Raw genomic sequence first — 56,959 nt, 5'->3', positions numbered from 1 at the left:
GTCCCGCCACAACCGATTCGAGGCCCGCTTTTTTCGCCAGAATTTTCTGGCTCATGGTCATTCCCATTTTTCTCGCTCCTTTTGCGCTTATTTCCCGGAAAGATCGGCCTTCACGTTGCCGGAAAGCGCGATCGCTTTATTGATTGCGTTGATATAGCTGCGGATACTTGCCTCCAGGATATCTGGGGAAAGCCCGCGCCCAGTGACAAGGTTGCCTTCACAGGTGATCTTGCTGATCGCCTCTCCCAGCGCGTCTTCGCCCTCGGTAACCGCCTGAATGGTCCAGTTTTCGAGTTTGGTCTGGCGCTTTACAATCCGGTCGATCGCCTTGAACGCCGCGTCAATCGGGCCTTCTCCGCGCGCCACATGTTCAAATTCCTCCCCGTCCTTGACAAGCCGCACCACAGCAGTCGCCGAGATGACCGTACCGGAATTGATGACAAAACTCTTAAGCGAATAGGTTTGTTTGACGTCGTTGACGGCGGTCGCGCTGATAAGCGCCTCGATGTCGCGGTCAGTGATGTCCTTTTTGCGGTCGGCCAGCACCTTGAAGCGCTCGAACGCCGCCGCGATGTCCTCTTCGCTCATCCTGTAACCCAGCTCGGAGATGCGGTCGGCAAAAGCATGTTTGCCCGAATGCTTGCCCAAAACCATCGTGTTCTTGTTGACGCCAACGTCCTCCGGCTGCATGATCTCGTAGGTTTCGCGGTTGGCCAGCACGCCGTGCTGATGGATACCGCTTTCATGTGCGAAAGCGTTCGCGCCGACAATCGATTTATTGGGCGCGATCGGCACGCCGGTGATGGTGGAAAGCAGCTTGCTGGTGCGGTAAATCTGCTTGGTGTCGATTCCTGTTTCGGCATCGTAATAGTCGCGGCGGGTCTTAATGCCCATGACAATCTCTTCGAGCGCCGCGTTACCGGCACGTTCACCAATTCCGTTGATGGTACATTCGAGCTGGGTGGCCCCCGCCTTGACACAGGCGAGCGATGTGGCCACCGCGAGCCCCAGATCGTCGTGGTTATGCACTGAAATGTCCACATGCGGGTTCTGCAGATGGGATTTGATGTAAAAGACCAGGTCGTACATCTCGGTTGGCGTCGCATAGCCGGTGGTGTCTGGGATATTGATGGTGGTTGCACCGGCCGCAATCGCCGTGTCGAACACCCGCACCAGGAAATCTCGATCACTGCGGGAAGCGTCCTCGGCGGAAAACTCAATGTCGCTGCAGAGACTTCGGGCAAATCGGACCATGTACGCCACCCGTTCAACCACCTGCTCCCGGGTCATCTTGAGCTTATACTGCATGTGGATGTCGCTGGTCGCGATAAAAACATGGACCCGCGGGGATTCGGAGAATTTCACCGCGTCGTAGGCGCGCTGGATATCCCCTTCAACGCTGCGTGCGAGTCCGGCTACCGTGCAGTTCTTCACGGTCTGGGAAATCTGTTTGACCGATTCAAAATCATCCGGCGAAGATACCGGGAACCCCGCTTCAATGATATCCACGCCCAGCCGTTCAAGCTGGCGCGCCATCTCGAGCTTCTCCTTCAGATTCATGCTGCAGCCGGGCGATTGCTCGCCGTCGCGCAGGGTCGTGTCAAAGATTTTAATTTTCTGGCTCATGTCGTTCACCTTTCTTCTTTTCGTTCGTTCTTTGTTTCGCAGCCGAAAAAAGGTTTTCACCCAAAGCGTGGCGGTAAACAAAAAAACCTTCGTCTCTTTAGAAGAGACGAAGGTTTTAAAAACTTCCGTGGTACCACTCTTGTTGACCGGAAAACCGGCCCGCTCGGCCGCATCTAACAATGCGCTCTCAAGATAACGGTGAGATACCGTCCACACCTACTTGCCGCACGGCTTTTGGCTGGAAGCTCAGGGGCGAGTTATACGCACATCCGCGGTACTGCCTTGCACCATCCGGCAGCTCTCTGCGACACGCTGGGTGTGTTTTGTTCCCCGTCATAGCCTTTGGGATATTGATCTTGGTTGCTATCATAACGCTGGAAAAAGAATTTGTCAAGCGTTATTTTTAAAAATTCTGTCAGGAGCGTTTCAGGATTTTGGCCAGCGGCTTTCCGACGGTCAGTGTCAGAAAGGTTGCAATCGCAGCCTCGATCGTACCGGAAACCGCGATCACACCGATGATCATCTTGAAAAGCGCGGAAAAATCGATCCCCTTGGCGGCAGCATACCGCTTGCCAAAAAAGATATAGATTCCCGCCATAACCAGCACCGTATTGGTAAGCGACCCCAAAAGCCCCGCGCCGATAAACGCCGGAAGGTCGCTTTTGGGCCAGAGCTTTACAAGCCCCCGAAAAACATATGCCGCAACAATCCCAATGCAGATCCGCGGAACCATCGCCACCACAATACTCCAGAAATTCCCCAGCATTGGCGTAAAGACAAACGAAGTGAGAGTTGGCGCGGTAGTGTTTGACAAAATACTCATAAGGCCCATCAGTCCGCCGAGAACCCCGCCCGCCATCGGGCCGAGCAGCACGCCGCCCAAAATGACAGGTACATGCATGATCGTCGCCTTGATAACCGGGGTCTGGACAAATCCGAGCGGCGTGATGCCGAGAAGGATGGTCAGCGCGGCAAGCAGGCCAAGCATCGTCAGATATTTCGTGGATGAAAACTTACCCGCCATAACCGCGCCTCCCGCATCTTTATCGCTATCGCTGTTTCCCGTCAGCCCAACAGGACCTTATGGTAAACCTTCTTCCCCTTTTTGAGAATCACATGACCTTTTCCGAACGCGTCGGCAGCTACAGCTTCCGCAAAGTCAGAAACCTTTACATCATCGACAGAGATACCGCCCTGCTGGATCAGGCGCTTGGCTTCGCCCTTTGACGGCGCCAGACCGGACTTTACAAGCAGGTCGACCACACTGATCTTCCCATCCGAAAAATCGGAAGCGGAGATTGTGGTGGACGGCATGTCATCGCTTGAGGTTCCCGCGCCGAACAGCGCGCGCGCGGCGTCGAGCGCCTTCTGGGCCTCGGTTTCGCCGTGGACCATCTTACAGAGTTCAAAGGCAAGGATCTCCTTCGCCTTGTTGAGCTCGCTGCCTTCCCACTTTTCCATCGCTTCGATCTCTTCGACCGGCAGGAAAGTGAGCAGCTTGAGGCAGTTCACAACATCGTCGTCCCCGACGTTTCTCCAGTACTGGAAAAACTCGTAAGGGGAGGTCTTATTGGGATCGAGCCAGACGGCGCCGTTTTCGGTCTTGCCCATCTTCTTGCCCTCTTTGGTGGTGAGCAGCGTGAAGGTCATCCCATAGACCTCGTCGCCGGTCACGCGTCGGGTCAGATCGATCCCGCCCAGGATATTGGCCCACTGGTCGTTGCCGCCGACCTCCAACATGCAGCCGTAATCACGGTGCAGCTTTAAGAAGTCGTAGCTCTGCATGATCATATAGTTAAATTCCAGGAAGGAGAGCCCGCGTTCGAGGCGTGTCTTGACGCTGTCCATCGTGAGCATCTGGTTGACCGAGAAATAGACGCCGACATCGCGCAAAAGCTCGATATAGTTCAGTTTGAGGAGCCAGTCGCCGTTTCTGAGCATCAGCGCCTTGCCGTCCGAGAAGTCGATAAATTTCTCCATCTGGCGCTTGAAACATTCAGCGTTATAATTGATCTCCTCAGGGGTGAGCATCTTGCGCATATCGGTGCGGCCGGTCGGGTCGCCGACCATGGTCGTGCCGGTGCCCAGCAGGGCGATCGGACGGTGTCCCGCAAGCTGCAGGCGGCGCATCACGACCAGCTGAAGAAAATGGCCGACATGCAGGCTGTCCGCAGTTGCGTCGAACCCGATATAGAAGGTCACCTTCTCCTTATTGAGAAGTTCCTCAATCTTTTCCGGGTGCGTCATCTGCGCGATCAGGCCGCGTCGGGTTAATTCTTCGAAAACTGTCATCGATCTTTCTCCTTGTAATTTCAATTTCATTGGCACACTGTTTCACGTTAATGTGCGAAACGGCACCCATAGTATAACATGTGATTTTTCAAATAACAAGCCTTCACGCGGCTTTTTATGCGGATTTTCTTAGTTTCGGGCATCCGAAAGCATTTCCCGCGCATGCGAAAGCGCGATCTCACTCACCTTTTCCCCGCCCACGATTCGCGCGAGCTCCCGCACGCGCGCCTCGCGGTCAAGCGGCTGGATCGTGGTGAAGGTTCGATTGTCATGGGTCTGTTTGGAGATGTATAGATGCTGTTTTGCGAACGACGCGACCTGTGCGAGGTGGGTCACAACGATGACCTGCCGGTTCTGGGCAACCTGAGCGAGCTTCTGCCCGATTTTCTGCGCCGCGCGTCCGGAAACGCCTGTATCGACCTCGTCAAAGATCAGCGTACCGATGCCGTCCCGGTCGGCAAGCACATTTTTGATCGAAAGCATGATGCGGGAAAGTTCACCGCCCGAAGCGATCTTTGCGAGTGACTTCGCCTCCTCACCCAAGTTGGTCGCGATAAACAGCTCCATATCATCGATTCCATCCGGCGAAAGCGGCTTTTCCCGCCGGATGACCGAGAGCCGCACCGACGGCATATCGAGAAATGCAAGCTCATCCATCACTGCTTTCGTGAAACGTGCGGCCGCCTGGATCCGCTTTTCGGAAAGTTCCTTCGCCAGCTTTTCGGCCTGCGCAAGCAGTGCGCCAAGCTGGCCGCGCAGCTTCTCTGCGCGCACATCGGACGACTCGATCTGGGACAGCTCCTCCTCTGCCGCGTCGCGAAAGGCGAGCACCGCCGGGATATCCGCGCCGTATTTCTTTTTGAGGGTGTAGATTGCGTCAAGCCGCCGTTCCACCTCATCAAGCCGTCCCGGATCGCAGTCGAAATTCTCCAGAAGGTCATGGATATCCGCGCCCATCCCCTCCACCTCGTAAAAGATGTCGGTAAGCCGCTCGGAAAGCGGCTGCGCCTCCTCCATGTATTTTGCGGCCTGTTGCATATTTTCCATCAATGCGCCTAGCAGGCCGGTAAGTCCGCGTGTCTGCTCGTCCCCATCAAGAATCGCGATGCTGCCGCCAAGCGCTTCGGTGACGCTGAGCGCGTTCTTCATCAGCTTGCGTTGGGAACGCAGATCCTCTTCCTCGTCCGGCTGCAGGTTCGCCGCGTCGATTTCATTGATCTGATAGCTGAGCAAATCGATCCTGCGGGCCTTTTCCGCCTCGTCAGTGTCGACGCTTTCAAGCTCCCGGCGCACCTCCATATAGGCGTGATACGCCTGCCGGTATTTTGCCGACAGCGGCGCAAGCTCCCCGTAGCTGTCGATGAAGCCAAGGTGTTTTCCCGGTGAGAGGAGCTGTTGATTGTCGTGCTGTCCATGCACATTGATGAGCAGGCTGGAAACAGTCTTCAGAATCGATGCAGTCGCTGGGCGGCCGTTCAACCGGCAACTCGACTTGCCATCGGCGGAAATCTCCCGCGCAATCAGCACCGAGCCGTCATCGTCCGAATAACCCGCTTCTCCAAGCGCCTTGCAGGCCTCGTCAGAAATCCCGGTGAACAGCGCCGAAATTGCGGCTTTCTGTTCGCCGGTGCGGATCATTTCCTTTGAAGCGCGCTCCCCCAGCACCGCGTTAATTGCGCTGATGAGGATCGTTTTTCCCGCACCGGTTTCGCCGGTAAAGACATTGAGCCCCTCAGCAAAATCGATCGTCGCCTCACTGATGACTGCGACGTTGTTTATGTAAAGCTGTGAAAGCATCTGCTCACCCCTTACTTGCCAATTTTCCGCGCCGTCAGTTTGACGCGGACATCATCTTCCGCAGCTGCATGACCAGTTCGCGGGCATTATGGTCGTCCCGCATGATCGCCAGCATGGTGTCATCCCCCGCGATGGTTCCAACCACCCCGTTCCAATGCAGCGTATCGAGCGCCGCGCAGACCGCGTTCGCCATGCCGGTGTAGCATTTAATCACCAGGATATTTCCCGCTGAATCGACCTCCTTGACCGATTCGGAGAAAATCACCAGGAATTTATTGCTCATCTCGCTTTTTGGCGCTTCCCCATGCGCTGTGTAGTGATATTTTCCATCCGGTGTCAGGGTTTTTATCAGCCGCAGCTCTTTGATGTCGCGGGAGATAGTCGCCTGGGTCACCGGAAACCCATTGTCCGCCAGAAGGCCCAGCAGTTCGTCCTGCGTTTCAATCGGCCGTGAATTGATCAGCTCCAAAATTTTGGCATGTCGCTTTGCTTTCATACGCCTTCCCCCCTGGATTTGAGTTTCTTACTGAGAATACCGGTAAAGGTCTTTTCGGCAAAATTGATAAACGGGACGGTTCTTTCTGATTTTTGAATCCGCACCTGCCGGTCCGCGTCCAGCCCGGCAATCCGTTCGCCGTCCACACTGACCACGATATTATCCGAATTATTGACAAATTTACTGCGTACATTCAGCTGCATCCGCGGCGAAAGCAAAATCGAACGGTCATACAGCGAATGCGGGCAGATCGGCGTGAGAACGATCGTGTCGATCACCGGATCTACGATCGGGCCGCCCGCCGAGAGCGAATAGGCAGTTGAACCGGTCGGCGTTGCAAAAATGAGCCCATCCGCCCGGTAGCTGCCCACCGGCTGCCCATTTCCGTCAAGGATTTCCAGATCAACCAACCGGGCGTGTCCACCCTTTGCGATCACCACGTCGTTGAGCGCGTAATACAGCTGTGGATCGCCGCCGACGCGCATCTCGAGCATCATCCGGTTTTCGATGGTATAATCCCCGTCCGCAAGCCGGTCAAGGTATTCCATCTCGTTCGGTTCCAGCTGCGCCAGGTAGCCGAGCCGTCCGGAGTTGATCCCCAAAAGCGGCTTTTGATGTTGCATTGCATGCTTTGCACTGTGCAGAATCGTACCGTCGCCACCGACCGTGATGATCACGTCGCAGCCGGTGATCTGCTCGTCAAACGGGGCAAAATGCACGCCTGCAAAACGGCCCGCGTACTTCTCATCCATCAGGATGGCACAGGCGCAGGAATGCAGCCGCCGGATGAGCGGCTCCATCAGACAAAGAGTGTTGTCCCTTGTGAGGTTCGGCATAATCAGCACTTTTTTTCCCATCATAGCGGTATTCTCCTAATCCAGATCTGTGTGGGACTGTTCAACAAGCGACTTTACCATCTCATCATTAACCGAGTCGCCGCCCGCGGCTTTTTGCAGGTACATCAGGTATTCGATGTTGCCTTCCGGCCCCTTGACCGGAGAAAAATCGATTCCACAGACCGCAAATCCGTTCTCCCGGGCATACTGGCAGGCGTTCCGCAAAACTTCGATATGGGTGGCCCGCTCGCGTACCACGCCCTTCTTCCCGACCTTCTCGCGGCCGGCCTCAAACTGCGGTTTGACCAGGCAGACCGCCTCGCCGTCCGGTTCGAGCAGGTCGGCCGCCACCGGAAGCACCAATTTGAGCGAGATAAACGACACGTCAACACTCACGAAAGAAACCGGGTCCGGGATCTGCTGCTTTGTCACACCCCGGATGTTGGTGCGTTCCAGGTTCACAACCCGTTCGTCGCTACGCAGGCTCCATGCAAGCTGTCCATACCCCACATCCACCGCGTAGACCTTCGCTGCGCCGTTTTGCAGCATACAGTCGGTGAAACCGCCGGTTGACGCGCCGATGTCCATACAGGTCTTTCCCGCCAGCGTGATCGGAAAAACGGCCATTGCCTTTTCCAGTTTCAGCCCGCCCCGGCTGACATATCTGAGCGTTTCCCCGCGCACTTCAATCTTTGCGCCGGGCTTTATCTCCATGCCCGGCTTATCGGCCTTCTGGTTGTCCACATAGACCTGTCCGGCCATAATCACGGCTTTCGCCTTTTCCCTGCTTGGAAAAGAACCGTTCTCCACCAGCAGGATATCCAGTCTTGTCTTCACGCCGCCCTCCCGGTTCATCAGAAATCAAAAGTAAAGCTCTGCAACTGTTTGCGCAATCGACTGTGCGTCCAATCCGCAGGATTTGAGTGCTGCAGGGACCGCCATCTGGCGGATGCATGGGTTTTCAATGGCGCGGATGCTCATCCGGCCGCGGTAACGCGCGGCCGAAAGCGCCGCGAGGAAATGCTCCCCGATCCCGCCGCTGCGCACGCCTTCCTCCACAAAAAGGATGGTGCGGTACTTTCGTGCGATCTGCACGCATTCCTCCGGGAGCGGATGGATTTTGCACAGTTTGAGCAGGTCGGCTTTTTTATGCTGCGCCTCCAGAAGTTTCACCGCTTTATAAACCTCCGAAGTCTCCCGGCCATAGGTGATGAGCAGCGTGTCGCCGCCGCTCGAGATATGGGTATAATCCTCCGCCGCGGAAAAAGCCGGATCTGAAAGCTCCGGTTCACCGCCGCGCGGGTAGCGTACCGCGGCGATCCCATCGGTATGATAAAGCGCCCGTTCCAGCGCATATTGAAGATCCCGGAAGGTTGCGGGAGAATAGACCACACAGTTTGCAATTTCACTCAGGAACGCCGCGTCATAAAGCCCCTGATGCGTCTCGCCGTCATCCCCGACGATCCCGGCACGGTCCACAGCCAGGACAATATGCTGTTTTTCGATCGCGGCATCATGGATCAACTGATCAAATCCGCGCTGCAAAAAAGTGGAATAGACCGCAAAAACCGGCCGCAGCCCGCCCGCGGCAAGCCCACAGGAAAAAGTCACGGCGTGTTCCTCCGCGATTCCCACATCGAAGAAACGATTTTTGTCCCCAAATTTCTGTGCGAACGGCGTAAGCCCCGTCCCGTCCTGCATGGCGGCTGTAATGGCAACGATCTTATCATCTTTTTCAGCAAGGCCCGTCAGCATCCTGCCAAATTCCGAAGAAAAGGACGCGCCCGGCGTTTTGGTATGGCCGTTCGAGCGGTTGAACTGTCCCACGCCATGGAATTTGGAAGGGTCCTGCTCCGCAAACGGGTAACCTTTGCCCTTCACGGTGTTCACATGGACCAAGACCGGCCGATCGACCTCTTTGGCGCGTTCCAGCATCTTAATGAGCACCGGCAGGTCATGTCCGTCAACCGGTCCGAGATAATAAAAACCGAGATCCTCAAAGAGGTTGCTGTGATAGATCGCCTGGCGGAACATATCCTTCGACTGCTTGACCACGTCGCGCACGCTTTCGCCCACGACCGGAATTTTGACAAGCGCTCCCTCCACTTTATCCTTGAGGTTCAGATAACCGTCCGAAGCGCGTTTTGCCGCGAGATAGCGGGCAAAAGAGCCGACACTTTTTGAGATCGACATCTCATTGTCATTGAGCACAACAATCAGCCTGTCGCTGCTGCGTCCGGCATTGTTGAGCCCTTCATATACCATTCCGCCGGTGAATGCGCCGTCACCCACGACCGCGATCACATGGTGCGGATCTCCTGACAAGGTTTTCGCCTTTGCAAGCCCGCATGCGGCGGAAATCGAGGTGCTCGCATGCCCCGCAATGAAGCAGTCGTATTTGCTCTCACTCGGGCGCGGAAATCCGGAAAGGCCGTCCTCCTGCCGGATGGTCGAAAACCGGTCAGCACGTCCGGTGAGCAGTTTATGGGTGTAACATTGGTGCCCCACATCCCAGACAATCGAATCGTCCGGCAGGTCGAACACCGTATGTAGTGCGACCGTCAGCTCAACCGTCCCCAAGTTGGAAGCCAAATGCCCGCCGTTTTCCGACACCGTGCGGATCAGCTTCTGCCGGATCTCCCAGCAAAGCAGCTTTTGCTGTTCTTCGCCAAGTTTTTTCAGGTCGCCGGGCAGGGTCAATGTATTGAGAAGGTTATATTTTGCCAAGATTTCACCCCATGTCTCTATTAAAATGCCGGGACGAGCACCGCAATCAGAATTCCGAGGATTGCGCCGCACAAAACCTCCAGCGGCGTATGGCCAAGGAACTCCTTGAGCGCCTTGCGTTTTTTGCCGTCCGGACCCGTTTCCTCTTCCAGGAATTCTTCTCCGCGCGCGAGCGCGTCGAACTCCTCCTTGAGCGCCTGAAACAGCTCTTTAAAATCGATCACCATCTTATTGAGCACCTTCGCCTGTTCGCCGGCCGCGCGGCGCACACCCATCGCATCGTACATGACGATGCCCGCGAGCGCCACCGAAAGAGCAAATTCCGGCGCCGCGTATCCCACCTTTTTTGCCATCCCGACCGCAATCGCACAGACCAGCGAGGAATGCGAGCTCGGCATGCCGCCCGAACCGACCATCCGCTCCCAGTTGATCTTTTTCGTGCTGATATAGCAGAGAAACGTCTTGATGAACTGCGCGGCAAACCATGCAAGAAAACCCACATTCAGGACATAGTTGCTGGTGATCACTTCCAATGGATTCATACAAACCTCCTATAACATACCGCTGGCCTTTGCGGTCAGTGGTCGCGCGTCAGGATCATGTCCGCAGCCCAACAGAGAAAACCGTTGTCCGCAACCGCCGAAATATACGCCTTCGCTTCATCCACAAGCCGGGCCGCCTGTTCCCGTGCGCCGGAAAGCCCATACAATGTAACATAGGTGGTCTTTTCATTCTCCGCGTCGCTGCCGATCGGTTTTCCAAGCGTTTCTAGGCTGCTGGTCACATCAAGGATGTCATCGGTGATCTGGAAGGCCAGCCCATAACAGCGCGCATACGAATCGGCCGCCGAACGCATTGCATCGTCAGCGTTCCCGGCGATACAGCCGAGCCGTGCGCTTGCTCGCAGCAGAGCGCCGGTTTTGAGCGCGCAGAGGGTGCCGAGCGTGTTGCCGTCAATCCGTCTGCCTTCGCTGCCGAGGTCAATCACCTGTCCCCCGATCATTCCGAACACGCCGGACGCTTTCGCAAGCGTGCCCGCCGCTTCAACTTTCTGCGCATCGGAAAGCGGCGAGGCCATCACTGTTTCAAAGGCATGCGTCAAAAGCGCGTCACCCGCAAGCAGCGCGTTCGCCTCTCCGAATTCCCTGTGACAGGAGGGTTTGCCGCGCCGGAAATCGTCGTTGTCCATGCAGGGCAGGTCGTCGTGGATGAGGGAATAGGCATGCACCATCTCCACAGCGCAAGCAAGCGCCATCGCCCCGTCCCGGGTCGCGCCCGCGAGCCGGCCGAATTCGAGCGCCAGTGCCGCGCGCAGGCGCTTGCCCGCGTCGAGCAGGCTGTAGCGCATCGCGTCGATCACCGCCACCTGCAGGCAGTCGTTTTTGTAGGCGAGCCGCTCGCGCAGCGCGTCATTCGTCTGTTTTGCGTAAGCTGCCAGCTGTTCTTCAAACCGATTCATCCTGCGCCTCCATCGTCGTCTTTGCGGCGGAGAGCTTCTCCACCTTGAGCTTTGCGGCTTCCAGCTTCGCGCCCGCCAGATCGATCAGCTTGACCGCCTCGGCGTAAAGCTTGATCGCCTCATCTATCGAAATATCCCCTTCGAGCGCCGCGACGATCTCTTCGAGCCGTGCGATCGAGGATTCCAATGTCACCGTCTTGCTCATTTTATTTTCTCCTTTGCTTTCTCCACGCCGTTCACCGTGGAGCGGATCGTTCCGTCCGCGACCCGGATTTCCAGCCGGTCGCCCGTTTTTACCTGCGCGACTGACAGAACGGCTTTCCCATCCGGCCCGGTCGTCAGGCTGTAGCCGCGTGCCAGGATCTTCACCGGGCTTCTGCCCTCCACCAGCGCCGCCAGATATCCCAGCCGGTTTTCCCGCTCCGCAATCCGCTGTTCCATCGCGCTGAAGGCGAGTTTTTTAAGCATAGCGAGCCGCTCCCCACAGTGTTCAAGCACTCTTTCAGGGGGCGCCAAACGGGCCTTTGCGTTTTTAACACGGGTTTCGTATCCGTCAAGCCTGCGTGTGACCACCGCATGGCAGCGTTCCTGCATGTCCGCGAGATAATACCGCAAATCGGAAAGGTCAGGCGAAACGAGTTCCGCCGCCGCCGATGGAGTCGGTGCGCGCAGATCCGCCGCGAAATCCGCGATCGTAAAGTCGGTCTCATGCCCAACAGCCGAAACCACCGGGATCTCGCTCGCGGCAATGGCGCGCGCGAGCCGCTCGTCGTTAAACGCCCAGAGATCCTCGATTGAACCGCCGCCGCGCCCCACGATGATCACATCACAGAGCCGCCCGGCGCAGAGCGTCCGGAGGCCGTCAATCACCGTCTGTGCGGCGCCCTTCCCCTGCACTTGAGCTGGGTAAAGCACAACTTTGGCAACCGGGTAGCGCCGGGAAAGGATGTTGAGCATGTCCTGCAGCGCGGCGGCGCCTTCGCTCGTCACAATGCCGATACGTTCGGGATAGACCGGGAGCGGACGCTTACGGGCCTCATCGAAGAGTCCTTCCCGGGAGAGCTTCTCTTTGAGCTGCTCATAAGCCAAATGCAGTGCGCCAATCCCATCCGGCTGCATATCGGTCACATAGAACTGGTAGCTGCCGTCCCGCTCATAGAGCGAAACCGAACCCGACACAATCACCGACATGCCGTTTTCCGGAAAAAATGGTACGCCTGCCGCATAGCTGCGGAACATCACCGCTTTGATGGATGCGGCATCGTCCTTAAGGGTAAAATAAAGGTGGCCAGATTTGTAATGCCGGGTGAAATTTGAAATCTCTCCGCGCACCATCAGGCCACCCAGGACCTTGTCGGACTCCAGAACCGATTTGACATAACGGTTCAGCTGGGAAACCGATACCACCGTCGGCGCTGTCATGAATCGATCCCTCCCGTCTGCGCGATGCACGCGAGAATCGCCGCGCCCGCGGCATTGTCGGAAGAAAACTGCGGATCGGCAAAATATCCGCCGTAATGGCGGGTGATCTGTTCCCGGATGATTCGGTTGGACATCACGCCTCCCGAATAGACGACCGGCAGTTCCCCATAAATTTTTTTCACCCATTCGGTCATCCCCGCCAACGCCGCATAGATGGAATCGAGACAGAAGCGCGCGATATCGCAGGGCGCTTCACCATCAGAAAGCATTTTCCGGCAGCGGTTCTCAATCCCGGAAAGCGAGCAGTCCGCGCCCTTGAAGGTAGGTTTCACCTTATATTGCCGCTGTGATGCAAGCGCAAGCGCCTCAAGCGCGCGACCTGCCGGAAAAGAAAACCCCAGCATCCCGCCTACCCGGTCTACCGCCTGTCCTGCCTTGAGGTCGAGCGACTGCGCGACCAGTTCCACGGAAAAAATCAGCTCCTTGTCCGGTTTCACAAACAGGCATTCGGTTGTCCCGCCCGACAGGTGGAACGCCACGAACGGTTTTCCCACAAGCGGAAGCTGTCCGGCGGAGTAGAGCGCCGCCGCAATATGGCCGCGCTGATGCGAAACCGCGGTCACCGTAAGCCGGTTTACCGCGGCAATTGACCGCGCAACCGTTTCACCTACGAGAAAACAAGGCATGTAAGAACCCGCTGCATCGCGCGGGCGCACCGAGACGCCAACTCCGGAAACCGGCCCAGGGGCTTGCTGCATCAGCCCTTCAAGCAGTTCCGAAAGCTGCTTGACATGCGAAAAAACGGCCTCGCTTTGCCTAAGGCCCAGCGAGCCGTCTTTTACCGCAAGCAGCCTTTTATTCTGCAAAACAATATTGTCGCCGCTTTGATAAAGCGCCGTGGAAGTCGTATAATTGCTGGTGTCCAGCCCAAGGAACAGCATCTTACTGCGCCGCCCGGGCTGCGGCGGCAGCCGCATCGAACTCCTCGACCGCCTGTGCTTCCTCCGCGGCCTGTTCGGCGGAGTCATCCGCCGCCTTTTCCGCAGCGAGCGCCTCCGGCACCTCCTGCCCTTTTGCGCGCACATATGCACCGAGCACCCCGTTTACAAACGAAAAGTCGTCGGTGTTGCCGTATTTCTTTGCCAGTTCGACAGCTTCGTTGATCGAAGCGCCGACTGGGACCGTATCGATGTGGTCAATCTCCCACAGGCTCATGCGGATGATCGAAAGCGCGACGCGGGACATGCGGTTCAGCTTCCATTTCTTTGAGTAGGCCGTGATCGTCTCGTCCAGCCACGGCAGATGCCCGCATACATCTTTTGCAAGGTTATATGCATAATCATCCACCTCGAGGCTGCGTCCGATGGTCGCCTCCTCGATGATCTCGTCGATCGACTCATCCTTGAACGAACGCTCAAAGATCAGCATGAAGGCCTGTTCGCGGGATTCGCTACGTTTCATATATTACGCTCCTAGGGTTGTCCCTTTTGCAGGACACATTTTTTCGTGGTTCATTTTTTGGCGGTATCCAACCCGATGACAAGAAAGCCCTCCAAGCAAGCCGGGAGGGCGGGCGACTATTCTTCAGCTGTCTGAGGGACCTGTTCGGGTTCGTCGAACACAATTCCCGCAATGTCAATGTTCACGCGGGAGACTGCGATCCCGGTCATGTTCTGCACCGCTTCCTTGACCGCCGCTTGAATCTTTTCCGCAACCTGCGGAATATTCACACCAGATTTGATGTTGACATGGATATCGATCACGGCAATGTCGTCGCTCAGATCAATAGCGATTGGTTTGGCGGATTGTTTTTTGATCAGCCAGCCCTTGAGGTTGGTGGTGAAAGAGGCGAGTGAATCCACGCCTTCGATTTCAAGCGCGGCAAACCGCGCGATCGTGGCGATCACATCGCGGGAAATTTTCAGGTTGCCAATCGATTGGCCGCTGTCACGAGTCTGCATAGCGATTCTCCTTCTGTATGAAAAAAGTCGGCGCTTTGGTTGGTAGACAGATTGCACGATGCCCTTTGACCATCCTGCATATGTAGATATTATAACATAAATTTCCGAATATACAACCGTATATACAGGATTTTCACAAAGAAAAGCCCGCCTTGAAGAGCGGGCTTTTTGGATATTTTTCAGTGTCAGTTGATTTCCACAATCGAGATATTCTCCGCCGGGATGCTGGTTTCCTTGAGGATGATGTCCTTCATCTGGGCGACCTGGTCGGCTTCAAGCCCTTCGGTTTTTACCACGACGTCGACGCCTTCGGTATCGTAATAAACCATACAGTCCTCAAAGCCCTTGGCTTTGATCAGGTTTTCGATCTTCCCCTCGGTTTCGATCGACTGGGAAATTTCAGTCGCCTTGAGCACCATCTCCGCCTTCAGATCGGGATCGATCTCAGCGTCCGCGAGCATATTCTTGAGCGTTTCGACCGATTCATCGCGGGAACGCTGGCGGGTGACTTTGGCCTCGGCAAAATACGCTTCCCCGTCCACGCCCGCGAGCGCCGGATCGTTCGAGTCGACCAGCTGCGCGTCCCCGTAATTCTTATCGCTTTCGAGCGCAGCGGTCGGTGTGAGCGCGTTGTCCGCCTGCGCGAACTGGTAGTTGACATAAACTGCGAGCCCAAGCCCCACAACGAGCGACGCCAGGATGATGTGTTTTTTTCTGATGACCATATTCATACGGGTTTCCTCCTCAAACTAACTGATTTTCGTAACACAAACTTTATTGTAAGGGATGCCGAGCGCGGTGGTGACCACCTGCGTCACCCGCTCCTGTACAATCATGCTGCCCGCTCCCTCGCAGACCACCACGACCCCCTGGATCGTCGGCTGTTTCTGCGTTTTGAGCAGGGCTTCCTTTTTGCCGCTGCCCGCGTCCACAACGATATACTTCTCTTCGGTATTCTGCTGCTGCGTTTGTTTTTTTACCTCATCCCCTTCATAGCTGTTTACCTGGTTTACATTCTGCGACTGCTCCACCGCATAGACATATTCCACACCGTTTTCCGCGGTGACCATCACTTCGCACCGTCCCACTCCATCCACACTGCCCACAATCTTTGTGAGCCGCCCTTCAAGCTGCTCGATGTATGCTTCGGAAGTCTGCTGCGCTCCGCCCACCGCCGGGTTTTCCTTCGCGCCGGCCGGCAGCACTGCTGACAGCAGGATCAGGCACATGCCAGCTATCCCGATGAGAAAAAGGGCCTTTCCTTTTTGCTTTTGAAACAGCGCTGCGATTTTATCTGGAAAAAGGATTCCTTTCTTAAGCTCATTCATGTGGTCACTCCTTTTGATATCCAATGAGTACATTGACGCCAAGCCGTTCCATCAGTGCGGTTCGGATTTCGTCGTGACGGGGAAGGTACGATTCGTCCAATTCCACCTCACACTCACTAATAGATATGCCGTTTTCATCGTCGGCATGAATATTTACATAAATTTTCTGGTATTCGATTCCCATTTCGGCCAATCTGTCGGCGGCCGCGATCCGGATACTTTCGCTTGCAATTTCGCCGGTCTGCTCCTCCACCGCCGAGGTGAGATTCTTTGCCCGCCGCTGCACCTCCCGCTGCATCTCGTCCGCTGACTCCAGATCGAGGGAAATCGGCGCAAGCGCCAGCGGAGAAAGCAGGCAGCTCAGGAAGAATACGCTGGAGGTAATATTGAAGAGCCGCTGCATGTTCGATTTTGGCAGGATCAGCTGCGCCAGCCCGCAGGCAATCGCGGCCGCGCAGATTCCAAACGCCCATTGACGGATGCTCTCCATGTCTATCTTTATACCCCCATTGAAATAATTAGAACCAGCGAGGTCGAAATGATGATCAAAAGCGCGAAGCACAGGATCACCGCGATCAGCACCCCGAGCGTGGCCGAAGCGCTTTTTAAGATCTGCGCCACCGGTTTCACCCCAAGCATCTCCCCGAGCGCCGACGAAAGATTCACCGCCAGATACCACATAACCGTCTGCAAAAGGATCGGCAGGAAGGTCATCGCCGCCACCAGCACCCCGAACACGCCGACTGTGGTCTTGAGAAGCTTCATATACCCCTGCGTGGCTACGAACGCGTCCGAAAGGGCGCTCCCCACCACCGGCACAAAGCTGCCGATCAAAAATTTGGCCGTCTTGGAAACGACTGTGTCGCTTCCTGAAGCCACCATCGTCTGTAAGCTGAGCAACCCGACAAAAATGGTCAGCAGAAGTCCCAGCGCCCAGGAGACCGTTTTTCGTATCACCTGTGCGACCGCGTTCACATCGATACCGGGCGCTAAACTCCCCGCGATGCAAAACGCCAGATAAATTCCCATGAGCGGTACCAGCACGCTGGAAACGATCTGCGCCACCACCTGGCAGGCCATGAAAAGGAACGCGGTATATGCTCCGGCGGTGACCGGCTGGCCGCTCACCGTCACCACCGTGGAAAAGACCGGGATAAAAGCGAGAATAAAATTTGAGCCGTCATGAATCGCCCGCGCGGTTGAGGTGATGCAGTCAACAATCGGCGCGATGATCGAGGTGGCGATGCAGACGACTGCAACCGCCGAAAAAACGCTTGAAAGCGTCCCTTCCCAAAGCGAAGTCTTGAGGCTGTCAAGCAGCGCACAGAGAAGGATCGTCCCAAGCACCGAACCGAACACAGTGAGCGGCATCCGGACCCGTTCGAGGACCAGCTGCCAGACGGCCTGAAAAAAGTCCTTCGGGGAAAGGCTCAGCAGCTGCTTATAGTCAATTCCAGTGATCCCGGTATCGTCAAGCAGACTCTGCGCATCCTGCGGCAGATTCCCGAAAAGCTCGTCCGCCCCTGCCGCATCCAGCTGCGCCTGATAATCATAATCCCCAAGTTCGGATTTTCCGAGATCCGCTGCGCAGGCCGGGACGCATAACCCAAACACCAACAGGCAAAACGCCAGTACCAGGGCTGTCCATTTCATCCGTTCACCCCCTCATCCGATCAGGCTCCCCACCACCGCCAGGATCTGTTCAAAAAGCGGAAGCGAAATGAGCAGCACCGAGATTTTACCCGCCGCTTCCACCTTGGAAGCGACCGCCGTTTCTCCCAAGTCCCGGCAGGCATCGCAGGCGATCTGGGTGATAAAACAGATGCCAAGCGCCTTAAAAAGAATTTGTACATATTCGGCGCGTGCGCCGGTCTTTTGCAAAAGCGCCTCAATCCGCTCAAAAAGCGGAATGCCTGCGGAAATGATCATCCCAAGAATCAGGATACCGGTCAGCAGTGAAATCATCAGCGAAAATTCCGGATTCTTTTGTTTTAAGATTGTCGAAAGGGCGACCGCGATCACCGCAAGCCCTGTGACCGTGAGCATATCCAGGCCCTGCATCTCAGTAAAGCCCAAACACGGTCTTAACCGTTTCAAATAATGTATTGATCTGCACTATAATCATCATGAGCACCACAATCAGCCCGGCCAAAGTTGTCATCATAGCCTGCTCTTCCCGTCCGGAACGGATGAGCACCTGATTGAGTACCGCCACGATGATGCCAATGGCTGCGATTTTGAAAATCAAATCCACATCCATAACTTTCTCCTATCCGCCGAATCACGGCTTTTCTTTCCTGGATGGGAGAAGTCCTCTCATCCTTGTCCTTTGCAATATAGATATGCCTGTCCCCTCCATTTCAGAACCGTTTTCTTCATCTCCTTTTTTTGCCCAATAAAAAACGACCCTCAAAAGGGTCGTTTGCCATCCTGGCGCAGACTGCCGGGACCATGCGCTTTCCCGGGCGGCACAGATACGGAAGAAGCTGCTCCGGGTTCCCCGCGCGGCAGTCAAGAAATTCTGCAAAAATTTCTGCTCTTGAACAAAAAGTGAGACTATGCTAGAATGATGAAAAATGTCGCGGTCAAATTGTTTATATCCTACGAATTTGTTTCAACCGGCTAACAACAAAGGAGGAGCTCATGAATATTCACGAATCCGCGGAAAACTATTTGGAAGCTATCCTGATTTTGAAAAATGAAAAGGGATTGGTCCGTTCCATCGATATCGCACAGCATCTGGGCTTCTCCAAACCAAGTGTCAGCCGCGCAATGAGCCAGTTTCGGGAAAACGGCTATATCATCATGGATAAGGATGGGTGGATCACCCTCACCAATTCCGGGCGCGAAATTGCGGAACATATCTATGAACGGCATCGTTGCCTCACCGAATGGCTGACCGCGCTCGGCGTATCCGCCAAGACCGCCGCTGCTGACGCCTGCAAAATTGAGCATGACATCAGCGATGAAACATTCCAGAAACTGCGTGAGCACATCGGTAATTCCCCAAAATGAGTTTTGGGTCAGGTCTTGACAATTTGGTTAGCATATGCTAATCTTATTTCAGACTAGTGATCACCATAATATTAGAATAGAAAGACGGATGCGTCTTTTCTTTTTCCTTATTGGTTAGCGTTTACTAACTAGAGGAGGAAATCAATCATATGACTCGTTCTTCGAAACCACCAGTCGCTTTTTCCTGTGCGCTCGCGCTGACGGGGCCCAAACCTGAGAATATGGTTTGCTTGCGGCCCGAATTCCGAATGGGAGGAAAATCTGATGTTATCCAGTTCATCCACTCGGTACCTGCTTGCAATTTATGAATTGAGCAACGGCGGCGCCGCCGTGCGGTCAGTTGATATCGCGAATCTTTTGCAGGTCAGTCGGGCCAGTGTTGTAAAGTGCCTGAAAAAGCTTGTCGAAGAAGGGCTTATCCAAAAAGAATACTACGGGAATGTCCAGTTCATGCCGCTTGGCGTGCGGGAAGCCAACCGCATCTACACCGAGTACACGTTGCTTTTCACTTATTTCTCCCAATGTCTCAGGCTTTCTACGGCAAGTGCGCGCAACGACGCCATTGCCGCCCTCTGCTATTTTTCCGAAGAAGGAAAAGAAGTGCTGATGCAGCGCGCCCTGAAAAATGCCGGCTGTGCTTCGCCCAACCGCATATAAGCGCCAATATGCGGGCCCAAAGGAACCAATTATCGGATTGGTTCCTTTTGTTTTGGCTAAATCAGGGTTATCGAAGCGGACGCAGGCAAATGATTGGAAGAACCTCTTGTATCCCGGAAAGCAGCAGGTTCTCTTTCACCGCTTCAAAATTCAGACTGTATACTTCCTGCAGCCGTTCTCCAAACTTTACCATATCCCGTTCACGAAGGGCCTGATAGACAAGCCTGATCTGCTGTGCAAAAAAGCCGACCCGGTATTCCTTATATTCACAGAAAACCAGAAAATATCCCCATCGCTCCAAATCACACAGATGCTTTACGATATCACGCAGCGTCTTGGAAGGCATACGGTCCAGGAAAAGCTGCAAAAAGGGAGAACCTCCTTGGACAAAAATATCCGCATCGCTTCCATTTTCAATCCAGGCGCCGATTTTTTCGATATCATCATCCAAAATAAAATCCATTGAAAATTCCGCTAGTTTTGGGCAAAGTAGGAAAATGGCTTGCATGGTATAGAGGAAAATTTTCAGCCCCTGTTTGGCGGTCTCGCTGGCCAGGGCCGGCTGCCGCTGCCGCGCTTCAGATAATGTAACCGTGCAGCCCCTTCCCCTTTTGGCCTCGATTAATCCCAGTTGGTTCAGCAACCGAATGGCGCCGCGAATGGTAATTTCTGAGGCGTCGAACTTCTCTGCCAGTTCAATAATGCTGGGCAGGCGTTCACCGTCAGAAATGTTCCCCATACTCATCTGCATAATCAACTGCAACGCGATATCAATATAAAGGGGAGGCGTACTGTTCTCGGGCTGCCAGGAAAACTCCACTGGCGAAAGCGCAACATTCGGCTCAGGCAGCATCGCCAGATATTCGAGCATCCGCGTTTCATATGACAGGTACAGTTTTTCAAAATTGACAATCAAACGCGATTCTTCGTGATGTTCGATGCAGAACAGGGAATCCTCCAAAACACGATACCAATCCATACAGTCGGCGCGGGTATCCTGCGGGCTCCGGGTATAAGGGATCTTGCTGAACAGGGTCAACTGATGCCGCAGGTCTGAGAGGATGGGGTTTTCAAACATTGAGACAAGCCTGTCGATGAACTTCTGGATCAGGATGGTATATTCATCCACCGTTATGGTTTCCCCATCATAGGATCGCAGCAGATCCCGCAGATAATCCAGATCGTTCTTCTCACATAAACGTGCGCCGTGAACTGCGAGATTGGGCAGCAATATGCGCCAGATCTGGAAAACGTCTTTGAGCGCCTCTTTCTTCCGGGTCAGATATTGCAGAAGGGCCGCTTCGCTGTTTTCAAACACTACCACAGCCTGTTTTCCCCGTTTTGTTCGGATATAGCCTTCCTGTTCAAGCCGTTCCAGCGCCCGCAGAACGATCCCGATCTTTACCTTGTACTGCGCGCAGATTTCATTCAGGGTCGGCAGGAGCTCCCCTTTTACACGCACACCGGAAATAATTTGCGCCAGCAACATCCCATAAAGTTTTTCACACTGGGTATAGGGTGTTTTTTTTGCCACTTCACCACCTCCGTCCCTTTCATTATACGTGTTTTTTCGTCAAGCGCAAGTAATCAGAAATCACAGGACCGTGGCTGATTTTGTCAGAAACTATTGTGATTTTAGAAAGGCCATGTTATTATTGTTACTGTATGATTATCATTATAATCACAATGTTTTGGGAGAAATAAAAATGCTGCACAATGAAATCCGAAAATCAAAAACAGTTCTAATACTGTTTTGTTTTCTTATATTAATCATTATTTTTATATCCACCTTAACAGTCAGAAATGCCATACATCTTCGGACATCAACGGAAGCACTCACCTTTTCTTATCTCGATGATGTGTCCTACCAGGTTTCGGAACACATTGACCACCGGATTTCTGAAATTGTCCTGAATCTGCATTCGATTGCGGACAGCCTTGCACATGTGGACACTCAGGAATCCCGGATTGATTATCTGGGACGCAAGGCCGGCTACTATGGTTTTGACCAGGTATTTACCGTGGCGCCGGACGGCACTTTCCTCTCGAGTGAAGGGGAATACCAAGATTCGGAAGAAATCTTTTCCGCGCTTGCACAGATGGACGGGCAGCCCTATATCCATCAGCTGGACGGACAAAATCTCCTGTACGCCGTTCCGCTTCGGGAAGGGAACCGATTTTCCGGAATCATCGGCTGTATCCAGGGAAAAAAACGGATGCAGGATCTTATCCAAAGCAACAGCTTCGGCGGGAGCGGAGTTTCCTGCATCACCGACGAATATGGAAAGGTTGTCATCTCCCCGCCTGATCTGAAGTTTTTTCTGGCGTTGGACGATATCTTTGCCAGAAATGCCGATCATGCTGTTTCCACACAGATTGAACAGATGAAACAGGACATGCTGGAACGCCGGGACGGAAACATCTATTTTACCACGATCAGCGGCGAGCATGTCCTGATGGCTTATAACGCTCTGCAGATACAAAACTGGGTATCGCTTACGCTGATTCCCGCAGATGTCATTGCAAAAGATGTCTTCCAGTATATCGCATGGAATGTGTCCATCACAGCTGCAATCATCCTTTTGTTCGCTATTTTCATCGCAACCCTCCTGTTCATATACCACAGGAATCAAAGGCTGCTTGAAAAGATTGCATTCGTTGACCCGGTTACCCAGGGCTTTTCCATCAACCGTTTCAATCTGGAAGCACTGGAACAAATCCATAAATCCCCGCCCGGTTCCTTCCTTATGGCCTCGCTCAATGTGCGGGATTTCAAGCTTATAAATGAAAAATTTGGAAGCAAGGAAGGCGACGATACACTTCGTTATATCTATCATGTGCTTTCTGAAACGCTCAAACCTGGAGAATTGGCTGCCCGCGGCGCGGCTGACAACTTTTACCTGCTGATGGGCAAGGCGGAACCGGAATCGGTCAGCGCCCGTTTCAAACAGATTGAACAGAGGATCAATGCCTTTAACGAAGGCCTGAGGGAACCCTATTTCCTTTCAATCTCGTGCGGCGTTTATCAGATTGATGAACCGGAGTTGGAAATCCGGGCCATGCAGGGCCGCGCAAACACTGCACGGCAAAGCACATCCGGCGATACCTGCGGGTTCTATACTGCGGAAACGCAGGCTCAGCTTCGAAACAGCAAGGAACTTCGCGACCAATTGGAGCATTCCCTGGAAAATCAGGAGTTCATGGTCTATTTCCAGCCAAAGGTACGGCTGAGTGACTGCTCGGTGGGTGGCGCGGAAGCGCTTGTTCGCTGGCAGCATCCAACAAAGGGATTCCTCTCCCCGGCCGATTTTATTCCTGTTTTTGAACGGGACGGTTCCATCTGCAAAGTAGATCTGTTTGTATTCGAGGAGGTCTGCCGCTTTCTGAAGAAGCGGCAGGATTCCGGAAAGCCGCTATTTCCAATCTCTGTAAACCTTTCGCGGCGCTTTTTTCAAAATCCTGATTTCATCAAGCCGTTTTATGAAATCAGGCAGCAGTACGAAATTCCGGAAGGGCTCATTGAGCTGGAAATTACCGAATCTGTCATGTTTGAGCGCAATGAAATTCCGCGTATAAAGGCCGCGCTCCAGGGAATCCACGAGGCCGGATTCCTCTGCTCCCTGGATGATTTCGGCTTTGGATATTCTTCCATCAGTCTTCTCAAAGAGCTGGATGTTGACACGCTCAAGCTCGACCGCAGTTTTTTCCTTGAACGCAATCTTGATAAACGTGCCCAATATGTCATCTCCGCAATCCTGGAGCTCACCGATAACCTTGGGATCCATACGGTGGCTGAGGGGGTTGAGTATCCGGAACAGCTTAAATTCCTACAGCGGGCGGGCTGCGGTCTGGTACAGGGATATATCTTCTCCAAACCGCTTTCTATTCCCGATTTTGAAGCCTGGGTGGAACAGCCGATCCAGGTAAGCGTATGATCAATTTTCCCAACCGTAAAAAGGAAGCGGCCCAGGGCCGCTTCCTTTTATATTATTATGTTGATTGCAAGTTCAGATAAAGACGATCACCACAAACGCACCCGCAAGCACACCCATCGTACGGTATAACTTTGCATAGGAGCCGCAGCGTCCCTGAGCCGAGGTAAGCTGCATCTGCAAAAGTGCCTTCGCGTGTGCCAGCTGTGCGAGCTGGCTCTGCAGATCGCATTGACCAAGCGTATCTGCAAGGCCGGTAAGGATCGAAAGGTCGTCCGGCGCCAGATTTGCACGCGTCACCGTGATCGCCTGCTTCCATGCTTTGGGGAATGGTATCCCGCGTCTGCAAAGCGATGCGCATGCGGGCAGAAAAGCCGCCGCGGAAAGCGACTCGCGGCTTTCCAGCCTGCCGACCACTTCGTCCGGCGGCGCAAGGCTGTAGGAAAGTTCGCTTTCAAACGCGGCGAGCGCCGCGATACAGGCTTCCAGTTCCTCCACACGGTTTGTGAGCGTTTTCGCCATTGCCATACCAATTGATGTCGTGCACAGCACCACCAAAACCATTCCGCTGACCTTTAAAAAAGCGTACATACTTCACCAATCCTTTTCACTTCTGTTATTTCCGCCGGGCGCTGTGCGCCTGCAAGCAGCACGATTAGCTCAAAGGCTCCGGTTTCAAGCAGTTTCCTCGCCTGCGGACGGCGCGACAATTCCGCAAAGCTTCCCGCATGAATAGAGGTCACCACCGAAACACCACTGTTGGCGGCCTCTGTAATTCCTTCTATTTCCCGGTCGCTACCCACCTCGTCGCAGATGATTACCTCCGGCGAAAGGTACCGCAGTGCGATCTGCAGTCCTCGATCTTTTGGATAGCCGGACAGCAGGTCACTGCAGACACCCAGATCATTTTGGATACCGCCGCCCGAAGCGGCGCCGATCTCCCCGCTCTCGTCCACCACGCAGACTTTCACATAACGCCCGACCGCACCGTCCGCAAGCTGCCGGGCCAAGTCGCGCAGCAGGGTTGTTTTTCCGCTGGCGGGCGCACCCACAAGCAGGATTCCCCGCAGGCGGTCCGCCAGATATCCGCGAATCAGCGGGTCCGCCGCGCCATAGATCTCCCGTGCAATCCGCAGGTTAACCGAAGTGATTTCCCGCACAGCGGTCATCTTCCCTTCCTCCAGCACAGCGGTTGCCGCAATGCCCGCCCGATGTCCTCCGCGCACCGAAATATATCCGTCTGCTACCTCCTTCTGATGACTGTGCACCGACCAGCCGCAGAGTGATACAAAGCATTCCTGCAGATCCGACCGATCCAACAGAAAAGGCTTCGCTCCCGGATTCGGAGAAACAGCCCCATTTTCCTCTACAAAAAACGGTCGGGTGCAAACCATCAGCGTAAGCGGTCGACCGGTTCGCAGACGGATTTCAGTCGCGTTTAATCGGATTTCGCGCGGGACCCGCTCAAGTGTACGGCGTACCCGGTCGGACAGTGTCCCCACTGCCGCGCTGTAACGTTCATCCTCTTTCAATTCGGTCACGTCCTTTGGCTTTCTCCCTTCTATCATATTGGCCCGTCCAAAATTTTAGAACCTGTCCGAAATGAAAATTGGACCGGCTTTTCACCGGTCCAATCTGTCCCATCAACCTGTTTCTATGCCATCCCGAGATCATAATACACATAAAAAACCTTGGGGCGCACGCTGCCCGCATCGGGAGCCACCTTAGATTCCACTGTTCTAAATAAGATGCAGATCCCAAATGAGCTTCACAAAAATACCCGCCAAAACCAGCGCCATGATCCCTTTGATGAACTTTGCACCTTTCTGGATCGCAAGGCCGCTGCCGATCCAGCTGCCCGCAATGCTGCAAAGCGCGGCTGGAATTGCGAGTGCAAACAATACCCTGCCCGCGGATATATAAAGAAAGGTGCTCGCAATATTCGACGCCAGATTTGTCACCTTCGCGTTTCCGCTCGCGGTCACATAGTCGAATCCCGCGATTGAGGCGTAACCGAAAACCATGAAGGTCCCCGCCCCAGGCCCAATGATCCCATCATATAAAGCTGTCACAAAGCCAATCCCTGCACAGGCTAAAAAGAGTTTGTATCCCTTCAGGAGCTTGGACGGCCGGATGCGGTTGCCGCCAAACAATACAAGGATCGAAACCACCGGCAGAACACCGACGATCAGCTTTTTGAGCAGGACGGCGTCGAGCAGCATATTGAATGACGACCCCAGCCCCGCTCCCAACAGCGCAAATACCGCGGAAACAGCGGCGCTTTTCAAATGGATCTTTCCATTTTGGTGGAAGCGAACGGTGGAAACCAGCATCCCCACCCCTGCCGAAACTTTATTGCAGCCGAAAGCGATGTGCGGAGGAATCCCGGTAAGCAGATAGGCCGGCAGGCTGATCAGTCCGCCGCCACCGGAAATACTATCGACAAAGCCACCGAAAAAAACCAACGGGCAAACGATAAGCAGCATCTGTGGGAGAGCCAAATCTAACATCCTCTATTCCTCAACCGGATTTTGCGGCTTGCTGTGCGAATGCGCGTAGCAAGCCGTTCTGCGTCATTGTATCACATCCATCGTAAAAAGGGAAGCCTCCTCCTTCAATCAGCGAGTTGAAGGAGGAGGCTTCCCTTTTATCGGTTCTCAAAATTCACCATAGCGATAGACGATTTTGCCATTCAACACCGTCATCACCGGAATGAGCAGCTGTGTGCCGGTCATTTCCTGCTGGCAGTTATCCAGATATACCGGCGCCGCGCGAACCAGCTTACAAATTGTAACATCCCCCGCAGCTCCTTCTGCCAGCGTTCCATAATGGCCAAAGATTCCCAGCTGTTTTGCCGGGGTTTCTGTGGTACAGCGCACCACTTCGGAAAGCGTCATTCCATAATCGAGATATTTGCTCATGAGCTGTGGCAAACTGCGGCAGTATCCTTCTTTATTGTATACCACCGAAGTAATGTCAGTACTGATGATATCCGGAAAAAATCCCTGTTGAATCGCCTGCCTTGCAACCGAATGGTTATAATTCGTAAATCCGTTGCTGCAGTCAAAAAGCACGCCGCGTTTCCGTGCAGCTAAGACACCTTCCTCAATCTTTCCATCCGCATGCAGGATGCTACGTCCTTTTCCATGGTAGCAGTGACACATTACATCCCCCTTTCGGAGCAGGCCGCAAAGCGAGCTTTCCGTCGACGGCGGATTTGAAGCATGAACCACCACCGGGCAGGCAAGGGCATCTGCAATCCGGATGGTTTCTTCCAGCAGATGTAGGCCAAGGGTTCCGAGCGTCTCCTCGCCCATATAAACTTTCAGCCCTTTAATCTGGTCGGGATAGCGTTCCATAAGCAGGGACAGGCCACGGGTATCCTGTCGGCTGGGCAAACAGACCTTTGCATTTTCTCCAATCGGCATACCCTCGTTTCGGATGTTCAGATAGGAGTAGACGCGGATCATGCTGGGTTTTACAACGCCATTATAAAAATCCTCAAAGTTGGATCTTCCCGCCGATCCAGCGTCCACAGCACAGGTTACTCCGCTTGAAAGCAAGAGATCCGGGTGGAGCGCCAGCGCGTTATTTCCGGTATAAATATGTGTATGAAAATCCACCAATCCCGGAAAGATATAATATCCGGACGCATCGATGATGTTTTGTGCCTGCGCTGAAACGCCGGTCACTGCACCGAGGGATTTTCCATCCCGGATACCCAAATTGCAGACTCGATCAATTCCAGATGCGGGGTCAATCAGATGCCCGTTTTTGAATAAAAGATCGATCATGGCAGCCTCCAAATGTTAGAATATTCAATCTGTGCCCCGGTTTTCAATCGCTTTCCGCCTCCGGCAGACTTGCTGCAAAGGCTCCGATCCGTTTTACCCCTTCCAGGATATCATCCGTGGAGGCTGCAAAAGAAATCCGAATATATCTGCCGAACGCATCGCCGAATCCAATACCAGGAACAACCGCGACAGCCTGCTCCCGCAGAAGCCTCTCTGCAAACACGGTTCCGCTCAGCCCAGTTTTTTCCACATTGATCATCATATAGAAAGCACCCATGGGTGCGACGAAACTCAGGTCCGGGATCGCTCCGAGCCCACGAAGTAAAAGTGCCCGCCGCTTTTCAAACTGACTGACCATATTCCGCGTGGAACACAAGGAATTCGTATGGTTCATTGTCTCCGTCAATGCCACCTGTATGAAGCTGGGGATACAGCAGGTATTATATTGATGCAGCTTTAAAACAGCGGGCAGCAGCGCCTTGTCCGTCGCTAAATAGCCAACCCTCCAGCCGGTCATTGCAAAGGATTTTGAAAACCCGTTTATGCAAATGGTACGCTCCTTCATCCCCGGAAGCGAAGCGACCGAACAAAAGCTAGCCCCATCATACAGGATACTGTCATAGATTTCATCGGACAGTACCAACAGATCATTTTGGCGCGCCAGCTCTGCAAGCTCTTCAAGGATTTCCGCTTTGTGGATCGTTCCGCATGGATTCTGTGGATTATTCAGGACGATCATCCGTGTCCGCGGTGTAATTGCCCGTTTCAATTCTTCGATATCAATCTGGAAGTTGTTCTCCTGCCTGAGTGCAATCTCCACAAATTTCGCCCCCGCCAGAATGGTTGCATTTTTATAGTTCATGAAAGCAGGAGTGAATCCAATAACCTCATCCCCGGGATCCACAAGTCCCAAGATTGCATCCAGAATGCCTTCTGCGGCCCCCGCTGTCAAAATGATTTCCGAGTCAGGGTTGTATAGAACTTTGCCCGTCTGAAGGAGCCTCTCTTTTATTGCCTGGCGAAGTGGCAAATAGCCTCGGTTGGGGAAATAATGGGTATATCCATTGGTTAACGCTTTTTGAGTGGCCTCCACGATATGCGAAGGTGTATGAAAATCCGGTTCACCGATCTCCAAATGAATGACCCGTTCCCCTTTTTCCTGCATCTGCTCAGCCTGTTCAAGTACTTTTCGGACAGGTGAAAATGCAACGTCAACTGTACGATCCGCAAAATTTTTCATAATAACGTGTCCATGCCCCTTCCTTCTATAAAATCCGGGAAATCAATCGCAACCGCTAAAAATGCGCGGCACAGATTTTTTAGAACATTATCCGATATGGAAAGCTCCGGGCTGTGCAGTTCCTGCGGCCTGCCCGGGATACCGGTTCCGACCCACAAAATGGCACCCGGCCGTTCGCGTAAAAAGTAAGCGAAATCGTCCGATCCCATAAAGGGTGGAAATTCTTCCATCAGCAGATCCTTCCCCAGGTGACGGGATATCGCGTTTCTCAGATATTGCGCGGCATACGGTTCGTTAGCCCCCATCGGAAAACTCGGCTGCCAGACCAGTCGGATATCTGTCTGGCTGCTTCTCGCTATCCCGCAGGAAATTTCATCCATCCGCTGCATAAGCTTTTCCCTGTCTTTCGGATCAAACGTGCGCATGGTACCTTCCAGCTCGGCTTTTTCCGGAATGATGTTGCGCCGAATTCCGCCGCTATATTTCCCCACGGAAATCACAGCGGCATGATGAGCGCATATTTCCTGCGCCGGCAAGGCGCAAAAATGCAGCACAAGCTGAGAGGCTGCCAAGAGTGGGTTGACACAGGCATGCGGCATTGCCGCATGCCCGCCCTTCCCTGTTACCGTAACATAGAAATTGTCATTCGCAGCCAATGCGGGGCCTTTGACAACTGCGAAAGCTCCCTCCGGGATTTGGGGCATGGCATGTGCGGCAAATACGGCGCGGATATCCGCTCCGTCAAGGGCGCCGTCCGAAATCATTGGGACAGCCCCCCCGACCGGACCATTTTCCTCCGCGGGCTGAAAAATCAGCCGAACACCACAGGAAAGCGATTCCTTCACCTGTTGGAGAATCAGCCCCGCCGTCAAAAGTGCCGACATATGTACATCATGGCCGCAGGCATGCATGACGCCCGGCGTTTGGGAGGCAAATGGCAGCCCGCTGGCCTCCGAAAGGGCCAGTGCGTCCATATCCGCACGAATTGCCACTGTTGGGCGGTTCCGTTCGGTTCCAATATCCGCAATGATCCCGTACCCGCCCAATCCAGTCCGGCAGGGAATTCCCGCCCGCCGCAACCAGCCGGTCAGATATGCCGCCGTTTCCTTTTCCTGGTTCGATTTTTCCGGATGGGCGTGAAGATGATGCCGGATTTCAGCATACTTCTCCCAATCCTGTCTGAGGAGCGCATCCATCCGCTTCATCGTTTCATTTGTGCCTTTCATCGGAGAGCCCCCTTAAATTCGATATCTTCCCGCAAAATATCCTTCGTGGATAGCGTCAAACATTCCTCTGGGCGCTTTTGCATCACCAATCAAAAGGATTTTTTTGCAGCATCCCGCCTTTAAAAGATTTCGGTAAAGCGTGTGATCCGGCCGATAGCCAATGGCCAGCACCACACATTCCGCTTTGTGTACCGCCTCTTCCCCGGCAATATTAAAATGCAGGGTATTTTCCATGATGCGGTTCAGACGAGCCTCTGTATAAATCCTTACGCCCAGCTCATTCATCCTGTGCAGCAAGGCGGCCCTCATAACCGGATGATCGGCGGCCAAAACTTTCTCCATGGGCAGCATATCGTAAACGGCCACCTTTTTCCCCGCCAAGCTTAGCAACCAGGCGGTTTCAAGGCCCACCTTCCCAGCTCCGATGATTGCGACCTGCTCTGGAAGGAATCCTTCCACACCCTTTTCTATCAGGTCTTCCGCAATCAGCACTTCCATCTTTGCATCGCGCGCGAAAGGCGGAACCACCGGGATCCCCCCTGTCGCAAGGATTATGGAGTCCGCCTGCTCACACTGCAACAGTGTTGATACATTTTCTTCGTCCACCTTTGTATTCCAGATCAGATGGATGTTCCGCTGCTCTATCTCCTGTTTATAATAAGCAAGCAGTTCCCGGACGCGTTCCTTGAAATCTGGTTTTGCAGCCAGCCGAAGCGTACCGCCGAGCCCTTCTCCGGAATCGTAGACCGTCACTTTATATCCCCGGTCGGCCGCCTGGATCGCGGCCTCCATACCACCGGGGCCCGCGCCCACAATCACGACCGATTTCGGCTTCGATTTTTCGCTGGAAGGACGGCCGTAAAACTCCCGGAGCAGCCCGGGATTCACGGTACACACCAGATCGGTGCCGGCCAGAATATGTTTATGACATTCGAGACAACCGACGCATGGACGCGCAATCTCCTGCGAAAGCGGCTTCTCGCCCCATTCTGGATCCGCAAGGAATGGTCTGCCCACGGCTACCATGTCCGCTTGCCTGTTTGAAATCACTTGCTCTGCATCCTGGGGCGTTACAATCCCGCCCACCGCGATAACAGGAACCGATACCGCCTTTTTGACCATTTCCGCCAATGGAACAAGACAGCCCTTTTCATCATACATGGAGGGAACGTCCGCATAAGGGGTATACGGATAATCCTGTGGCGCGGAAAAGACGAGTGAGTTTGCAGATACATGCAGATAGTCCACGCCGTAACATTCCATTTCCTTCGCAATGATTACGGCGTCCTCCGGTTCGATCCCACCCGGAAAATTTTCAAAACCAGGCATTTTGAAGCCTATGATGAAATCTGCTCCGCAAGCCTCACGGACTGCGAATACGATCAGTTTCGCAAAATAAAGACGGTTGATTAAACTGCCGCCAAAGGCGTCCCTGCGGCAATTCGTCACAGGCGAAAGAAACTGATTGATCAGGTAGCCGTGGCAGCCATGCACCTCGACGCCATCAAATCCCGCGCGTTTCGCCCGCATGGCGCAAAAACGCCAATCGTCCACAAGCGCATAAATTTCTTCCTCCGTCAGAGCTTCCGGTATTTCCTTGTAAAGCGGGGAAGCAACCGCAGACGGGGCAATGCAGCGGTTTCCTGTAACAGAGCTTGGAGCCCGCCCGCCATGCAGTCCAAGCTGCATCAAAATATGGCTGTCGTAAGCGTGTACACTGGCGGCAAGCTGGCTAAGCGCGGGGATCAGCAGATCCGAGTTGGCCTGCATCGTGGGGACTCGCATTTGCCCTTCGCGCACAGCTGTCTGTTCTGTTATGATGAGACCGGCGCCGCCTCTTGCCCGCTCTTCCAGAAAGATTGCGCACCGGTCTGAAAGCGTGCCGTCTAACAGATTGGCACGGGTTCCCATTGGGGAAAGGACAATACGGTTCCGTATCATTTTTCCCGCGAGGGTAATCGGTTCAAATAAAGCTGGATAATCGCACATACGGAGATACGCTCCTTTTCATCAGAAATTGGGCCGCAAACAAGCAGAGACCCCCGCCCATAATCATTCCATGGAATAGAATGCACTTTGCATGGCTTGCTTCAAATGCTCCAATGCTTCCCCCTGGGACGGCAGATTCGGCGTATATGGTTTTCCGACCGATCGTCCGGCGAGATTCGCCAAGTCCTTTGTGGCCACAGGAAAACTTGCCTGATCCATCGCCAGGCGTATCTGCGCCAAACGAAACTGTGTTTCCAAAGCCTCCTGAAGCCTTCCCTCTAAAAAATCCTGATAAACGGAACAAACCTGTTTGGGAATAAAATTTGCAGTTGTGGCGACTGCTCCCACAGCGCCATGGGACAATGCCGCATAAATCAGGGTATCCTTCCCACCAAATACTTTAAAATTTTTTGAACGGGTTTTTCTGATGAATTCCAAAGTCTGAGTCATATCTCCAGAGGAATCCTTCATCCCACAGATATTGTCCATGCGCGAGATGAGCCGTTCAACCAGATCCGCGCTTATGGTATAACCTGTCCTCCCCGGATTGTTGTAAAGAAGCACAGGCATATCGGGAACCGCTGATGCAATCGCACAAAAATGTTCGAAAAGCTCCTCTTCGGTGGGCTTTATAAACATCGGCTGCAATACGGAAATTCCATTCGCACCTGCGCATTTTGCCATTTCAGCAATATGGATACATTTTTTGGTACTGATTGCCCCAATTCCCATATAGACGGGAACCCTGCCCCGCGCTTGATCCAATATGATTTGAAGGCCTCTGTACATCTCATCCTCTTCCACCATATAAAATTCGCCATTGCTGCCAAAAGCCAGAATGCCATTTACGCCTCCATCAATGACAAAATCCACCTGTTCCCGGAGCTTCGCCTCCCTAATGCGTTCATCTTCATCAATCGGAGTCAGAATAGGCACAATTATGCCATAAATAAAATCTGTAGTCATTGGTCTTCTCCTTTAATAACAGTTCCCGATATTTTTCGGGAGGGCGAAAAATATCGGCACCTCCCGAAAAATATACCAACTATTTTTTCACTTTATCAATCGCAGCAAGAAACTCGTCTACAATTTCATCGCCAATATCTTTGCGCACCATATCGTACACGGGAGAAGCCATTTCCTGCATCTGGGCAAGCACTTCAGGCTCCATTGGGATGATCGTTACTCCTTCATCCATACAGGCTTTCTTATAGTCCTGGAGGGAAGCGTCCGACAGGCCGACGATGTATTCCATCGATTCCGCCATGCAGTCGTCAACCATCTTCCGGATATCGGCGGGCAGGCTGTTATATACCGATGTGCTCATGCTGAAGGTCATGATGTGACCCACATGGTTGGATTCCATAATGTATTTCTGGACTTCGTAGAGCTTTGTATCATAAAAGTTCATATAAGGGTTTTCTTCCGCGTCCACAACGCCCTGCTGAAGATTCGTATAAAGCTCGGACCAGTCCATTGCAATCGCGTTTGCGCCCAGCGCGTTCCAGTATGCGAGATGGTATTTGTTTTCCTGGGTGCGGATCTTTATTCCCTTCATATCCGCAACCGCATGGATCGGTTTATTGGCGGTAAGCTGACGGAATCCGGCGTCACAGAACCCCAACATAACAAAACCGCCCGATTCAGCATATTTTTCATTCAGGAGATCACAAAAATCGCTGGTGAGAAAGGCCCGCATAGTTTCAATATCTGGAAACGCATTGGGCAAATCGAAAAGCGCATATCCGGGAACATACGGGGGCAGCATACTCGTTACACCGGTCAGGAGGGCAATCGTCCCATTGATATGCCCTTCCATCATTTCCGCCGTGGAACCCAGAGAAGAGTTTGCGTAGAGGTTCACCTTCACACGCCCCTCGCTGCGTGCTTCTATCAGCTCTTTGAATTTTTCCGCGCCTTTGTAGTTCAGTGTCTCCTCAGTGCCGCCCATTCCAAAAGACCACTCATAGGTTTCCGATTCCGCCGGAGCCGCCGCGGAACCGTTGGATGCCGCCGGTTGTGCGGGAGATGCGCATCCCGCAAGTGTTAAAATCATACAGAGCGTTAACAAGAATGCCAATACGGTTTTTTGCGTTTTCATGACCATTCCTCCTTTTTATATAAGCCAACAGGCTTATGTTCAACAAACCGGCATTACCCCACCAGCCACAGGCTTATTCCTGGGATAAAAGTGATTGCCAACAAAGATATCACGAAGGTCAGTAAGAACGGGATGGTAGCTTTGGCCAGCTTCAGGATTGGGATATTGGACATCCCGCTGCCCACATACAGGTTTACGCCAACCGGAGGGGTAACCATGCCGATCGCCAGATTTGCGGTCATTATGATACCAAAATGGATCGGGTCCATGCCAATACCTGTGGCCACCGGAAGCAGAACCGGCGTGAGCAGCATAATATTCGGGATATTGTCCATTACAGCGCCAAATATCAACATAATCAGGTTCAGCAACAGCAGGATACCGACTTTTCCCGTATAACTGCTGAGGATGAAATTGCTGATTTCGGTTGCGTAGCCGGAAAGGGTCACCACACGGGTAAACGCTGTGGCTGCGCCCAATATAAAAAATAGATTGATGAAACTTTTGCTGCCCTCCACAAACAGTGCCGGAATGTCCTGAAAGCGGATGGACTTATAGGCAAATAAGCTGACTGCAAAGGCATAGATCACCGAGATCGCCGCGGCTTCCGTGGGAGATGCAATCCCACCATAAATACTTCCCAGGATAATTACAGGCGTCAAAAGGGCGAAAAAACTTTCCCGGAAGAGTTTCCAAAGGCCTTTTTGCCGGATTTCCTGATAATACATCTGTATCGTTTGCTTATCTTCGCCTTTACGCTTGCAGTAATAATATGCATAGCAAATGAGTCCTGCGGCGATCAGGCAGCCCGGCAGAATTCCTGCGATAAACAGGCTGGCCGGAGAAGTGTTTGAAACGGAAGAAAAAATGATATAGGAAATGCTGGGCGGGATGATCACGCCTAGGCCGCCGGCCACTGTTACAACGGCGGTGGAAAAGACTTTATCATAGCCAAGCTTTACAAGAAACGGGATCGTCATCGCTCCCACCGCGGCAACCGAGGCGGCCGAAGAACCGGAAATCGCACCGAAAAACAGGCAGGTAATGATTACGGTAGCAGGAAATCCCGCTGTTTTATTTCCGATAAAATAAGCGAAAAATCCAAAAAGCTTTTCTGAGATCCCTCCCTTTGCCATGAGGACACCTGCAAGCATAAAGAGTGGAATCCCTAAAAGGATAAAGCTGTTGAGCCCGCCAACTGTAGCGGACAATACGGAATTTGCATCAAATTGGAAATTGGAATTCAGAAGATTCGGCAACAGCGCCAGACCACAAAAAGTAAAAGACATCGGCGTACCAATTGCCAAAAGCACCAGAAACAGAATGAAAAATACTGCTGCATTCATTTGAGAACGCCTTCTTTCTCATTGGTTGGAATATTTAGAGGGCGATCCTCGCCGGTCCTGTTTTTTCTCCAGCTGATAAAATCTAAAACCGTAACTTGAAATAGACGGAAAAGCCCAAGGCCGAGACCAATGACCGGCCCGATGATATAAATGATATAGACCGGAATATTCGTACCGGCAATAATACGGCCATGCGCTTCATAAAAAACCGTTGTCGTCACCGCCGTGTGAAATAGAATCAGCAAAACGAAAAATGTGATAAACCAAACCACCACTCCGCACGCTCTGCGGAAAGGTTTGGGAAGAATATTGATCAGCATGTCGATCCTGATGGAGGAACGATGCCGTATGCTATATCCAAGACTCAAAAATCCCATCATCACCAAAAAATAACGGGCAATGACTTCGCTCCAGGAAAGGCCATTCAGGAATACATAACGCAATATGACCTGAATGCCCATTAGAAGCGCAACGCCAGCCAGAAATCCCGCAACGATTGTCTCTTCTAAATGCTCATCTAACCATTTCCATACTTTCATTGAAGTCACTCCTTTGTTTTTGGGTGGGTGGTTGTAAAACTGACGCATAGTGAATACATAATTCTATAAACTGGTATCTGATATACCAATTGATGGAAAAGAATAGGATAGAATTTTATTCTACCCAAAAGAGATGTTTCGAAGTATCCCGGATATGATGGACCATCCTCCTCTCTGCTTCCGCACTGTCCCCCGTCTCAACCGCTTTGAGGATCTCTTCATGCTGCAATTGCCGATTCAACAGCTGTTCATAGTCAGTGACATTGACAACCTTTCGCATAGAGCTATCAATTTGCAGAAAGCTGTTTGCCATATTACAAAGATAGGTGTTGTTCGAACTTTCGCGCAAGACACTGTGAAAACGTTCATTGATATTGGAAAGCTCTTCGGCGTCTCCTCTTTCCTCAATAATAGCACGGGCCTGTTCCAGCAATTCGCGCATCATACGTTTTTGATTTTCAGTCGCATAGATAGCGGCAAAATAGGCGGAAACACCGTCAATAGCACTCCTGATATAGGTGACCTCTTTTAAATTTTCTCTGGAATGTTCGGAAATAAAAGAACCTTTTCGTGGAACGCAAACAATCAGTTTTTCTGTTTGCAAGGCCCGAAATGCCTCTTTTACCGGAGTCGTACTAATATTCAGCATCTTGCTGATTTGCCGCTCACTGATTTTCTGTCCCGCTTTTAGTTCTCCATTGATAATCATCTGGCGGATAATATCTGCGACTTGATCTCGAATGGGCAGGCTTTCAACGATCTCTTTCTCCTGTTTGATCACCCTATTCAAAATCTCCTTTCGATGTTTCTAATTTGCGAAACGAAAACTAATATCTGGTATATCAGATATTATATAGACTTTCTATCTGCTTGACAAGACCAATAATAGCCAATCATTTTTAGATTATTTAGCAATTACGCACGAATTTCGGATAAAATGAAGCCCGATAGAGCGCTTCCAAAATTTAATTTTGGGGGATATCTCTTTCTTGTGGCTTTGATGGCTTTTCAAAGTACATAAATAGCTGGCACTTGATCATGCCATTATAAAGCTTGCGGCGGCGCACAGCCGGTCGACCGAATTGTGCTTCAAAGTCCTCGTCCGGGCTGATGATGTAATAGCTCATCCCCTCCTCCGGTGGAAAAGCCGTGCCCAGCATCCGGCAGATTTCCTGCGCTTCGGAGGCGTCGAGCAGCCGTTCGCCATACGGCGGATTTGTCAGAACAATGCCCCCATGTCCCGGACGCCGCGTCTGAAAATCCGCCACGTCTCCCTCGTACACCTTGATGCGCGATGCCACACCCGCTTTGACCGCGTTCTCTTGAGTGAGCTTGACCGACTGCGAATCATTGTCCGAAGCAAAAGCCAAAAATTGTGCATCTCTGCGCACTTCAGCGGCCGCCGCCTTGCGAAGATCGCTGAAAATCCCATTTGCAAAGCAGGCCCAATTCTGAGCCGCGAAACGCCGCCGAATCCCCGGCGCGATATTCAGCGCCTTAAGAGCCGCCTCGATCACCAGCGTACCGGACCCGCACATCGGGTCATATACCGTGGAATCCCCGCGCACGCGGGCAAAATCCACAATTCCCGCCGCGAGCGTTTCCTTGATTGGCGCTTCATTCGCATTTGCACGGTAACCGCGCTTGTGCAGGCCAGCGCCGGACGTATCAAGCAGCAGTGTAACCATATCCTTATGAATGGTGAACTGAACCTGATAGGCCGTGCCGGTTTCCGCAAAAACGGCACGCTTATAGACCGATTCAAATCTCCGCACAACCGCCCGTTTGATAATGCGCTGGCAGTCCGGGACACTGTGAAGTTTTGAATTCAGCGACGAACCTTTTACCGGAAACTGGTCGTCCTCTCCAATGAAATGTTCCCACGGAAGCTCTGCAGTACGATCAAAAAGCTCTGTAAAGGTTTCCGCCTTGAATCGCCCCATGACGATCCCAACACGTTCCGCCGTGCGCAGCCAAAGGTTCGCCTTCGCGACCATCTGAAGATCCCCATCAAAAAATACCCGCCCGTCAGTGACCTCCACGTTTTCCCCGCCGATTTTCTTTACTTCAAACGAGAGCACGCTTTCCAGTCCAAACAGACAGGGGCAGCAAATCCGATATATCTGATCCATCTATTTTCCAATTCCTCTCACATATTCCACTCAATATATAGTCATATTATACCAGTATACCCCTTAAATAGCAAGGATCCCGGTTCAAATGAAACCGGGATTCGCTCAAAACAACATCTTATGGTAGATCTGCACGATATTTTCCTGTACAAAGTTCCGAATCTGCCCCGCGGGGTCCTCTGGATCATCAAGATGCACCGTATAGTGCAGATCTGCGTTCTTCCCGGTCAGCGAAGCAAGGCTGCTGGAAGCAATTTGCGCGGGTGACGCTCCCCCCGCAAACGAAACGGAAAGGATTTTTTCCGCCGCGTTCATCCGAAGGGGGAAAAAAGGGCACCCATACCGCACAGAAAAATCACAGAGCCGCATCCCGTCCAGTTCCAGCGGCGGGGAGTCCCGATATGGGCTGACCGCCGCTATCAATGCCGCCCGTTCGTTGCCCGCGAGCGGACAGGTTTTCAGATTCCACGCGTCTGAATGGAACTGGTCGGTATGGATCACTGTGACGCCAGTCGCGATATCCGCCGAATTCACCGCGAGCGGGCAACCCGCTCCCGGAGAAAATACCCCCATCTTTTCTATCTGCCGCAGCCCGCATGCTGGCGTGTGGGAGGCTTCCAACAGGGTCATCAACTCGTGAATTTCCTCCGGTTCCAGGCCTTTGGCCCACAACATGCAGGAAACTGCTGCGAGCGAAGTCACCGATAAGAGATCGATTTTGACCGAGCACCGCATCAGCTCGTCGGCAAAGGCATAAGCGGCCTGCGCGCCCGGTCCGCTTCCGGATAGCGCTACCCCGATTTTCATGGCATACCTCCTCAGACGAAGATATTCCATCTTATGCCGCCGACCAGTCCCACGCTACACGGGCAGATCGTTTATTCCCCTGCCGCAGGCGCCGCTTGCGCAATGACCGCCTGCGACACCCGCAGTCCGTCCACTGCCGCGCTCATGATACCGCCCGCATATCCGGCGCCCTCTGCACAGGGATAAAGCCCTTTTGCGGACAGTGACTGGCAGTCCTCCCCCCGCAAGATCCGCACTGGTGAGGAGGTCCGTGTTTCCACACCGGTGAGCAGCGTATCCGGCGCGGCAAAACCTGGCAGCTTGGCGTTAAAGTTTTGAAGTCCGAGCCGCAGCATTTCCGTCACAAATCCGGGAAAAAGATCCGAAAAATCGCAAGGCTCCACGCCGCGCGCATAGGTCGGCTGTACCCGCCCGATTGTAAGGCCCGGTTTGCTGTTCAAAAAATGTGCCGCGTCCTGCGCCGGCGCGCGGTAGCCTCCCCCGGCCGCCTGAAATGCCCGGCGTTCCAGTTCCTGCTGGAAACACACGCCGTCGAGCGCGCCGCGACCGTAATCACCCGGTGTGACCGCGACCGCGACCGCCGCGTTTGCGTTTTTCCCATCGCGTGCAAAATAACTCATCCCATTGGTCACGGCCATGCCCGTTTCCGATGCGGCGGGCACCACCACGCCACCTGGACACATACAGAAGGTATAAACGCCGCGCCCGTTCCTGCGGTGCGAAAGCTGGTATTCTCCCACCGGCAATACCGGATGGCCGGCGAGCTTTCCATACAGACCACGGTCGATCTCGCTTTGCAGGTGTTCAACCCGCACACCGACCGAAAACGGCTTCGGCTCCATGGCAAAGCCGTTTTCATAAAGCATCCGGAAAGTATCCCGCGCGCTGTGTCCGGTTGCAAGGATCACAATCCCGGTGGGAATTTCCCCCTCCGGCGTGAGCGCTGCCGTAACCGAGCCATTTCGCACCCGCAGCCCAGTGAGCGGCGTACGAAAGCGGATTTCCCCGCCGAGTGAAAGGATTTCCGACCGGATGCGCCCGACGACCTCCCGCAGGCGGTCGGTGCCGATGTGCGGCTTTGCCTTCTGCAAAATCTCGGGCGGCGCGCCGAACCGAACAAATTCCCGCACCACCCAGGAGCATTTCGGGTCGCCGATACGGGTGGTGAGCTTGCCGTCTGAGAAGGTTCCGGCACCGCCTTCCCCAAACTGCACATTCGTGTCCGGATCGAGCTTCCCGGTTGCCCAGAAAGTTTCGACCGCCTGCACCCGGCGGCTGATTTCATCTCCACGTTCGAGAATCAGCGGGCGGTATCCGTACCGTGCGAGCAGCAGACCAGCGAACATTCCGGCCGGACCAAACCCGGCTATCACCGGCCGGTGCGGCAGCGGTCGATTCCCCACCGTAACTTCGAGCGGCTGCTCTTCACGCAGGGCGACCTGTTTATCCGCCGCGCGCGCGGACACTTTCGCCTCATCCGCATAAAGCGTGAGCGCGACCGAATGGACAAAATGGATATCACTTTGTTTGCGCGCGTCAAGCGATGTTTTGACGATACAGCTTTCCTTGACATCGCTCTCCTGTATTCCCAGTCGCTTACGGGCTTTGACGATTGCGGCGGATGGGTCTTCGGTAAGGCCGGTGACAATTCCGCTTATGATGACTGCCATTGATCTTCCCCTCCAAATAAATCGGGGGCGTCCAAAGTTTCGGACGCCCCCGGTATCTGCGTTTATTTTTCCTTGATGGTCACAACCGCGGTATACTCACCGGTGGCCCAGACAATCCCCTTGCTTGGAGCCGAAATGCGCACCGGGAGGTTATATGGTCCCGGCGTAATCTCGCGGTCGGAGATGTCGACCTCCGCGACCAGGTCGTCAGAGGTGAGCGTCTCCATAATCTCCGCTTCGCCGATCATATGAACGCCGGTGATTCGCGGCGTTTCAACTGTGACTTCATAGTTGACCGGAACATTAGTCGCTTTGATGTTGGTCACCGCAAAATCTCCGGTCACCATATTCTCCGTGTCAAACGAGAGGCTGATGCGGGTAACGTCCTCCAGATTGATAAAGCCGCTCGGCAATTCCACCGGGAATACAAAGACCTTATCCTTGGTGATCTCGCTGAAATCGACATAGCCGATATTGAGATCCTCATAGAGATCAACCATATTTGCCGGCCCGGCAACCTCGATGGACCCCTCCGAAAGGGTATAATCGAGCGGGTCCCGCGGCATACCCTTCGGCAGATAGAGGTACTCAAACTTAACCGGCAGGTTCTTCTTCTTGAGCACTGGAACAGTAATATCCACCGACACCGGGTCCATCGTCAGCAGAGATTTATCGATCTCGTTTCCCTCACTGTCGTAAAGCATGATATCACTCTTAACCGTCCGGTTCGCGGTCAGCGGCTCGTCAAAGACCGCTGCCGCCACACATTTATCAATCCGATTGACATCCGCCTCCGGACCGGTGATCGTGACCTCCTTCGGGCTCACAACCACATCCGAACGGATATATCCATCCGGCACCTTCAGTCCTTCAATATCCGAGGAGATCGAGAATTTTTTGGTTGCTTTGCGGTCAACCCGGATTTGGATGGTTTTTGGCTTTATCTCCAGCACGGTGAAACCCTTGCCGAACTTGTCGCTTCCGGAAAGCTTCACGTCGTAGGTGCCATAACTGCTGATGCCGGAAAGCTCGGCCACCACATCGATATCCGATCCCGACAAACCGCCCACGATATACCGCGGCCCTTCGACCACTGCCGAAACAGTGGCAAAAGCGCCTTCCACAATGTTCAGGTTGAGCGGTTCCAAAATGGCCACGGTGGTGGGGGCTTCCGCGATGTTGACCTCAATTCCGTCGATTTCATCGCGCGTGTTCGGATTGATCGCCGTAACGGTGATGAGCCAGGCGATAATTGCCAGAGCCAGGGAAAAAAACATCAAAAACCGTTTGTTGTCAAACAGCTTGGAAAAACTTATTTTCATTTTTTCTTCCCCTTCCACAGTTCAAATTTCTTTTCGGAAGGTTCAGAAACAGCCTTCTCCGGGATCAACGTGTTTTTGAGCAGCTCCTCCAGCCGCGGCAGGCTGTAGCCGCGTTCCAACCGTCCGTTTTGGCAGACGGTAATCAGCCCTGTCTCCTCTGAAACGACCACAATGATTGCGTCGCTGGCTTCGCTCATGCCGAGCGCGGCGCGGTGGCGGGTCCCCAGCTCCCGGCTGATCTCTGAATTATCGGAAAGCGGCAGAAAGCATCCGGCCGCGTAAAGCCGGCCGTCACGCACAATCATCGCGCCGTCATGCAGCGGGGAATTCGGGAAAAAGATATTCCCGATGAGCTCCGGTGTGGGCGCGGAATCAATGATGGTACCGGTCTTGATGATGTCCCCAAGTTTGGTTTTCTGTTCGATGACCACCAGCGCGCCGATCTTCTGGCGGGAAAGTGAAGCCGCCTCATCCACAAGCGCCGCGATGAATTTGCGCCAGCCCTCTCTGGTCTGCTGCTCGTTAAGGCCCTGGGAGAACACATTCAGTTTCGAAATCCGGGTACGCCCAACTTGCTCCAGCGCGCGGCGCAGTTCCGGCTGGAACACAACCACCAGCGCGAACAGCCCAATCTGCAGGATATTGGACATGAGAAAACTCATCGTCTGCAGTCCAACCTTGTCCGCAAGCAGATTGAGCGCGAGCAGCGCCCCGATGCCCTTGACCAGCTGGGCGGCGCGTGTCTCGCGCACAAGCTTGATCGCCTGATAAATCAAATATGCAACGATGAGGATATCTAAAATATCGTACCAATGGATCGTCCGGAAAGTATCCATCAGGTAGAGGAATCTTGTCATGCTTTTAATCTCCTTCGGCTTTCGGAACACACAGGCGGACAAAACCCACGTGCGCACTCCCTCTACTATTTTATCACATCCTGGTATGAAATCAATCTTTTTTTTGATCCCTCCGGCAGCACTTACCCACCCGCACGCGCAATCCGTTTGATCGCGCAAGCCAGGTCGTATCCCTGCTCCACCGTATTGAACGCCCCAACGCTGATCCGCGCGGTTCCGCCGTCAAGCGTGCCGTACTTTTCATGCGCGGACGGCGCGCAGTGCAGTCCGCCGCGCAGCGCAAAGCCCGCCTGGTTTAAGAGCCCGGTCGTCTCCTCTGAAGACTTTCCTTTGATATTGAAGCTTAAAACAGGCAGGTTCACACCTTGCTGCGGCGCGGGCGTATAAAGAACCACATTCGGTTCCGTACTGATTTCATCATAGATACACCGTGCGACCATTGTTTCATAATGCGCGATGCGCCCGATTCCGTGACGGTTTACAAAGTCAATCCCCGCGCCAAGCCCAAGGATGCCGACCGTGTTGAGCGTGCCGGATTCGTGCCGGTCCGGCATGAAATCCGGCTGGTTATAGTCCGCCGAAACGCTGCCTGTGCCGCCTTCCGCCAACGGTGTAAGCCGGCTTCCGAGCGCGGTGATGAGCAGCCCGGTTCCGGTCGGGCCGTAGAGACTTTTATGCCCGGCGGTACAGAGAAAATCGATTCCCATGCCGGACACGTCGATCGGTTCCACGCCTGCCGTCTGCGCGGCATCCACGATAAAGTATAACCCATATTGCCGCGCGAGAACCGCCAGCTTTTCAATCGGTATTTTAACGCCAAACACATTCGACGCGTGCGTTGTGATGATCGCCCTTGTTTCCGGACGGATCAGCCGCCGGAAAGCGTCGACCGTTTCCTCGTCGTCGAGCGAGGTTTTTGCCATACTGTAGGTGATGACCCCACGGGTCGCCAGCGCGTGCACCGGACGCAGGACGGCATTGTGTTCGAGATCCGAGATGATCACATGATCGCCATGGCAGAGAAGTCCCTTGATCACGATGTTGACCGCGTAGGTGCAGTTCTGGGTAAAAACGATCTGCGATTCATCCGCCGCGCCGAAGAAAGCGGCCGCTTTGGTGCGCACCCCAAATACCTGTTCGGCCGTTTCCACCGAAAGGTCATGTCCGCTGCGGCCCGGGTTCGCGCCGTACCGCACCAGAGCCTGGTCGACAGCCGCCTTGACAGCAAGCGGTTTTGGGAAGGTTGTAGCGGCGTTGTCAAAATAGGTCATCCGCTTAACCTCCCTGTATCTCAGTCACCTTGATGTCAGCGGCAGCGAGCAGATTGACCGCCTTCTCCACGCTGCCGGTGATCTTCAGGGCATAGCCGCAGCCCTGTTTGCTGCTTGGCAGGGTATTGCGCTGCACATAGGCCGGGATTCCGTTCTGTTCCAGTATCTTCTGTCCTCTCATCGCGTTGGTGATCGAACGCACCACCAAAAGCGGATGATCTATATTTGCCATAAAAAATTCCCCTAACATAACAAAATACAGCGGCATGCAATACCGCTGTATCATCTTATGCGCAAAGGCGCGTCCCTGTCGCCTGGCCGCTCCTACCGGCCTGTTTGAAGCGAATCCCCCGCCGCCTCCAGAATGCAGACCGCGTGCGCCGAAATTCCTTCGCCGCTGCCGGTAAAACCCATCTTTTCCTCGGTCGTCGCTTTGATGTTCACATCCGCAAGCTGTGCGGCGCAGGTTTGTGCGATGATTTCCCGCATCTGCGAAATATACGGCTTCAGCTTCGGCGCCTGCGCAATGACCGTCACGTCGAGATTACCGAGCTGCCAGCCCATCTGTTCCATCAGCATCCGCACCTTTGTGAGCAGGCGGACGCTGTCCGCATCCTTATAGGACGGATCACTGTCCGGGAATAGCGTACCGATATCCCCCATTGCCAGCGCGCCGAGGATCGCATCCATCACCGCGTGGGTCAGCACGTCCGCGTCCGAATGCCCGAGCAGTCCTTTTTCATATGGGATTTCAACCCCGCCGAGAACCAGCTTCCGGCCTTCCAACAGCCGATGTGCGTCGTATCCATGTCCAATCCGCATCTTCATAACCGTTCTCCCTCTTGTGCCAGTACGATCGCCTGCGCTGTCAGCAGGTCGACCGGCGTCGTAATTTTCAGGTTTATGTAGTCTCCCTTGGTCAGATAAACCGGCTGCCCGATCGATTCCAGCATCTGGCAGTCGTCAGTGAAATCGCCCTTTGCCTCCCGCACAGCCTGCCGGTAACGCGCAATCTCAAACACCTGCGGCGTCTGTACCGCGTATAGCCGCCTTCTGTCCGGCGTGTCGACGATTTTGCGGTCCGCGTCCGCAACCTTGATTGTATCCACCACCGGCACCGCGGCCGCAGCCGCGCCGCAGCGAAAAGCGTCCATCACCGCATCCGCGATCACCTGCTGCGGCACCAGCGGCCGCGCGCCGTCGTGGACGGCAATATACTGTGTCTGCTCGCTCACCGCCGCCAGCCCGCATTCGACCGACTTGCGGCGGGTGTCTCCACCTGTCACGACCGATCGGACCTTTGGGATCGCATAAGCGCGGATCAGCGCGAGCATATCCGGGATGTCCGCCTGCCGCGCTACGATGACAATCTCATCGATCCAGTCGCTCCAGGAGAGCGCCTGCAGCGTACGCACAATGACCGGCATGCCTTCAATTTCCTCGAACTGCTTGTCAATCCCATTCATGCGGGTCGAATTTCCCGCCGCTGGGACAATGCAGGCGACATATGGCTTTTCCAGCGCTTTCTTCCAAAACATCTTTTACTCCCCCTTGTCCTTTTCATGATAGCACAGCCCGTCCGGCATTTCTGCCGCATTTTGGGGGACGGCTTTCCCCGGGCGCGCGAAAAGGGCATAGAGAAACGGCAGCAGCAAGCACGGCCATACCAAAAGATAAGCGCTCAAACCGGTCAGCCGCATCAGCAGCGAAAAGATCTCGGTATAGACCGCCAACGGAATGAACAGGAACAAATCGACAAATGACATTACTCCGAAAAGCCCGAGTTGCTGGGACGCCTGTTCGAGCAGGAAACAGATCAGGTAATACCCACTCATCAGCGCGGCTGACTTTGCAGCCTCTCTGCGGGTGAATCCCCGCAGGCCCAGAATCCCGGAAATGAGAATTAAAAGTATGGCCAGCGAAAAGGTCAGGACGAAAAGCCGGTTCCCCATTTCAGGCGTCCATTCGCTGGTTCCCCTTACCATGGCCTGCACCGCAAAATGCGTAACTACTGTGTGGATAAGCCCGGTGACGAGCGACAGCAGCAAAACCCGCCAAATTTTTTTGTTCATTTGAACCACCTCCATACCCTGCCATTGTACCAAATAACAGACAAAACCGCAATCAAAAAAGCCCCTGCCAAAACAGGAGCTTTTCCTTCCTCAAATCGAGATGGCGTCCGCAATCTCGTAAAGGCGCTTATTAAAATCTTTTTTCATATTCAGCGCTTCCAGAATATCATAATCGACAATCTTATTTTCGTGGCTGATCACGACACGGTTTCCGATACCCTGTTCCAGCAGCTCAACCGCATGAAAGCCCATTTCGCTCGCGAGCACACGTTCCCGGGCGGTCGGTGCGCCGCCGCGCTGCACATGCCCCAGAACAGTCGCGCGGGTTTCCACGCCGGTGCGTTTCTCAATCTCCTCAGCAAGATCATGCACCGAGCCGATGCCACCCGCATGGGTCACTCCTTCCGCAACCATGACAATGAAGTGCTTTTTTCCGGTACGCAGGGTTCGCTGCATCTTTTCGACAATGCCTTCTATGGTGAAGGGCATCTCCGGCACAAGAATCGCAACCGCGCCGCAGGCGATACCGGCGTGCAGGGCAATGTCGCCGCAGCGGCGGCCCATCACCTCGACGACCGAACAGCGGTCGTGGGACTGGGAGGTGTCGCGCAGTTTATCGACCATATCCATGACCGTATTGACCGCCGTATCAAAACCGACTGTATAGTCACTGGATGCGATGTCATTATCGATGGTACCGGGAATACCAATGCAGGGAATTCCTTTGAGCGACAGGTCGCGGGCGCCGCGGAAAGAACCGTCACCGCCGATGACGACAAGGCCGTCAATACCGATCTCCTCGCAGACCTGCTTGCCAAGCTCCACGCCCTCATCAGTTGCAAATTCCGGACAGCGTGCAGTGTAGAGCACAGTGCCGCCGCGGTGCAGCGTATCGCAGACGCTGCGCAGGTTCATTTCCACCATGTCGCGCGCCAAAAGGCCGGTATATCCGCGCCGGATACCAATGACACGGATATTCTTGTAAAGTGCGCTTCGGACAACCGACCGGACTGCCGCATTCATACCCGGTGCGTCGCCGCCGCTCGTTAAAACACCAATCGTCTTTTGCCTGTTTTCCATAGTTCGCGTCCTCCCTGCGGATTTCCCGCCCGATTCTAGCGTAGATTGATACAGAAAAAACAATCTTGTTGACCGTGTATCATTATACTGGATCTCGTTATCCTGTTCAAGCGATCACATTCATCTTTATCAAATTTTACTATATTATCATACAATTTCAAAGCTTTTCTATTCATACTCGGAAAACTACGTTTGCTTCGCCCAACAATTTTTTCAGTTCCCGCTCCAATACCGGATTCCAGTCAACCCAAAGCGTCTTGGCCGCAACATTATATTTTCCTGTATCCTGAAAAAAGAAATACACCGCATTGACTCCATCGAAGATGGAGAGCAGATTCTTCACCCTTTCAAAAACCGGCGTTTCGCTGCTTTCCAACCGCAGGTAAAGCCCGGGGTTTTTGCTGCGTTTCTGTCCTGCGGCGGGCTTTTGCTGCGCCGGCGTGCGGGTAAAGTTTTCCGGCAGCCAGGCGTCTTCGCAAATCAACTTGGCTTCTTCCTCCTCCCGCATAGAAACGCGGGCCCTCACCACCACAACCGTTCCCTCCGTAAGCTTTGCGGAGGTCTGCGCCAGGACTTTCGGGAAGGTGAGCATTTCGATGCCGCCGGTCGTGTCTTCCAGATGGATAAAGGCCATCATTTCTCCGCCGCGGGTAGATTTGAGCCGTTTGGAATTGACGATCGCAGCGACATAGACCGTTTCGCCATCGCGGATATTGCTGCCCCGTTCCTCCGACTGGGAAATATCCGCGACCAACGTGCAGTGATGCCGGCCAATCAGGTCGTTATACCGTGCCAACGGATGCCCGCTGATATAAAGGCCAGTCGTCTCTTTTTCCATTGCAAGCAGCTTCGCGGGTTCCAGCTCCTCCACATCCGGGAGCACATGCTCCCGATGCGCGCTCGCCGCCGGTGCATCAAAGAGATTGATCTGACCCGCGATATTGCGCTTCTGCGCCGCATCGATGTCATCCAGCACGCTTTCATAACCTTCCAGCATCTGATGGCGGTTCGGACAGACACAGTCGAGCGCGCCCGACTTGATGAAGCTCTCAACAGCGCGCTTGTTCATTTCCTTGCCGTACATCCGCTCCGCAAAATCTGTAAAGGTTTTGAACTTTCCGTCATTTTCCCGCTCAGCAAGCAGCTCGCGGATAAAGCCGCGGCCGATATTCTTGACCGCGAGCAGGCCGAACCGGATCCCGTCTTCCGTCACGGTGAATCCTTCACCCGATGTATTCACATCCGGCGGCAGCACCCGGATGCCAAGCTTGCCGCATTCCCCGATATATTCGATCACCTTGTCGGTATTGTCGAGCACGCTGGTGAGCAGCGCCGCCATAAATTCCTTTGGATAATGGCATTTGAGGTACGCCGTCTGATAGGAAACAAACGCGTAGGCCGCCGCGTGGGATTTATTGAATGCGTAGGACGCAAACGAACTCATCTCGTCAAAAATCTGGTTTGCAATTTCGGCAGAAACGCCGTTCTTCAGGCATCCCTCGACAAAGACTCCCCGTTCCTTCTCCATCACGTCATGCTTTTTCTTACTCATTGCGCGCCGCACCAGATCGGCGCGGCCGTAGGAATAGCCGCCAAGCTCACGGCAGATCTGCATAACCTGCTCCTGATAGACAATGCAGCCGTGTGTAACTTCCAGGATTGGCTTTAAAAGCGGATGTTTATAGGTGACAAGCTCGGGATTGTGGCGGTTGCGGATATAGATCGGGATCGAATCCATAGGGCCTGGCCGGTAAAGTGAAATGACCGCTATGAGATCTTCGATCGAGGTTGGGTGCAGCTGTGCGATCACACCCCGCATGCCCGCGGACTCGAACTGGAAGACGCCTACGCATTGCCCTTTTGTGAGCATTGCGAAGGTGTCCGGGTCGTCCAATGGAATCTCATTGATATTGAAACCTGCACTGTATTTGCGCACTTCCTTTTCCGCATAGCTGATGACCGTCAGCGTACGAAGCCCCAGGAAGTCCATTTTAAGCAGCCCCAGCTCTTCGAGCGTCGTCATGGTGAACTCGGTGACCGGCATCGTCTCCTCCGCCTTGTAAAGCGGTACATAGGTGTCCACCGGGTCACGGGTAATGACCACGCCGGCCGCATGGGTTGAGGCGTGGCGGGGCATACCCTCGATCTTGCGCGCCATGTCCAGCAGCTGGCGGACCTTCGGGTCTTGGTTCATCGACTCCTTGAGATCGTTTGAAACCTTAATCGCTTTATCAAGCGTCATCTTGAGCTCGTTGGGCACCAGTTTTGCGATGCCGTCCACCTGCTGATACGGCATACCGAGCGCGCGCCCCACGTCCCGGATCGCGCCGCGCGCGGCCATTGTACCAAAGGTGATGATCTGCGCCACATGATCGGGGCCGTACTTCTGCACAACATAGTCGATGACCTCCTGCCGCCGTTCGTAGCAGAAATCGATATCAAAGTCGGGCATGCTGATCCGCTCCGGGTTTAAAAAACGTTCGAACAGCAGATTATATTTGATCGGGTCGATTCCGGTGATGCCGATGCAGTAGGCCGCGAGGCTTCCCGCGCCCGAACCGCGCCCCGGCCCAACCGGGATGCCCTGGCTTTTCGCATAGTTGATAAAATCGAAAACGATGAGATAATAATCCACATATCCCATCTTTTCGACGATTCCGAGCTCATATTCCAGCCGCTGCGCGATCTCCGGCTCGGGGTTTTCTCCATAGTAACGGCGCAGCCCTTCGTAGCAAAGCCGTCGGAAATAATCGCGGTTGTCTTCCCCACCCGGCGCAACAAAAAGCGGCAGTTTGGTATTGCCGAATTCAAATTCGACGTTGCACCGCTGCGCTATCTTCAGGGTGTTTTCAATCGCGCCGGGAAAATTTTTGAAAAGATCCTCCATCTCCTCACGAGATTTGATGTAGAACTCTTCGGTTTCAAATTCCAGGTCGCCTGGCTCGTCCACCGTGGTATTTGTCTGGATACAAATGAGGACGCTTTGCATCTTGGCGTCCTCTTTTTCGATATAATGCGCGTCGTTTGTCGCCACAAGCCCAACGCCTGTCTCCTGCGCGAGCTTCCGAAGGTCCGGCAGGATCTGCCGCTGCAGCGGGATCCCATGATCCTGGATCTCGATAAAGTAGTCCTCCGGTCCAAACAGGTCGCGGTACCAGAGGGCGGTTTTCTTCGCTTCTTCGTAATCCCCGGCGGCCAGCAGCCGGGGCATCTCTCCCGCCAGGCAGGCGGACAGGCAGATCAGCCCCTCGTGGTATTTTTCGAGCAGATCGCGGTCGATGCGGGGCTTGCCGTAGAAGCCCTCCACAAAACCGGTTGAGACCATTTTGATCAGGTTCTGATAGCCGGTGTTGTCTTTACAGAGCAGCACCAGATGGTACGGTGATGAATCCACCTTATGCACCTTGTCAAAGCGGGTGCGCGGCGCGACATACACCTCACACCCAATCACCGGCTTGACGCCGCTTTTCTTCGCACACTTATAAAAATCGATCACGCCGAACATCACACCATGGTCCGTGATCGCGATCGAACTTTGCCCCAGAGCTTTAGCGCGTTCGATCAGCCGCTCAATCCGGCAGGCGCCGTCCAAAAGGCTGTATTCCGTATGTACGTGCAGATGTGCAAAATCGCCCATGTGAAAATCCCTCCCGGATTTTATTCATACCAAACCGCCGTACCGGATGCGGTCACCATCAGCATACCGTTGTTTGCGCCAAGCACTTCATAATCGATGTCGATTCCGACCACCGCGTTCGCTCCGAGCGCGCGCGCCCGTTCGGAAAGCTCGCTCATCGCTTCTTCCCGCGCACGCAGCAGCTCCTCCTCATAGGTGCCGGACCGCCCCCCGAAAAAGTTTGAAAGTCCCGCCGTGAAGTCTTTGACGAAGTCCACCCCAGAGACCACCTCCCCAAACACAATACCCTTATACTCTTTGATCGCTTTGCCTTCGATCGAAGGCGTAGTCGTTAAAATCACAGATAGCCCTCCTTTATCCAATTGTTTTTGCAAACTCCAAAATTCTCCGAAGCCGGTGGTTCACGCCGGAGCGCGAGATCGGGCTGGAAAGCGCCGCGCCCAATTCCCGCAGCGACATCTCCGGATTGTCAAGCCGCAGCTGCGCCAGCTCCCGCAGATCCTCGTCGAGCGCCCCAAACCCGCAGGTGGCCGCAATCCGGCCGATCGCTTCGACCTGCGGCATCGCGGCGTCAATCGTTTTGCCGATGTTGGCGGTCTCGCAGTTGGTCTCCCGGTTAACCCGGTTGCGCACCTCCTTGACAATCTTCACCTCCATCAGCTCCAGAGCGGACTTTGGCGCGCCAATATAGGTGAGCAGGTCCTCTATGTGTTCACTTTCTTTATAATAGAGCAGATAATCATTGCGGCGAGTCGTCCGCTTCGGTTCCGAAAGGTATTCGGTCAGAAATGCCTCCAGGTCGTCGCAGAGCTCTTTCTGCGGCATCGCAAATTCGAGTTGATAGCTCTTTTCCGGATCGGCAATCCCGCCGCAGGCCAAAAACGCCCCCGCAAGGAAAACCGGCCGTTCGCGTTCCGAAAGCCGCCCCTCCCGGATACGCATACAATCCTCGCCGGCTTTGCAGCCGAAATAGGAAAGCACCGCGATCCGGTCGGAAAGCCCGTCCACATTAACGATATAGACGCTTCGGCGATCCTGGCGTTTGACCTCCCGCATCGTGATGCTCTCCGAAAGGCCCACAAGGTCGGTGATACTGTCGGCATAAAGCCGTGCCACGACCTTATGTTCGGTGTGGATCGAGATACTCTCCTCCCCAAAGGTTTTTCCAAACAGCAAAAGGCCGTAGGCCAACGCTTTGCGGCTGCGCTGGCGAAACGGCCTGTTCTGGCAGATTTCATTTTTCACATGATACGCAAATGACATGACTACTCCTTATGTTTTGCGATATCCCGATGCGTCACGGTGGTGCGCACCTTCTGCTCCTTCATATGTTCCCCCAAAAGCTGCGCGAACACCACCGAACGGTGCTTTCCTCCGGTGCAGCCGACCGCTATCGTAAGCTGGGTCTTGCCTTCGTCACGGTAGAGCGGCAGCAGATAATCGACCAGGTCAAAGAGCTTGGGAATCAGGTTCTGCGCCTGTTCCCACTGGAGCACATACTCCCGCACCGGCGCATCCAGCCCGGTCTGGGATTTGAGCTCCGGGACATAAAACGGATTCGGCAGACAGCGCACGTCGAAAACCAGATCTGCCTCTTTCGGCAAACCGTACTTAAAACCGAACGACATGCAGTTGACCAGCATCGACTGGTTTTTGTCGTCCAGAAACATTGCCACGATCTTTTCCCGCAGCTGATTCACCGAAAGGTAGGTGGTATCGACCACATAATCCGCATTCTGCCGCATTCGTTCGAGCAGACTGCGCTCCTGCGCGACCGCCTCCTCAATCGAAGTGTTCTGTTCATCCATCAACGGATGGCGGCGGCGTGTTTCCTTATAACGCTGGATAAGGGTGGCGTCGTCGCAGTCAAGAAACAGGATGCGAAAACCGCTTGCCGACTCAAAAAATTCTTCCAGCTCATCGAAAATATCTCCGAAAATCTCCCGGCTGCGCGCATCGATGACGATCGCGACCTTTTCGGCCTTCTGGTCGGCCTGCATGCAGAGATCGGTGAACGCCCGCACCATCTTCGGCGGCAAATTATCGACACAATAGTAGCCGATATCCTCCATCGCCGCGATCGCGCGGGACTTTCCCGAACCGGACATGCCGGTGATGATTACAAATTCCATACCCGCCTCCCTGCGCCCCGGATTGGGGCAGCGGCGCAGCCGGACTCAGCCGTCTTCGCCCAAAAGTTTAATTTCACATTCCAACCGGTAACCGGTCTTTTCTTGTACCGTATTCTGCACCAGCCGCACGAGACGGCGGACATCCTCACAGGTCGCGTGGTCATAATTGATGAGGAAGCCCGCGTGCTTTTCGCTCACCATCGCGCCGCCGACGCGCACGCCCTTGAGTCCGCACTGGTCGATCAGCGCCGAAGCATAAGCGCCTGACGGCCGCTTAAAGGTGCTGCCCGCGCTCGGATATTCAAGCGGCTGTTTGGCGACACGCCGCTGCATCAGATCATCCATCTTTGCCTTAATCGCAGCCGGTCCGCCTTTTTGAAGCGAAAAAACCGCTTCGGTGATGAGACATCCCGGATGGTCAGTGAACCAGCTGTGCCGGTAGGAAAGCGTCAGCTCCTCCGCTGTTTTTTCCAAAGCATTCCCATCCGTGTCAAGATAATCCACTTTTTCCAATACGTCACGGATTTCCCCGCCGTAAGCGCCCGCGTTCATATAAACCGCGCCGCCCACACTTCCAGGAATGCCATAAGCGAATTCCAACCCGGTAAGACCCTGTTTTTGCGCAAAGACACAAAGCGCCGTGAGGCTCGCGCCCGCTGGGCAGGAGATCTCTGTTTCGCCAAGCAGCTTTGGCTGCGCCGCCTGTTCGTCAAGCGACAGCACCCCGCCGCGAATCCCTTTGTCGGAAACCAGCAGGTCGGAACCCTTTCCAACAATCGCAACCGGCACATCGAGCTCCCCTGCGCGGCGCAGAAGGAGTGCCGCCATTTCTCCGTCCTTCGGTTTCATCATCAGGTCAGCGTTTCCGCCGATTTTAAACGAGGTGTGCGCGGACATCGGTTCGTCTTTCCAGCAGGCGCATCCGATTTCCGCACAGTAGGCTGCCAGCTCGTTTAATTGTTCCATGCTTTCCCCCGTCAGATAAAATTAATATTGTTTGCCCAGCAGCGCCGCACCAATGATGCCCGCGTCGTTGCCAAGCTTTGCCTGCAAAATCCGGGTGCAATTCTCCGGGTCGTGATTGAAAGTCTGCGGATAGGCCCGTTCCCGCACCGGTCCGAACAGCGTTTCGCCTTCTTTGCTGATGCCGCCGCCGATGACCACCGCCTGCGGCTGAAACAGGTTGATAATCCCCGAAACAGCGTAGGCAATATAGTCGATATACTGATCGACTACCGCTGTGCCCGCCGGGTCCCCGGCGCGCATTGCGTCAAACGCGGTCCGGCCGTTCACCTTGTCAAGGCTGCCGTCCGCCAGATCCCACATCTTCGATTTCGCGTTGAGCTGCATCGCATCACGCGTGATCCGGATGAGCGCCGTCACCGAGCAATAGCTTTCGATACAGCCGCGCCGCCCGCAGGTGCAGGGCACGCCGTCATAAACCATGCCAAGATGGCCAAGTTCCGCGCCTTTATAGTTAAATCCCGAATAGATTTTTCCACCGATGATAATGCCGCCGCCAACACCGGTGCCCAGCGTGATCATAATGACCGATTCGAGCCCGCTGGCCGCGCCCGCCATCATTTCGCCATAAGCGGCGGCGTTCGCGTCATTTTCAATGTAGAGGGGTTTTTTAAGCCGTTCGGAAACAAGCTTTGCGAGCGGCGTATCGTGAAAGCCAAGGTTCGCCGCAAGCCCCACCACACCGGTTTCCGGATTTACCGTTCCGGGCGTCCCCACGCCGATCCATGTGACCTCGCGCATCGAAATCCCCGCGTTTTTCGCCGCTTCTAGGGTGGTGGCGGCCATATCGTCCGCAATCTCTTCGGCCGGATGGAACGCCTTGGTTTTTGTGTTCGCCTTCCCGATAATCCGATATTCCTCGTCAACGATCCCCACCGCGACATTTGTCCCACCGAGATCAATTCCCACATAATAGCCCATGGTATGCACCTCGCTCAGTTTAGTATATTACAGCCTTGCCTCCATCATACGAGCTGTCTGCCGGTTTTTTCCCGCGCCACCGAGAGAAACCGGTCATAATTTGCGTTCAGGATGAGCTCCTCTGGAAAATCGATCTCACAAAGCATCTCCTCCGCAGCTTTCGTTTCACCAATGTGGGTGAAGAAATGCGCGTCGGACGAACAGACCACCGGAACCCGGTATTTCTTGCAGAGCAGTGCAATTTCCCGGCAGTTTTCCGATGCCCCCGGCCTGCAATCAAAAGAGTGCGCATTGATTTCCACAATCTTTCCATATTTGGCGAACGCCTGAACGCCCGCTTCGTAATCAAAGCGGAACCGTTCGTCTCCGCAGTGCCCGATCACATCGACCAGCGGATTTTTTGCAACCGCGATCCATCCGGCGGTGTGATCCGCGATGGACGCGTGCGGGCAGGTGACGTCGTGGTAGGAAGCGATCACCCAGCCAAGTTTCTCCAGATGCGAAGGCTTCACATCAAGGCTGCCTTCGTAATCCAGGATGTTTGCTTCCGCTCCCTTCAAAACAATGATGCCATCTATTACGTCCGGCAACGTCTTCAGGTTTCCAAAGTAGAGCGGCTCAGGCGCGCCCGGCATGGCCGAGCCGTGCTCGGTCGAGCAGAGGAATCGAAGGCCTTTTTGTTTTGCCGCCTGCACATTTTCATAAAGGGTGCTGTAGGCGTGACTGCAGGCCACTGTGTGGCTGTGGGGTTCCGCAATGATTTCCATTGGCTGCCAAATTCCTTTCCTAAGATGACAAAATGTCATTAAAATGCGTTCCAGTCTGTATCTGTGATCTCGTCGGGCTCAACCATGCCGAGCTTTTCGAGCAGTTCCTGCGCGGCGTTGTATCCCATCCTTTTCTGACGGTTGTTCATCGCCGCGACTTCGATAATAATTGCCAGATTACGTCCCGGCTTCACCGGGATGGTGAGCGACGGTACCTCGATGCCAAGCATCTCGATATATTCGTCGTTCATGCCCATACGGTCATAGACCTTCGTGGCATCCCAAAGCTCCAGCTGAACGACCATATTGATTTTCTCAGTCATTTTGACCGCGCCGATACCAAAGAGCCTCCGAGCGTTGATAATGCCCACCCCGCGCAGCTCCATAAAGTGGCGGATATTTTCCGGCGAGGACCCGACCAGCGTTTTGTTGGAGACTTTGCGGATTTCAACCGCGTCGTCCGCGATCAGCCGGTGGCCGCGCTTGACAAGCTCGATGGCCGTTTCACTCTTACCGACCCCGCTCTCACCGAGCAGCAGGATTCCTTCACCGTACACCTCGACCAGTACGCCGTGACGCGTAACACGCGGAGCGAGTTCAACGTTCAGCTCCGCGATGAGACCTGCCATGAACTGGCTGGTGCCATCCGCGGTGCGCAGAAGAGGGACCTTGTTGCTGGTCGCGGCGTTGATCATCCGTTTAGGGACCTCGATATTGCGGGTGATGACAACCGCAGACGGCTTCGTCTCAAAATAGGCATTTACACGCGCGGTTCGCTCCTCGTCGTTGAATCGGTCGAGGAATGCAAATTCACTTTTGCCGAGGATCTGGATGCGCTGACTGTCGAAATAATCAAAAAAGCCACTGAGCTGTAAACCCGGACGGTTCACCTCGGGTGTGGAGATTTCAATGGTGCTTACATCCTCGGGCATATATAAAACCTCAAGGTTGAAATCTTTGATCAGCTTTTGCAGGGGCACTATAAATTTTGTCGCCATTTTCGCATCTTTCCTCTCAGTTTAAGGTCACCAGGCCGTATTTTTCCGTATGCGCCCGCCCATATCGCGCATTCAGGTCCGCCATCTGCCGCTGTGCAAATTGCCGTCAGCTGATGGTGCGGAGTAAGACCGTCGGCCATTGGTATAACAGGCCGCCCTGCGGCTATTATACCGTAAATAGAGCTTTCTTTCAAACACTATTTTTTTGCCGCGCCAGTCCCATGGGGATGGTTGCATTCTTGTCCTGGATGTATTATACTAATGTCCTGATGTTTTTATCTGGAAGGGGGATCTTTGTTTGTTAAGACGACTGCTGGCCTTTGCCACGGGCGCCATCCTGATGGTTTATGCGGCGCTTCCCGCGTTGGCAGCCGACACGACGCAAAAAACGTTCCCTGTTCCAGAACAAACCTGGGATTACCTCGACGCGAATCCGCCAAGCAGTTTCAGTGCCATTGCCTATTCGCTCGGACAGCGTCCACAGAAA

Annotated in this window: 58 protein-coding genes and 1 other annotated feature (2 of these 59 cut by a window edge); of the genes, 4 read left to right on the top strand and 54 right to left on the bottom strand. The window is 53.9% G+C overall.

Going from position 1 to position 56,959, the window contains the following annotated elements:
• The 22 genes from leuC to spoIIIAC form a co-directional block, all read right to left on the bottom strand.
• On the bottom strand, nucleotides 1-67 hold the 5' end (the start) of the coding sequence (gene leuC, locus BN4275_RS14260) for a 3-isopropylmalate dehydratase large subunit (protein ID WP_066459472.1). 1,193 nt of this gene lie to the left of the window's left edge; the window shows 67 of its 1,260 coding nt (coding positions 1-67); the start codon lies at nucleotides 65-67; its stop codon lies beyond the left edge, outside the window.
• Nucleotides 68-87: 20 nt separating this feature from the next.
• Nucleotides 88-1,626 carry a 2-isopropylmalate synthase gene (locus BN4275_RS14255; protein WP_066460475.1) on the bottom strand — a complete coding sequence of 513 codons (1,539 nt, stop codon included), beginning with the start codon at nucleotides 1,624-1,626 and terminating at the stop codon, nucleotides 88-90.
• A 99-nt stretch (nucleotides 1,627-1,725) separates the two neighbouring features.
• Nucleotides 1,726-1,972: a binding site (T-box leader), on the bottom strand.
• Between the two features lie 69 nt (nucleotides 1,973-2,041).
• The gene (locus BN4275_RS14250; protein WP_066459470.1) at nucleotides 2,042-2,650 is read right to left on the bottom strand and encodes an ECF transporter S component; all 609 of its coding nucleotides are present in this window, start codon (nucleotides 2,648-2,650) and stop codon (nucleotides 2,042-2,044) included.
• 41 nt (nucleotides 2,651-2,691) lie between these two features.
• A complete protein-coding gene (gene tyrS / locus BN4275_RS14245) occupies nucleotides 2,692-3,918 on the bottom strand; it encodes a tyrosine--tRNA ligase (protein WP_066459469.1) in 1,227 nt (408 codons plus the stop codon).
• A 129-nt stretch (nucleotides 3,919-4,047) separates the two neighbouring features.
• Nucleotides 4,048-5,715 carry a DNA repair protein RecN gene (gene recN, locus BN4275_RS14240; RefSeq protein ID WP_066459468.1) on the bottom strand — a complete coding sequence of 556 codons (1,668 nt, stop codon included), beginning with the start codon at nucleotides 5,713-5,715 and terminating at the stop codon, nucleotides 4,048-4,050.
• A gap of 34 nt (nucleotides 5,716-5,749) precedes the next feature.
• A complete protein-coding gene (gene argR, locus BN4275_RS14235; RefSeq protein ID WP_066459467.1) occupies nucleotides 5,750-6,211 on the bottom strand; it encodes an arginine repressor in 462 nt (153 codons plus the stop codon).
• Nucleotides 6,208-7,071 (bottom strand): NAD(+)/NADH kinase, encoded by an 864-nt coding sequence (locus BN4275_RS14230; RefSeq protein WP_079988291.1) that lies wholly within the window; start codon nucleotides 7,069-7,071, stop codon nucleotides 6,208-6,210. The genes argR and BN4275_RS14230 overlap by 4 nt, the downstream gene beginning before the upstream one ends.
• 12 nt (nucleotides 7,072-7,083) lie before the next feature.
• On the bottom strand, nucleotides 7,084-7,884 hold the full coding sequence (locus BN4275_RS14225) for a TlyA family RNA methyltransferase (protein WP_202614996.1): 801 nt from the start codon (nucleotides 7,882-7,884) through the stop codon (nucleotides 7,084-7,086).
• Nucleotides 7,885-7,908: 24 nt separating this feature from the next.
• Entirely contained in the window at nucleotides 7,909-9,774 is a 1,866-nt protein-coding gene (gene dxs, locus BN4275_RS14220; RefSeq protein ID WP_242863677.1) for a 1-deoxy-D-xylulose-5-phosphate synthase, read from the bottom strand.
• Between the two features lie 20 nt (nucleotides 9,775-9,794).
• Nucleotides 9,795-10,316 (bottom strand): divergent PAP2 family protein, encoded by a 522-nt coding sequence (locus tag BN4275_RS14215; protein WP_066459464.1) that lies wholly within the window; start codon nucleotides 10,314-10,316, stop codon nucleotides 9,795-9,797.
• A gap of 35 nt (nucleotides 10,317-10,351) precedes the next feature.
• Nucleotides 10,352-11,233, bottom strand: a complete 882-nt coding sequence (locus tag BN4275_RS14210) for a polyprenyl synthetase family protein (protein ID WP_066459459.1) — start codon at nucleotides 11,231-11,233, stop codon at nucleotides 10,352-10,354.
• A complete protein-coding gene (xseB, locus tag BN4275_RS14205) occupies nucleotides 11,220-11,438 on the bottom strand; it encodes an exodeoxyribonuclease VII small subunit (protein WP_066459458.1) in 219 nt (72 codons plus the stop codon). The genes BN4275_RS14210 and xseB overlap by 14 nt, the downstream gene beginning before the upstream one ends.
• The gene (gene xseA / locus BN4275_RS14200; RefSeq protein ID WP_066459457.1) at nucleotides 11,435-12,655 is read right to left on the bottom strand and encodes an exodeoxyribonuclease VII large subunit; all 1,221 of its coding nucleotides are present in this window, start codon (nucleotides 12,653-12,655) and stop codon (nucleotides 11,435-11,437) included. Before xseA ends, xseB begins: the two co-directional genes overlap by 4 nt.
• Nucleotides 12,652-13,596 carry a Kae1-like domain-containing protein gene (locus tag BN4275_RS14195; protein ID WP_066460468.1) on the bottom strand — a complete coding sequence of 315 codons (945 nt, stop codon included), beginning with the start codon at nucleotides 13,594-13,596 and terminating at the stop codon, nucleotides 12,652-12,654. The genes xseA and BN4275_RS14195 overlap by 4 nt, the downstream gene beginning before the upstream one ends.
• A gap of 1 nt (nucleotide 13,597) precedes the next feature.
• A complete protein-coding gene (nusB, locus tag BN4275_RS14190) occupies nucleotides 13,598-14,116 on the bottom strand; it encodes a transcription antitermination factor NusB (RefSeq protein ID WP_066459456.1) in 519 nt (172 codons plus the stop codon).
• A 116-nt stretch (nucleotides 14,117-14,232) separates the two neighbouring features.
• On the bottom strand, nucleotides 14,233-14,616 hold the full coding sequence (locus tag BN4275_RS14185; protein ID WP_066459453.1) for an Asp23/Gls24 family envelope stress response protein: 384 nt from the start codon (nucleotides 14,614-14,616) through the stop codon (nucleotides 14,233-14,235).
• A gap of 185 nt (nucleotides 14,617-14,801) precedes the next feature.
• Complete coding sequence (locus BN4275_RS14180; RefSeq protein ID WP_079988290.1) at nucleotides 14,802-15,347, bottom strand: SpoIIIAH-like family protein; 546 nt, start codon at nucleotides 15,345-15,347, stop codon at nucleotides 14,802-14,804.
• An 18-nt stretch (nucleotides 15,348-15,365) separates the two neighbouring features.
• Entirely contained in the window at nucleotides 15,366-15,944 is a 579-nt protein-coding gene (locus BN4275_RS14175) for a SpoIIIAG-related protein (RefSeq protein WP_066459450.1), read from the bottom strand.
• Nucleotides 15,945-15,948: 4 nt separating this feature from the next.
• A complete protein-coding gene (locus BN4275_RS14170; protein WP_066459448.1) occupies nucleotides 15,949-16,434 on the bottom strand; it encodes a stage III sporulation protein AF in 486 nt (161 codons plus the stop codon).
• Between the two features lie 8 nt (nucleotides 16,435-16,442).
• The gene (locus tag BN4275_RS14165; RefSeq protein WP_066459446.1) at nucleotides 16,443-17,597 is read right to left on the bottom strand and encodes a stage III sporulation protein AE; all 1,155 of its coding nucleotides are present in this window, start codon (nucleotides 17,595-17,597) and stop codon (nucleotides 16,443-16,445) included.
• Between the two features lie 12 nt (nucleotides 17,598-17,609).
• Nucleotides 17,610-17,990 carry a SpoIIIAC/SpoIIIAD family protein gene (locus tag BN4275_RS14160; protein ID WP_242863675.1) on the bottom strand — a complete coding sequence of 127 codons (381 nt, stop codon included), beginning with the start codon at nucleotides 17,988-17,990 and terminating at the stop codon, nucleotides 17,610-17,612.
• 16 nt (nucleotides 17,991-18,006) lie between these two features.
• Nucleotides 18,007-18,204, bottom strand: a complete 198-nt coding sequence (gene spoIIIAC, locus BN4275_RS14155; RefSeq protein WP_066459444.1) for a stage III sporulation protein AC — start codon at nucleotides 18,202-18,204, stop codon at nucleotides 18,007-18,009.
• A gap of 383 nt (nucleotides 18,205-18,587) precedes the next feature.
• Between spoIIIAC and BN4275_RS14150 the strand changes: the two genes are divergently transcribed.
• The gene (locus BN4275_RS14150) at nucleotides 18,588-18,959 is read left to right on the top strand and encodes a metal-dependent transcriptional regulator (RefSeq protein ID WP_066459442.1); all 372 of its coding nucleotides are present in this window, start codon (nucleotides 18,588-18,590) and stop codon (nucleotides 18,957-18,959) included.
• Nucleotides 18,960-19,223: 264 nt separating this feature from the next.
• Complete coding sequence (locus tag BN4275_RS14145) at nucleotides 19,224-19,616, top strand: metal-dependent transcriptional regulator (RefSeq protein ID WP_066459439.1); 393 nt, start codon at nucleotides 19,224-19,226, stop codon at nucleotides 19,614-19,616.
• Nucleotides 19,617-19,683: 67 nt separating this feature from the next.
• Here the strand turns inward: BN4275_RS14145 and BN4275_RS14140 are convergent, their stop codons facing one another.
• Entirely contained in the window at nucleotides 19,684-21,150 is a 1,467-nt protein-coding gene (locus BN4275_RS14140; protein ID WP_066459437.1) for a GntR family transcriptional regulator, read from the bottom strand.
• 325 nt (nucleotides 21,151-21,475) lie between these two features.
• Here BN4275_RS14140 and BN4275_RS14135 point away from each other — a divergent pair, with 325 nt between their 5' ends.
• Nucleotides 21,476-23,551: a bifunctional diguanylate cyclase/phosphodiesterase gene (locus BN4275_RS14135; protein ID WP_161940208.1), complete on the top strand. Its 2,076-nt coding sequence runs from the start codon at nucleotides 21,476-21,478 to the stop codon at nucleotides 23,549-23,551.
• Nucleotides 23,552-23,623: 72 nt separating this feature from the next.
• Here the strand turns inward: BN4275_RS14135 and BN4275_RS14130 are convergent, their stop codons facing one another.
• The 31 genes from BN4275_RS14130 to hprK all read right to left on the bottom strand — a co-directional run bounded on the left by BN4275_RS14130 (nucleotide 23,624) and on the right by hprK (nucleotide 56,472).
• A complete protein-coding gene (locus BN4275_RS14130) occupies nucleotides 23,624-24,139 on the bottom strand; it encodes a stage III sporulation protein AB (RefSeq protein WP_066459430.1) in 516 nt (171 codons plus the stop codon).
• Nucleotides 24,124-25,116, bottom strand: coding sequence for an AAA ATPase domain-containing protein (locus BN4275_RS14125; protein WP_118477734.1), 993 nt, complete (start codon nucleotides 25,114-25,116; stop codon nucleotides 24,124-24,126). The genes BN4275_RS14130 and BN4275_RS14125 overlap by 16 nt, the downstream gene beginning before the upstream one ends.
• Before the next feature lie 171 nt (nucleotides 25,117-25,287).
• Nucleotides 25,288-26,058 carry a sulfite exporter TauE/SafE family protein gene (locus BN4275_RS14120; RefSeq protein WP_066459427.1) on the bottom strand — a complete coding sequence of 257 codons (771 nt, stop codon included), beginning with the start codon at nucleotides 26,056-26,058 and terminating at the stop codon, nucleotides 25,288-25,290.
• A 147-nt stretch (nucleotides 26,059-26,205) separates the two neighbouring features.
• Nucleotides 26,206-27,342: an amidohydrolase family protein gene (locus tag BN4275_RS14115; RefSeq protein ID WP_066459423.1), complete on the bottom strand. Its 1,137-nt coding sequence runs from the start codon at nucleotides 27,340-27,342 to the stop codon at nucleotides 26,206-26,208.
• Between the two features lie 43 nt (nucleotides 27,343-27,385).
• Entirely contained in the window at nucleotides 27,386-28,582 is a 1,197-nt protein-coding gene (locus tag BN4275_RS14110; protein ID WP_066459422.1) for a pyridoxal phosphate-dependent aminotransferase, read from the bottom strand.
• Nucleotides 28,579-29,808 carry a M20 metallopeptidase family protein gene (locus BN4275_RS14105; RefSeq protein WP_066459420.1) on the bottom strand — a complete coding sequence of 410 codons (1,230 nt, stop codon included), beginning with the start codon at nucleotides 29,806-29,808 and terminating at the stop codon, nucleotides 28,579-28,581. The genes BN4275_RS14110 and BN4275_RS14105 overlap by 4 nt, the downstream gene beginning before the upstream one ends.
• 12 nt (nucleotides 29,809-29,820) lie before the next feature.
• Nucleotides 29,821-31,797, bottom strand: a complete 1,977-nt coding sequence (locus BN4275_RS14100) for an oxidoreductase (protein WP_066459416.1) — start codon at nucleotides 31,795-31,797, stop codon at nucleotides 29,821-29,823.
• A gap of 63 nt (nucleotides 31,798-31,860) precedes the next feature.
• Entirely contained in the window at nucleotides 31,861-32,763 is a 903-nt protein-coding gene (locus BN4275_RS14095) for a dihydrodipicolinate synthase family protein (protein ID WP_066459413.1), read from the bottom strand.
• A gap of 79 nt (nucleotides 32,764-32,842) precedes the next feature.
• Entirely contained in the window at nucleotides 32,843-33,898 is a 1,056-nt protein-coding gene (locus BN4275_RS14090; protein ID WP_066459411.1) for a TRAP transporter substrate-binding protein, read from the bottom strand.
• Between the two features lie 53 nt (nucleotides 33,899-33,951).
• Complete coding sequence (locus BN4275_RS14085; RefSeq protein WP_066459409.1) at nucleotides 33,952-35,244, bottom strand: TRAP transporter large permease; 1,293 nt, start codon at nucleotides 35,242-35,244, stop codon at nucleotides 33,952-33,954.
• Nucleotides 35,241-35,783, bottom strand: a complete 543-nt coding sequence (locus BN4275_RS14080) for a TRAP transporter small permease (protein WP_066459407.1) — start codon at nucleotides 35,781-35,783, stop codon at nucleotides 35,241-35,243. The genes BN4275_RS14085 and BN4275_RS14080 overlap by 4 nt, the downstream gene beginning before the upstream one ends.
• 115 nt (nucleotides 35,784-35,898) lie before the next feature.
• Nucleotides 35,899-36,564, bottom strand: a complete 666-nt coding sequence (locus BN4275_RS14075; protein ID WP_066459405.1) for a GntR family transcriptional regulator — start codon at nucleotides 36,562-36,564, stop codon at nucleotides 35,899-35,901.
• A 184-nt stretch (nucleotides 36,565-36,748) separates the two neighbouring features.
• Entirely contained in the window at nucleotides 36,749-37,915 is a 1,167-nt protein-coding gene (locus BN4275_RS14070) for a THUMP domain-containing class I SAM-dependent RNA methyltransferase (RefSeq protein ID WP_066459404.1), read from the bottom strand.
• Nucleotides 37,916-38,020: 105 nt separating this feature from the next.
• Nucleotides 38,021-38,722: a hypothetical protein gene (locus tag BN4275_RS14065; RefSeq protein ID WP_066459403.1), complete on the bottom strand. Its 702-nt coding sequence runs from the start codon at nucleotides 38,720-38,722 to the stop codon at nucleotides 38,021-38,023.
• Between the two features lie 71 nt (nucleotides 38,723-38,793).
• Complete coding sequence (locus tag BN4275_RS14060) at nucleotides 38,794-40,392, bottom strand: NAD(P)/FAD-dependent oxidoreductase (RefSeq protein ID WP_066459401.1); 1,599 nt, start codon at nucleotides 40,390-40,392, stop codon at nucleotides 38,794-38,796.
• 62 nt (nucleotides 40,393-40,454) lie between these two features.
• Nucleotides 40,455-41,714, bottom strand: a complete 1,260-nt coding sequence (locus tag BN4275_RS14055; RefSeq protein WP_066459400.1) for a CdaR family protein — start codon at nucleotides 41,712-41,714, stop codon at nucleotides 40,455-40,457.
• Nucleotides 41,711-42,571, bottom strand: coding sequence for a diadenylate cyclase CdaA (gene cdaA / locus BN4275_RS14050; RefSeq protein ID WP_066459399.1), 861 nt, complete (start codon nucleotides 42,569-42,571; stop codon nucleotides 41,711-41,713). Before cdaA ends, BN4275_RS14055 begins: the two co-directional genes overlap by 4 nt.
• A gap of 122 nt (nucleotides 42,572-42,693) precedes the next feature.
• A complete protein-coding gene (locus tag BN4275_RS14045; protein ID WP_066459397.1) occupies nucleotides 42,694-43,842 on the bottom strand; it encodes an aminotransferase class V-fold PLP-dependent enzyme in 1,149 nt (382 codons plus the stop codon).
• A 4-nt stretch (nucleotides 43,843-43,846) separates the two neighbouring features.
• Entirely contained in the window at nucleotides 43,847-44,074 is a 228-nt protein-coding gene (locus BN4275_RS14040; protein WP_066460459.1) for a putative Se/S carrier protein, read from the bottom strand.
• A gap of 92 nt (nucleotides 44,075-44,166) precedes the next feature.
• Entirely contained in the window at nucleotides 44,167-44,664 is a 498-nt protein-coding gene (gene ispF / locus BN4275_RS14035; protein ID WP_066460458.1) for a 2-C-methyl-D-erythritol 2,4-cyclodiphosphate synthase, read from the bottom strand.
• Nucleotides 44,665-44,666: 2 nt separating this feature from the next.
• Nucleotides 44,667-45,380, bottom strand: a complete 714-nt coding sequence (gene ispD / locus BN4275_RS14030) for a 2-C-methyl-D-erythritol 4-phosphate cytidylyltransferase (protein WP_066459395.1) — start codon at nucleotides 45,378-45,380, stop codon at nucleotides 44,667-44,669.
• A gap of 3 nt (nucleotides 45,381-45,383) precedes the next feature.
• On the bottom strand, nucleotides 45,384-45,914 hold the full coding sequence (locus BN4275_RS14025; protein WP_066459394.1) for a hypothetical protein: 531 nt from the start codon (nucleotides 45,912-45,914) through the stop codon (nucleotides 45,384-45,386).
• A 90-nt stretch (nucleotides 45,915-46,004) separates the two neighbouring features.
• Nucleotides 46,005-46,994, bottom strand: a complete 990-nt coding sequence (gene pfkA, locus BN4275_RS14020) for a 6-phosphofructokinase (protein WP_066459393.1) — start codon at nucleotides 46,992-46,994, stop codon at nucleotides 46,005-46,007.
• A 172-nt stretch (nucleotides 46,995-47,166) separates the two neighbouring features.
• The gene (locus BN4275_RS14015; RefSeq protein WP_066459388.1) at nucleotides 47,167-50,631 is read right to left on the bottom strand and encodes a DNA polymerase III subunit alpha; all 3,465 of its coding nucleotides are present in this window, start codon (nucleotides 50,629-50,631) and stop codon (nucleotides 47,167-47,169) included.
• A 20-nt stretch (nucleotides 50,632-50,651) separates the two neighbouring features.
• On the bottom strand, nucleotides 50,652-50,972 hold the full coding sequence (locus tag BN4275_RS14010) for a putative heavy metal-binding protein (RefSeq protein ID WP_066459387.1): 321 nt from the start codon (nucleotides 50,970-50,972) through the stop codon (nucleotides 50,652-50,654).
• Nucleotides 50,973-50,985: 13 nt separating this feature from the next.
• Nucleotides 50,986-51,894, bottom strand: coding sequence for a DNA-binding protein WhiA (whiA, locus tag BN4275_RS14005; protein WP_066459386.1), 909 nt, complete (start codon nucleotides 51,892-51,894; stop codon nucleotides 50,986-50,988).
• Nucleotides 51,895-51,896: 2 nt separating this feature from the next.
• Entirely contained in the window at nucleotides 51,897-52,763 is an 867-nt protein-coding gene (gene rapZ, locus BN4275_RS14000; protein ID WP_066459384.1) for an RNase adapter RapZ, read from the bottom strand.
• 45 nt (nucleotides 52,764-52,808) lie between these two features.
• Complete coding sequence (gene murB / locus BN4275_RS13995; protein ID WP_066459382.1) at nucleotides 52,809-53,729, bottom strand: UDP-N-acetylmuramate dehydrogenase; 921 nt, start codon at nucleotides 53,727-53,729, stop codon at nucleotides 52,809-52,811.
• Nucleotides 53,730-53,750: 21 nt separating this feature from the next.
• Complete coding sequence (locus tag BN4275_RS13990; protein WP_066459379.1) at nucleotides 53,751-54,707, bottom strand: ROK family protein; 957 nt, start codon at nucleotides 54,705-54,707, stop codon at nucleotides 53,751-53,753.
• A 44-nt stretch (nucleotides 54,708-54,751) separates the two neighbouring features.
• The gene (locus tag BN4275_RS13985) at nucleotides 54,752-55,474 is read right to left on the bottom strand and encodes a phosphatase (protein WP_066459377.1); all 723 of its coding nucleotides are present in this window, start codon (nucleotides 55,472-55,474) and stop codon (nucleotides 54,752-54,754) included.
• 38 nt (nucleotides 55,475-55,512) lie between these two features.
• Nucleotides 55,513-56,472 carry an HPr(Ser) kinase/phosphatase gene (hprK, locus tag BN4275_RS13980; RefSeq protein ID WP_066459375.1) on the bottom strand — a complete coding sequence of 320 codons (960 nt, stop codon included), beginning with the start codon at nucleotides 56,470-56,472 and terminating at the stop codon, nucleotides 55,513-55,515.
• Nucleotides 56,473-56,770: 298 nt separating this feature from the next.
• Here hprK and BN4275_RS13975 point away from each other — a divergent pair, with 298 nt between their 5' ends.
• A protein-coding gene (locus BN4275_RS13975; RefSeq protein WP_066459370.1) for a prenyltransferase/squalene oxidase repeat-containing protein crosses the window boundary here: on the top strand, nucleotides 56,771-56,959 show its beginning. The gene runs 1,050 nt beyond the window's last position; the window shows 189 of its 1,239 coding nt (coding positions 1-189); the start codon lies at nucleotides 56,771-56,773; its stop codon lies off the right edge, out of view.

Origin of the sequence: Anaerotruncus rubiinfantis (genome assembly GCF_900078395.1) — a bacterium.
Classification (GTDB): Bacteria; Bacillota; Clostridia; order Oscillospirales; family Ruminococcaceae; genus Anaerotruncus; species Anaerotruncus rubiinfantis.
The sequence above is the reverse complement of the archived record's forward strand: the minus strand, read 5'-3'. Positions and strand labels throughout refer to the sequence as shown.

Excerpts from the sequence above, each read along its gene's own strand:
- BN4275_RS14255 (WP_066460475.1), bottom strand. The coding sequence starts at position 1,626 with ATGAGCCAGAAAATTAAAATCTTTGACACGACCCTGCGCGACGGCGAG.
- BN4275_RS14250 (WP_066459470.1), bottom strand. The coding sequence starts at position 2,650 with ATGGCGGGTAAGTTTTCATCCACGAAATATCTGACGATGCTTGGCCTG.
- tyrS (WP_066459469.1), bottom strand. The coding sequence starts at position 3,918 with ATGACAGTTTTCGAAGAATTAACCCGACGCGGCCTGATCGCGCAGATG.
- recN (WP_066459468.1), bottom strand. The coding sequence starts at position 5,715 with ATGCTTTCACAGCTTTACATAAACAACGTCGCAGTCATCAGTGAGGCG.
- argR (WP_066459467.1), bottom strand. The coding sequence starts at position 6,211 with ATGAAAGCAAAGCGACATGCCAAAATTTTGGAGCTGATCAATTCACGG.
- BN4275_RS14230 (WP_079988291.1), bottom strand. The coding sequence starts at position 7,071 with ATGATGGGAAAAAAAGTGCTGATTATGCCGAACCTCACAAGGGACAAC.
- BN4275_RS14215 (WP_066459464.1), bottom strand. The coding sequence starts at position 10,316 with ATGAATCCATTGGAAGTGATCACCAGCAACTATGTCCTGAATGTGGGT.
- BN4275_RS14210 (WP_066459459.1), bottom strand. The coding sequence starts at position 11,233 with ATGAATCGGTTTGAAGAACAGCTGGCAGCTTACGCAAAACAGACGAAT.
- xseB (WP_066459458.1), bottom strand. The coding sequence starts at position 11,438 with ATGAGCAAGACGGTGACATTGGAATCCTCGATCGCACGGCTCGAAGAG.
- xseA (WP_066459457.1), bottom strand. The coding sequence starts at position 12,655 with ATGACAGCGCCGACGGTGGTATCGGTTTCCCAGCTGAACCGTTATGTC.
- BN4275_RS14195 (WP_066460468.1), bottom strand. The coding sequence starts at position 13,596 with ATGCTGTTCCTTGGGCTGGACACCAGCAATTATACGACTTCCACGGCG.
- nusB (WP_066459456.1), bottom strand. The coding sequence starts at position 14,116 with ATGAAACGTAGCGAATCCCGCGAACAGGCCTTCATGCTGATCTTTGAG.
- BN4275_RS14185 (WP_066459453.1), bottom strand. The coding sequence starts at position 14,616 with ATGCAGACTCGTGACAGCGGCCAATCGATTGGCAACCTGAAAATTTCC.
- BN4275_RS14180 (WP_079988290.1), bottom strand. The coding sequence starts at position 15,347 with ATGAATATGGTCATCAGAAAAAAACACATCATCCTGGCGTCGCTCGTT.
- BN4275_RS14175 (WP_066459450.1), bottom strand. The coding sequence starts at position 15,944 with ATGAATGAGCTTAAGAAAGGAATCCTTTTTCCAGATAAAATCGCAGCG.
- BN4275_RS14170 (WP_066459448.1), bottom strand. The coding sequence starts at position 16,434 with ATGGAGAGCATCCGTCAATGGGCGTTTGGAATCTGCGCGGCCGCGATT.
- BN4275_RS14165 (WP_066459446.1), bottom strand. The coding sequence starts at position 17,597 with ATGAAATGGACAGCCCTGGTACTGGCGTTTTGCCTGTTGGTGTTTGGG.
- BN4275_RS14160 (WP_242863675.1), bottom strand. The coding sequence starts at position 17,990 with ATGCTCACGGTCACAGGGCTTGCGGTGATCGCGGTCGCCCTTTCGACA.
- spoIIIAC (WP_066459444.1), bottom strand. The coding sequence starts at position 18,204 with ATGGATGTGGATTTGATTTTCAAAATCGCAGCCATTGGCATCATCGTG.
- BN4275_RS14150 (WP_066459442.1), top strand. The coding sequence starts at position 18,588 with ATGAATATTCACGAATCCGCGGAAAACTATTTGGAAGCTATCCTGATT.
- BN4275_RS14145 (WP_066459439.1), top strand. The coding sequence starts at position 19,224 with ATGTTATCCAGTTCATCCACTCGGTACCTGCTTGCAATTTATGAATTG.
- BN4275_RS14130 (WP_066459430.1), bottom strand. The coding sequence starts at position 24,139 with ATGTACGCTTTTTTAAAGGTCAGCGGAATGGTTTTGGTGGTGCTGTGC.
- BN4275_RS14125 (WP_118477734.1), bottom strand. The coding sequence starts at position 25,116 with ATGATAGAAGGGAGAAAGCCAAAGGACGTGACCGAATTGAAAGAGGAT.
- BN4275_RS14120 (WP_066459427.1), bottom strand. The coding sequence starts at position 26,058 with ATGTTAGATTTGGCTCTCCCACAGATGCTGCTTATCGTTTGCCCGTTG.
- BN4275_RS14115 (WP_066459423.1), bottom strand. The coding sequence starts at position 27,342 with ATGATCGATCTTTTATTCAAAAACGGGCATCTGATTGACCCCGCATCT.
- BN4275_RS14110 (WP_066459422.1), bottom strand. The coding sequence starts at position 28,582 with ATGAAAAATTTTGCGGATCGTACAGTTGACGTTGCATTTTCACCTGTC.
- BN4275_RS14105 (WP_066459420.1), bottom strand. The coding sequence starts at position 29,808 with ATGAAAGGCACAAATGAAACGATGAAGCGGATGGATGCGCTCCTCAGA.
- BN4275_RS14100 (WP_066459416.1), bottom strand. The coding sequence starts at position 31,797 with ATGTGCGATTATCCAGCTTTATTTGAACCGATTACCCTCGCGGGAAAA.
- BN4275_RS14095 (WP_066459413.1), bottom strand. The coding sequence starts at position 32,763 with ATGACTACAGATTTTATTTATGGCATAATTGTGCCTATTCTGACTCCG.
- BN4275_RS14090 (WP_066459411.1), bottom strand. The coding sequence starts at position 33,898 with ATGAAAACGCAAAAAACCGTATTGGCATTCTTGTTAACGCTCTGTATG.
- BN4275_RS14085 (WP_066459409.1), bottom strand. The coding sequence starts at position 35,244 with ATGAATGCAGCAGTATTTTTCATTCTGTTTCTGGTGCTTTTGGCAATT.
- BN4275_RS14080 (WP_066459407.1), bottom strand. The coding sequence starts at position 35,783 with ATGAAAGTATGGAAATGGTTAGATGAGCATTTAGAAGAGACAATCGTT.
- BN4275_RS14070 (WP_066459404.1), bottom strand. The coding sequence starts at position 37,915 with ATGGATCAGATATATCGGATTTGCTGCCCCTGTCTGTTTGGACTGGAA.
- BN4275_RS14065 (WP_066459403.1), bottom strand. The coding sequence starts at position 38,722 with ATGAAAATCGGGGTAGCGCTATCCGGAAGCGGACCGGGCGCGCAGGCC.
- BN4275_RS14060 (WP_066459401.1), bottom strand. The coding sequence starts at position 40,392 with ATGGCAGTCATCATAAGCGGAATTGTCACCGGCCTTACCGAAGACCCA.
- BN4275_RS14055 (WP_066459400.1), bottom strand. The coding sequence starts at position 41,714 with ATGAAAATAAGTTTTTCCAAGCTGTTTGACAACAAACGGTTTTTGATG.
- cdaA (WP_066459399.1), bottom strand. The coding sequence starts at position 42,571 with ATGACAAGATTCCTCTACCTGATGGATACTTTCCGGACGATCCATTGG.
- BN4275_RS14045 (WP_066459397.1), bottom strand. The coding sequence starts at position 43,842 with ATGACCTATTTTGACAACGCCGCTACAACCTTCCCAAAACCGCTTGCT.
- BN4275_RS14040 (WP_066460459.1), bottom strand. The coding sequence starts at position 44,074 with ATGGCAAATATAGATCATCCGCTTTTGGTGGTGCGTTCGATCACCAAC.
- ispF (WP_066460458.1), bottom strand. The coding sequence starts at position 44,664 with ATGCGGATTGGACATGGATACGACGCACATCGGCTGTTGGAAGGCCGG.
- ispD (WP_066459395.1), bottom strand. The coding sequence starts at position 45,380 with ATGTTTTGGAAGAAAGCGCTGGAAAAGCCATATGTCGCCTGCATTGTC.
- BN4275_RS14025 (WP_066459394.1), bottom strand. The coding sequence starts at position 45,914 with ATGAACAAAAAAATTTGGCGGGTTTTGCTGCTGTCGCTCGTCACCGGG.
- pfkA (WP_066459393.1), bottom strand. The coding sequence starts at position 46,994 with ATGGAAAACAGGCAAAAGACGATTGGTGTTTTAACGAGCGGCGGCGAC.
- BN4275_RS14015 (WP_066459388.1), bottom strand. The coding sequence starts at position 50,631 with ATGGGCGATTTTGCACATCTGCACGTACATACGGAATACAGCCTTTTG.
- whiA (WP_066459386.1), bottom strand. The coding sequence starts at position 51,894 with ATGTCATTTGCGTATCATGTGAAAAATGAAATCTGCCAGAACAGGCCG.
- rapZ (WP_066459384.1), bottom strand. The coding sequence starts at position 52,763 with ATGGAATTTGTAATCATCACCGGCATGTCCGGTTCGGGAAAGTCCCGC.
- murB (WP_066459382.1), bottom strand. The coding sequence starts at position 53,729 with ATGGAACAATTAAACGAGCTGGCAGCCTACTGTGCGGAAATCGGATGC.
- BN4275_RS13990 (WP_066459379.1), bottom strand. The coding sequence starts at position 54,707 with ATGGGCTATTATGTGGGAATTGATCTCGGTGGGACAAATGTCGCGGTG.
- BN4275_RS13985 (WP_066459377.1), bottom strand. The coding sequence starts at position 55,474 with ATGGAAATCATTGCGGAACCCCACAGCCACACAGTGGCCTGCAGTCAC.
- hprK (WP_066459375.1), bottom strand. The coding sequence starts at position 56,472 with ATGGCGACAAAATTTATAGTGCCCCTGCAAAAGCTGATCAAAGATTTC.